The organism is Vreelandella sedimenti (assembly GCF_013416325.1).
Classification (GTDB): Bacteria; Pseudomonadota; Gammaproteobacteria; order Pseudomonadales; family Halomonadaceae; genus Vreelandella; species Vreelandella sedimenti.
Window position 1 is genome coordinate 173,015 of record NZ_JACCGK010000010.1, and the last position, 41,878, is coordinate 214,892.

The following is a 41,878-nucleotide window of genomic DNA, read 5'->3' on the forward strand; positions in this document are numbered from 1 at the left end:
AACGCTCATCCCGGGTTGATCATGACTTTATGCAAAGAAAATGAGGCCAGTGAAAGCGATTCCAGCGAAAATATTACCAACGAACGAGTGTACCACCGTCAAGATGAATGCCCACCCAAGGTCATTTGAAAAGGCAATGGTATGGGTGGTTCCCCGCCTCGGTCATCGCCAGCCACCCCAGGAGTGGTCAACCAGCACAACGTCTCCAGGCTGGTTATCAATGGTGCGAGTAATAAAGAAACCGCCCGCGCTCGGGGTATCAGCCCCAGCTCCGTCGGTACCCATGTTGAGAGTGTTTTCCGAAAACTAAACTGTGCCACACGTGCTGCAGCCACACTCAAGGCGCTCACGGCAGGCCTGCTTTAAGTGGGATGCTTGCGCACTCTTCGCTAGAGACCGTTTTGATGCAAACGTACTTTCAGTAAGAAACGAGAAAGTAAAGTAGGCCGATATTGTCAACTAGCGATAATTACTAACCCAACAGAGCATCACGCACGATTGACCGATCAATAATTCTTGCAAGCGAACCTATGAGCTGAGGAAGGAGGTTGTAATGCAAATTTTAAGACGCAAACCCTTAAATCCGTCCAACCTGACCGATACCTTGATCGAAGGTCATAGCCAAGCCGTATTAGTTCAGGGAGGCTCTCGTGTATTGATGTCTAGCCAGGTTGGGGTGGATAACACAGGAGAGCTGGCGGGCCCCGAACTTCCCGAGCAGACAGAGGCGGCACTGGATAATATCGAACGGTTACTATCGAGCCTCGGTGGCGATCTCTTACGGGTAGTGATGCTGAGAATCTACTTAGCCGAAGCCGCTCGCTACGACCAGCATGCGGTAACAGAAGCGTTGAAGCATCGCTTCCCCATCGCACCGCCAGCTGCTACTTGGTTGATTGTGTACGGCCTTGCCGAACCGGAATGGCTGATCGCTATCGAGGCTGAGGCAGTACTGCCGGGTTTTGCCTTAAACAGCTAAATGACCGTAACACACAAAATAATAACGCTGCTCGTTAAACACCGCACAGCCCGCCTAAACGGTCGTTCAAAAAGAGAGTAACGACATGCTTGTAACTGAACCTTCACACTCCAAGTGCTTTTTTCAAAAGTTTAGCGTGGAGCGACAAACATTATTTTCAGACATCTGGCTGTCGAAAAATCCTGGAACGTTAAGCTATTTACAGTATTTTACGCTACGCATAACACTCTCTTTAACTTCTTTTTTGGCGTTACCCATGATTCTGTTTAATGCAGAATCAATTGAAATCATCATTGCCGTCTTCAGCGTTGAAGCTAGTTCTACGACCTTGATATTTTCACAAATTAAAACTAAAGGCACTACAGTTTGGCTGTTGAGTTATACTGAGGATGAGATAATAGAGTTCACCAATACAATTGGAGTGGCAGGTACTGGGGTTCTCGTCGTTATATATTTGTTGGTATAAAACATTTCTTAATAGTCATGTTAAAGGTCAGATGACAAACTGGCCATTTATAAATGCTTAGGCGTAAACCCGAGAGCGAATTTCGAAAAATCTGCTAAGCAGTTCCCCCTCCAACTAAACCGTGCTCAGAATTGAAGAGCGTGCCACGATACTGCCGTGGCGGAGCTCCCATGACACGTTTGAAAGCGGTGCTGAACGCGCTTTCGGGCAGTCAAGGGAGGGTGATATAACGGAAACAGGATCACTGGAATTCTTTAACCTATCCACCGCAAGAAGCATACGCCAGTGCGTCACATATTCCCTGGGTGATGACCCAATTATCTCTTTGCATTTTTGAGCAAAGGCCGAACGAGACATCCAGGCGCGTTCGGCCAATGACGGTAGTGTCCAGCGATATGCAGGCTCAGCATGAATTGCATTAATGGCCAGCCCCAACTGCTTGTCCGCTACACCAAAAAACCATCCCGCCCCTTCCTCTGCCAGTTCAGCCACATACAGCCTTAACGCCTGGACAAGCATAATATGAGCGAGGTACTGGGCGACAAGGGAGCTACCGACATGCGGTACGCGTTGATGAGGAAGCAGACCGTCTCTGCGATCTCTTCAGGGTTGCAGCAAAGGCGGATCGGATGTAGGCCCGTAGGGCGGCAAACTAGGCGCCCTCTTCCGCGCAACCGGCATGGGAAACTCAATATCACTACCGCCTACTTGCTTCACTTTGGGCAAGCTCCAAATCGTCGACTATACTTCGCCCTAACGAAAATGACGTCGTCGCCTGGGATGGTTTGAGACGCTTGGCTCACGCCACCCCAGGCAAACCAATTCGCTTGAACAGCATAAGGAGTTTGCCGTGAAAGCCTCTAGTGAACACACTTATCGTCGCGGACTGCATCCGCTTCACACTGTACTACTTGTCGGAACTCTTCCTCTCTTTGTTGGCGCCATGTTGTGCGATTACGCGTACTCAACGAGCTACCACATCCAGTGGGCTACTTTTGCCTCCTGGCTAAACGTAGGCGGGCTGGTTTTTACAGGTCTGGCGTTTTTATGCTCGATTGTCGGCTTCTTTCGCGCCGCAGATCGCAACCTCGCACTTATGATTTATCCAGCGCTCCTACTGCTTACCTGGATACTTGCCTTGGTTAATGCGTTGGCCCATGCCCGGGACGCCTGGGCCATGATGCCTGCCGGTTTTGCTCTCTCGATCGTCGTTGTATTGCTGGCGGGCACGGCCACTTGGGTGGGCTTTTCTCGCCTTGGCACCGGGGGTAAGTCATGAAACTTACCAGCCTTTATGCTGCACCCCTATCGGCTCTACTGTTGGCAGGTAGCGCCAACGCTCAAAATGCTCAACAATACGGGGCTAACCCCACACTGCCAGAACCCCAGCGCGGGCTCTTGCCCGACATGACAGTGCCGGAGCCCACTGAATGGGGTGACCAGCTACCCACCGTCCCTGATGGTTATGCCATTACGGCCATTGCTACCGACCTTAAAGTGCCGCGCCAAACGCTGGTACTGCCAAACGGCGATATCCTGGTAGCTGAAGGTAGTGGCGGCAACGCGCCGAGGCTGAGGCTGAGGCCAAAAGACTTTATTGCGGGTTATATAAAAAGCCAGGGCACCACTTCTGTTGAGAGCGGCAATCGCTTAACTCTACTGCGCGATGAAAATGGCGATGGCAGTTACGAGCAGTCAGTGTTTGCCGAAAATCTCAATGCCCCCTATGGGCTGGCATTAGTTGATAACAATCTCTATGTAGCTAACCAGGATGCACTCGTACGCTTTGATTACGAGGAAGGCCAAACCGAAGCCAGTGGGCCGCCGGAAGAGATTACCAAACTACCTTCTGAAATCAATCACCACTGGACGAAAGCGATGACCGCCAGCGCCGACGGTGACTTCTTGTATGTGGGTATTGGCTCCAACAGCAACATCACCGAGCGTGGTATGGCTGCGGAAGTTAATCGGGCTGAGGTCTGGGAAATTGATACCGAAACCGGTATGCACCGGCCTTACGCCTCTGGCCTACGCAATCCTACAGCGCTCACCATTCAGCCGGATACAGGCCAGCTATGGGCAGTGGTCAACGAGCGGGATGAACTGGGGCCCAACTTGGTTCCTGACTACCTCACGACCGTACAGGAAGGTGGCTTTTATGGCTGGCCTTACAGCTATTGGGGACAGCATGTCGACCCACGCGTTCGCCCACAGAACCCTGACAAGGTGGAATCGGCGATAGCGCCCGATTACGGTCTGGGTTCGCACGTAGCGCCGTTAGGGCTCGCCTTTTCCATTCCTGAAATGGGCGACGAATTCGCGGAAGGCGTGTTTATCGGCGAACACGGCAGTTGGAACCGCAATGACCCTGTGGGGTATAAAGTTGTTTTTGTGCCCTTCAGCAACGGTGAACCCGATGGTGACCCGATTGACTTTGTCTCAGGCTTTCTTACCGACGACGGTAAAACCCGCGGCCGCCCGGTTGGGGTCACTATCGACCCTGACGGCGCCCTTATCATCGCCGATGACCTGACGAACGCCGTTTGGCGCGTGACCTATGAAGGTAACGAGTAAAACGCTTTACCAACAGCGTCAAGGAAGGCGGCAGTCGCTTAGACTGCCGCCTTTTCCATTTGAGCTAACAAGGACGTTATATGATCGAATCATTCGAAGAGCTCGAAGCGATAAGAAAAGCGTGTCATTCGATGGTCACCAAGAGTTCAAGCCTGTCAGCTGGCACTGCGGTTATCCCCATACCGGGCTTAGATATTGGCTCAGACGTCGCCATATTGATGCGGTTAATTCCCAAAATTAATGAAAAATTTGGCTTAACGCCTGAACAGATCGACAGCCTGGATACAGAATCCAAGCTTTTTGTGATGACGGTCATTTCCAATACCGGCAGCAAGATGGCAGGCAAATACATCACCAGAAAGCTTATCGTGGTATTGCTAAATAAGATGGCTGGCAAGGTAGCAGCAAAGGGGGTCGCTAAGTTCGTCCCCTTCGTAGGCAGCGTCGTGGCAGGCAGCATTAGCTTTACAGCCATGAAGTACATGGGTAACAGCCATATCGACGATTGCTATAAAATCGCCTTGGCGGCACTGGAAAAAAGACGGCTGGAAACCGCAGCTGTGGTAGTCCCCACGAGTGAACAAACGCTAAGTATCGCTGCCAATGGCCCTACAAAAGCCGAGTAGCGGTCGATTGTGCTTTTCTCATGCAGTTCAGCTTTGAGCTAATGATATGCTCTAGCTGCTTTTTAATGGTTACGTAAGGATAATTTAATGCCCGCTTATGTCGTACTGACTCGAGAACACACTCACGACGCCCAGGAAATGGAGCGTTACGGCGAAAAGGCAAAAGCCGCTCGCGAAGGCCACGATCCGCAACCGCTCGCTTTTTATGGTGATATTGAAGTGCTTGAAGGTAGCGCTATGGAAGGTGCGGTGATTCTGCGCTTCCCGGACATGGCTGCCGCCCGCGCCTGGTACCAAAGCCCCGCCTACCAGGAAGCCCGCAAGCATCGCTTCCAAGGTGCCGACTACCGCGTTTTTATCGTTGATGGACTAACAGAGGTCTAAATACCAAAAACGCCCCGCTTTGAATGTTCAAGTCGGGGCGTTTTGCCGTTACTTTACCTCTGGGATATAGGCGGAATTACATCACCAGCGATAGCTCACTTTCGCGCTTATTTCACGCCCCGGATTATAGTAATCGGCCGTGCTGGAACCGACCACGTGCTGCTCGTCGAGCAAGTTGCTGACGTTGACGGCTAGGTCGGCGTCTTTGGTGAGCTGGTAGCTGAAGGCAGCGTCGAAGAGCGTTGCCGCACTGCTTTTTGACGTATTGGCGGCATCAAAGTAGTAGGAGCCGATGTAACGGGCGCCGAGGCCAACACTCATATCCTGGCTTGGCAAGGTATAGTAGCCCCACAGCGACGCCGTATGCTTGGGTGCTGCGGCGAACTCGTTACCTTCTCTGGATGCGTTACTGTCGCGCACCACTTCCGACTCCATATAGGAGTAACCACCGGCCACGCTAAGGCTATCGGTCAACTCAGCCTTGGCCTCCAGATCAAGACCCCGCACGCGGGATTCACCCACGGTTTCCCGCTCGATAACGCCATTGTCCTGTACAACCGCGATGGTGACGTCATCCCTGGTTAGGTCATAGATGGCCGCAGAAAATAGCGCATTCGTACCAAAGGGAGCGTATTTCGCACCAATTTCGTACTGTTCGCCCCGTTCAGGATCGACGCCAACCGTGGGTGGTGCGACCGACTCCACCATGCTGACATAGGTGGAAATTTCGTCGGTGACGCGATAGGTCAACGCCCCGCGAACGGAGGTTTCCGAGTAGTCGTCTGAATCGGTGTCACCAGCCATGTTGGTGCTGGAGATATCCAGAGCGTCGTTGCGCACGCCTGCTGTCACGATGAATCGGTCATAGAAAGACAAATTCTGGGTCAGGAAGACCGACTCGGTGGTGAAGTCCTGCTTGTTGCTGCTATAGACGTTCAGGCTACTCGGTGCACCGCTAAAGACGGGATTTGCGATATCAATGGAGGTCGCATCCCCGTAAAACGAACGGTCTTCGGTTGAGGCATCGCGATACTCGACACCTACGAGCGTGCTGCTATCGACCTGATCAAAGCGAGCGTCGTATTGCAGGATAGCGTTACCGATCAACTCCTGGGCTTCGCTGTCGGAGCCAAAGTAGTCGCGATCCACCACGCTGCCAACTCGTGCCGCAGAGTCAGTGATATAAACGTAGCCGAAGTCATCGGTCAGGTCGCTATAGCGCAGATTACCCCGCAGCGTCAGCCCGTTGTTGAAATCATGGGTGAGCTGCCCGGTAAGGCTGGTACGCTCGACATCGTGATAATTAAAATCAGGCTCACCAAAGAACTCGCTGCGATCGTACTCCCGGTCGAGTGGATAACCGCCGCTGTTAGGGGTGTCGTCACGCTTCAGGTAATCGAAGATAACACTTGCGGAGGTGTACGCCGTCGGCTCCCAGGTCAGGCCCCCCATCAGGAAGCCGTTGTTGTCTTTGGAGTGATCGTATTCGCGGTCACTGTCCCTAATGGTGCCGGTGAAACGGTAGGCAACTGTCTCGTCAGCGTTCAGCGTATCACCCACATCAACACCGGCCTCTTTTGCGTCAAACGAGCCGTAAGAGAGATAGCCCTCCCCAAAACGCTCAAACCGTGGTCGTTTGCTCACGAAGTTGACCGAACCACCCGGATCCGCTGGGCCAAACAGGGTGGAGTTGGCGCCACGCAACACCTCAACGCGTTCGTAGGCGTAAGGCTCCTCACGTACACCGCGCATTGAGCCTAGTGTCAGCCCGTCACGGTAGGTGGTGGCCTGGAAACCGCGAATTTTAAAATAGTCGTTACGGTCATCGGTGCCGTAATAATCAGTGAGGACGCCTGGCGTATATTGCAGCACTTCCTCGGTGGTAGAGGCGTTGCGCTGCTCAATCTCCTTCTCAGTGACGACCGACACGGAAGCGGGGGTATCAAGGATACTGGTGGCCACCTTACCACCGACCCATAACTCTTGGGCCACTATCGAGTTGGCATCATCATCAGCGTAGGCCTGAGCATTGACGATAATGGGAGCAAGGCGATAGCCCTCATTATCTTCACTACTTTCGCCGGTCTCCTGGGCGTTCCCGATCATGGGAATAGTCACCAGCGTCGTGCCGCACAGAATGGCGGTAGTGGTCTGCTGCCACCGTAACCAACTTGCGTTGCGCCGGACGGTGCTGCTGCTATCAGTCATGTTGAAGATCCCTTGAAATGAATAAACCTGCCCTGCTCGCCTTATGGCTTTCTTTTGAAAAGCAGGAAGAGTATCCAAAGCTAGCATCACCGAGTCAATAGTGCTAATGTCAATCATAATCATTTATTTTAATAACTGACTGTACTGGCAACACACCATGCGCTACCTGATCCGCTTGCCAACCCCATCTACATCGCGAACTTACCTCTCGGTGGGGCACGCTATTTTCAAAGAGCGGTTTCAAAAGGCGTTAGCAAAGAGCCATTTCAAAGACTCAAGCTTTCGGAGGAAGCGATGGCATCGCTCCATCAACGTCTGGCCACTTGCGTGGCGCTTATCGCTGCGTGCAGTCTCAGCGCTGTGACCGTTAACGCGCAGCCGTATCCCCTTGAAATCGAACATGCCCTAGGCACCACGGTGCTTTCCGAGAAACCCGAGCGGGTAGCGACCGTGGCCTGGGCCAATCACGAAGTGCCGCTGGCGCTTGGCGTGGTACCGGTCGGATTTGCGGCTGCCAACTTTGGCGACGACAACGGCAACGGGCTGCTGCCCTGGGTGGAAGCCCGGCTTGGCGAACTGGGAACCGCGCCCCCAGCCCTGTTCGACGAAGGCGATGGGATTGATTTTGAAGCCGTGGCTGCCAGCCAGCCCGATGTGATTCTGGCGGCCTACTCGGGGCTTAGCCAGGCGGACTACACCACCCTGAGTCAGATAGCCCCGGTGGTAGCCTATCCCCAAGGCCCTTGGGCGACCGACTGGCGCGATATGATCCAATTGAATAGCGCAGGGACAGGAATGGCGGAGGAAGGCCAGGCGCTCATCGAGCAAATCGAGGCGCAGATTGCCGACACCGCCGCAAACCACCCAGAGCTGGCGGGCAAGACGGCCATGTTCGTGACCCACCTTGACCCCACCAACCTGGGACGCATTTCGTTCTACACCGACAACGACGCGCGGGTGCGGTTTTTCCATGACCTGGGGCTGGCCTCGCCTGAGGTCGTCAAGCAGAACTCCACTCCCGGCAAATTCGCTGGCGAAATCAGCTCTGAACTGATTGATGAGCTCAACGATGTGGATATTCTCGTCACCTACGGTGGTCAGCCGCTGATCGATCAGCTCAACGCGCACCCGCTTACCTCCCGCCTGCCGGTGGTAGAAAACGGCGCCATTGTCATGCTCGGCAATACCCCGCTAGGCACAGCAGCCAACCCTACCCCCATGTCGATTTCATGGTTACTGGACGATTATGCAGACCTGCTCTCAGAAGCCGCACGCAAGTCACAACAGTAGCGGCCCGGCGTCTGGCTCAAGCGTTAATCGCTCAGTCGCTCTTCGTACCAAACGCAACGCTGCCCGTCGGTTGTCTGGCGGCGCAGCGCTGTTTGTTCTGCTTGGCCTTGCCGCCACGCTCTCTGTGGCGTTCGGCGTCCGAGAAGTGGGCTGGCCGGAAATCGTCGCCGCGCTGAGCGGCCAGGTAGAAACCATTGGCGACGCCGCCGTGTCCAGCCGCCTGCCGCGTACGTTACTTGCCATGCTGGCCGGAGCCGCCCTGGGGGTTTCTGGCGGGGTCATGCAGGGCCTGACCCGCAACCCGCTGGCCGATCCCGGCCTTCTGGGCGTTAACGCCGGTGCAGCATTAGCAGTGGTGATTGGCATTGCCTGGTTCGGTATCGACGAGACGACCAGCTACATCTGGACAGCCATTGCTGGCGCCGCTATCTCGGCCTGTGCGGTTTACGCGATTGCCAGCCTCGGCCAGGGCGGCGCCACGCCGCTCAGGCTGGCATTGGCAGGTGCCGCCATCACCGCTGCACTTAGCTCGCTTACTACCGCCGTGGTACTTCCAAGGGGTGATATCGGTGGGTTGGTGCAATCCTGGTTAGTGGGTGGTGTGGGTGGCGCAACCTATGAGCAGCTTCTTCCGGTGCTACCCTTTCTGGTGACGGGGTTTGTCATCACCCTGCTCGCCGCGCGCAAGCTCAATATGCTGGCACTGGGCGATGATACCGCCGCAGGGCTGGGTGAAAAGGTAGCCGTGGCCAGGGCCATGTCGGCAGTGGGGGCGGTACTGTTGTGCGGCCCGATTACTGCGGTGTGCGGCCCGATTGGCTTTGTGGGGCTGGTCGTACCCCACGCCTGCCGCCTGCTAGCGGGCGGCGATTACCGCTGGCTGCTCCCCTTCTCTGCTCTGGGTGGTGCCGTACTGCTGACGTTTTCAGACGTGGCCGGACGGCTGGTGGCCCACCCATCCGAGCTGGATGTGGGCATCGTGACTGCCTTTGTCGGCGCGCCGGTGTTTATCTGGATAGTGCGCAACCGCAAGGTAGGCTCGCTATGAACCAGCCGCCCCTCAGCGTGATCAGCCACTTCCGACATATTAGAAGGACGAACGCTAAGCACCGTACTCGCATGATTGCAGTGCTTAGCACCTGCCTGCTTGCAGGTGTGCTGTTAACCCTGATGCTGGGGCAGTCCTTCACGCCGCTAACCACGGTACTACACGTACTTGGCGGTGCGGAAGTACCGGGTGCTGGTTTCACCGTGCGTGAGCTGCGTCTGCCCAGAGCGGTGATTTCAGTGCTGGTAGGCGCCTGCTTTGGCCTGGGCGGCATCGCCTTTCAGACTCTGCTGCGCAACCCGCTGGCAAGCCCGGATATCATTGGCATCAGCACCGGGGCCAGCACCGGGGCAGTGTTTGCCATCGTGGTACTCTCGCTGAGCGGCCCGGCGGTTTCGATGGTGGCAATTGCTGCCGGGCTGGGCGTGGCGCTGTTGATCTACACGCTCTCCTGGCGCCAAGGCGTGACCGGCGGGCGACTGATTCTGATCGGCATTGGCCTGGCCGCGATGCTGCAAAGTATTACCGCCTATCTTTTAATGCGCGCGCCAAGTTGGACGCTACAAGAAGCCCTGCGCTGGCTCACTGGCAGCGTCAACGGCGCTCAGCTGGATCAAGCGCTGCCGCTGTTGGTCGCCCTGCTCCTGTTCGGCGGGCTGCTATTGAGCCGCCGCCGAGACCTTGAAACCCTGCACATGGGTGACGACCTTGCCGCCGGGCTGGGGGTTCGCCTGGCTATTACGCGAGTTGTCGTGGTCATCACCGCTGTGGCACTGGTGGCGTTTGCCACCGCCGTTTCCGGCCCGGTGGCCTTTGTGGCGTTCCTTTCCGGCCCCATTGCGGCGCGCCTGATGGGCCGCAACGGCTCGCTGCTGGTGCCCGCCGCGCTGGTGGGTGCTCTGCTGGTACTGTTCGGGGATTATGTCGGGCAGTTCCTGCTGCCCGCCCGCTACCCAGTAGGCATCGTGACCGGCGTATTAGGCGCACCTTATCTCGTTTATCTGATCATTCGCGACAATAAAACCCGAGGCACCCTATGAGCGCTTGCTCACTACTCGCCCAAGGCCTGGTGGCAGGCTATGGGGAACGCACCATTCTGGATGACGTTAGCCTAAACGTGCCTGCCGGCCAGACCACCGCCATTGTGGGCGCCAACGCCTGCGGAAAATCGACGCTTTTGCGCGTACTTTCACGGCTACTGACGCCCACGCAGGGCAGTGTGCTGCTGGAGGGTCACGCCATTCACCAACTACCCACCCGCCGACTAGCGCAGCAGTTAGGTTTTCTACCCCAATCGCCCATCGCCCCGGAAGGCATTAGCGTGCTCGATCTGGTCAGCCGGGGCCGCCACCCACACCAGGGGCTGTTCAAGCGCTGGAGTTCGGCTGATGAAGCCGCCGTCGCCGATGCCCTGGCCGCCACCCACCTGAGCGAGCTGGCCGAACGCCACGTGGACGAGCTTTCCGGCGGGCAGCGCCAGCGGGTGTGGATCGCCATGGCGCTTGCCCAGCAAACCAAGGTGCTGCTGCTGGATGAGCCCACCACCTTTCTGGATATCAACCACCAGGTCGACGTGCTCGACCTTCTCACCGACCTAAACCGGCAGCGCGGCACCACTATCGTGATGGTGCTCCACGAACTCAACCTAGCCGCCCGCTACGCCGACAGGCTCGTCGCCATGGCCAACGGCAAGGTGTACGCAGTAGGCACACCGGAAGAGATTCTGACCGAACAGATGGTATGCGAGGTATTTGGCCTGGAAAGCAGGGTCATCGAAGACCCCGTCACCGGCAAGCCGATGATGATACCGCTCGGGCGGCATGGCGGAATCCACACCGCCAACGACGCATGCTCACGAAATAAAAAAGCCCCGTGTTTTGAATAACACGAGGCTTTTGGCAAGGGTCTTTTAGCAATAAGTGAGTAGGGCCTGACCTAGGGTGCTTCGACAGCGGCACGCCCTTTGATGATAGAGCGGGCAAGCATCAGATACGCCACCGACCCACAGGCGGCCATGGCCAGAATGACCGCTTCAAGCGTATGCGGCAACATGGCAGACAATGCGCTCAGCAGCCCGGCAACACCGAACTGGGCTGCGCCCAGAAGCGCTGCGGCTGTCCCGCCACTGGTGGGAAAGAACTCCAAAAAGCAGGCCTGAATATTCGGCGAGATCGCCCCTATCGAGCCGATGGTCAGCATCATGGCGGCGAGGAAGGCGTAAAGCGACCAATCCATAAAGGCAGCCATCACCAGCAATAGTATGCCCACTGCCTGACAGCCCGTTGCCAACTGCAGGATACGCAGTGACGGTAACCTGGAAAGCAACACTCGATTGAGAATGTTGAAGATAAGCATCGCGACGATATTCGCCGCAAACAGCATCGAAAAGCTTGAAGGCGACTGGCCGAAATGCCCCTGATAGATAAATGACGCATAGGTGATGAACATCATCAGGGTAGAAAAAGAAGCGGCCTGCCAAACGATGAACGGCAAGGCCGGCTTTGTCGACAGTACCAGCTTGTAACGCGCCAGCAGGCTCATCTTAGGGCTCTTCGCACGCGACACCTTGCCCGTGCCGGTAAAAATCACCCGCACCAGCAACGGCACCAGCAGCACCGCGTATACCGCCAGGACGAAAAAGATATCGTGCCAGGAACCCAGCGCCAGAATCGCGCTGCCCACGCTTGGCGCGATGCCAGGCGCCAGCACCATGATAAAACCCATCATCGAGAACAATTTCGCGGCGTCGCGGCCCGCCACTCTGTCGCGCACCAGCGCTGGCACAGATACCAGAGTAAAACCGGCGCCAAGGGCCTGAACGGCCCGCCCGCCGAGCAGGGTGTTCAAAGAATCCGCCATACCAATGACGATGCTTGAGAGCGCAAAAATCGCCAGCCCGCTCATCAGCACCCGCTGGCGACCGAAGCGGTCTGAAAGCGCACCGCCGATTAGCTGCCCCAACGCCAACGCGAGTACATATACTGAAACGCTCAGCGATACCGCCTGCTGAGAAATCCCCAGCGATTCGCCGATAACCGGAAAAGCCGGCAGGTACGTATCCATGGAAAACGGGCCCAGCATCATGGTCATTGCCAGACTCAGCACCACAATGAAAGGCGTTTTAGATTGGGTCATAGAAGCTCGCGATAAAAGGGCGTAATGATGGACAACACCCACGATATGATACCGACTGATGCTATCAAGGCAATCGAATAGAAAATGAGGGATGGGCTGCTGGGCGGTAATCGACGAAACACACTGCCAGTTTGTTATCGGTTTGCTCGGCTATGCATTAAAAACTATTCTTAAAAACATGCTGAAAGCACACCCCAACGAGAAATGAGGAGGCAAGGATGTCTACCCCCCAGCCAGAGCGACTTCATCTCGACAGCGATGCAGCGACCGGCTACCCCAACTCCCCTCTACCAGTGCTGATTTATCGTCAGGTTCTCGATATCAGCAATGCACAGGAGCGGGCCGATGCCTTTGAAAGCATGTTCAAGCGCCACGGCTGGCCACCTGCGTGGCGCTACCATCTGTATGACTTTGACCACTTTCACTCCACCGCCCATGAAGCACTGGGTATCTTCCGTGGACAGGCCCGGGCACGGCTGGGCGGCCCTAACGGTCAAGAGCTGATGCTTTACCCAGGCGATGTACTGGTGCTGCCAGCGGGGGTTGGGCATGCCAGCCTGGAGGCGGACGACGATTTCTGCATGGTAGGCGCCTACCCACCCGGCCAAAAGCCGGAAATAGAGCACGGCGCCACCGCACAGCTTGCGGCGGCACAAGAACGAGTGGCTGCCGTGGCCTTACCCGAGAATTCTCCGGTAGGCGGGCCTCTAGCTGGGCTGTGGGGGGAAGCCACTTAGAATAGGCAAGGCCCTGCAGACAAGTATCCACAGAACCGTCATTTATCGCCCCTCTGCTGTCCGGTACACGGCCGTTGCCTAGGCAGAGCGATGCCTCACAGCGTGGGCACTACAGCTCACGGCTCCAAACCTGACCGACAAGATCCTTACCGAAGCTGTGATGGGGCGTTTCCTCAACCAGTTCGAAACCCGCCCTTTCGTAGATTTTTCGCGCACCAATAAGAACGCTGTTGGTCCACAAGATGATTTTTTTGTAGCCAGCTTGGCGGGCGAATCTTAGGCATTCATCGACGAGACGGCCACCTATTCCAAGGCCTCGGGCGCAGGGATCGACATAGAGTAACCGCAGCTTTGCGGTCGCTTCGTCTTCCCTAACGATGAACACGGAGCCAACGACGCTTCCCTGCTTCTCGACGACCCAGCACCGTTCCCATTGCGGGTCATAATCACGCAGATACTTGGCGACGATGTCTGCTGTCAGTGCTTCATATTCACTGTTCCAGCCGTACTCCTGGGCATACAGAACCGCCTGCCGATGGACGATCCATCCCATATCGCCCGGCTGCGGATCGCGCAGCATGTAGTTCGAATTCGTATCGCCAAGCAGGCTCTCGATTTGATGCATAGCCTCGATCAACTGGTGTTGCTCAGGCTCCGAAAGCCGCTTGAGCATGGCAACAACTTCGCGCTGCGACGCATCACTCAACGGCAGGTAAGTTTCCCGCCCATGATCAGTCAATTGCAGTTGCGCCGCCCGGCGATCGGAGGGCAAGGGAATCCTGGTGATGAGCCCCTTCTTCTCGAAGCCTTTCAGCACCCGGCTCACGTAACCGGCATTGAGCCCCAGCTCCCGGCAAATATCCGAGCTGGTAAGCATCGGCCGATGCGCCAGCTCATACAGAATGCGAACTTCCGTTAGCGAGAATGGGCTTTCCAGAAGATGCTCGTGCAGCACACCGATCTGACGTGTGTAGAAACGGTTGAAGCTTCGCACCGTTCCAGCTCGCTCATGCACGCGTTGTTCTGCGGCCATGGAAGAGGCCTCCAGTTAGTTGCCTTAAGCACATAATTAATTGCTTTTAGCAACCATGTCAACAAGATCTCATAAGAAACTACTGGCTAAATAAATAAAGCTCACTCGACGGCGCGACGACCTGAATATTAAGCGCCACACATCTCCCAAACAGGCATCTCCCAAGCAAGCAACACTCAATGAACAAAAACCATCACCACAAGCACCATGGTCAGCAATAGCAAGTACACCCTGGCATGAAGACGATCATGGATGCGTCCGATCCAGGTCGACGCCAAACGGATACCGAGCCATGAGCCCACTGCGAGTACCAGCAAGGCGCGCAGATCCACATAACCGGCATACCAGGCCCCCACCGCTGGGTGATTTGCCGATAGTAATACATACGTCGCGGTGCCACTCACCGCCATAGGCAACGACAACGGATTGGCCATGGCAGTGGCTGACGTCATACTCGCGCCTCTCCGGCGCATGAGCGGTACGGTCATCACGCTGCCGCCAACGCCCAGCAAGGCGGCCACCGCACCAATCAATGTCCCCGTCATCGCCGTTACTCCACGCCCCATAGGACGCACATCACTCCCTGACTGATGCAGAAAACCGGGCCGCAGAACGGCATCCGCAATCGTGATGCCCAGATAGCCGATAAACGCCCAGCGCACCCACTCCCCGCTCAACGACACGGCAGCTGCCGCGCCAAGCACGGCGCCCATGGCAATATAACCCACCAGCGGACGCACCAGGTGCCACTGCACGGTCTGCCGTAGATGGTGGTGCCATGTGGACAGGGAAGCCGCAAACGCCATCAACGCCGTCGAGGTGGCCACCGCGATATGCATGGCCGCCTGACCGATACCACTATCCGGCCCATGGACGGAAATCAGCAGGGTATACAGCAAGGGAACCACCACAAACCCACCACCGAAACCGAACAATACGGTGGTCACTCCCGCCAACCCGCCACAAAGCAGCAATACGCTATACACCGGCACTCTCCTGATGAAACCAAACAGCAGGCACTATATGCTGGTGGGCGTTGGCCGACATTCGTCATTCGGACAACCATCAACGCGTTTCAGCCAGGTTAACGCTAATGCTCAATACACCTCTTTCAGACGTGGATCATGTGGCACGGCCCATAGTGGCCATCGGCACTGACTACCGCCCCGGTACCCTCCTCGACTTTCATACCCATCGCCGTGCCCAGTTTCTCTATGGCATGACCGGCATGATGGAAGTCAATACGGATGACGGTACCTGGATGGTGCCGCCCTATAGCGGCGTCTGGCTACCTGCGGGCAAGCGCCACCAAGTGCGCATGAACGGGGTGAGCACCCGAAGCCTGTATATCGAGCCCCACGTCGCGCCACGCGCTTCACGCAACTGTGAGGTGCTGGTCGTGACGTCTCTCCTGCATCACTTGCTGCTGGCTTCCGCCCACATCCCCGCGCTCTATGACGAAAACGGCCGCGACGGTGCCCTGGCTCAACTACTCCTATACGAACTGGAACAGGCTCAGGCCCTGCCACTGTTTGCGCCACTGCCCTATGACCTTCCACTCGCCAGCCTGTGCAGAGAGTTTCTCGGCCAGCCGAGCATTCACACTCTTTCGGAGGAGTGGGCGCGGCAGTTACATTGCAGTCAGCGCACCTTCAATCGCCTGTTCCGTCAGCAGACCGGACTCTCCTTTGGCCGATGGCGCCAACAGGCCTGCCTGATGGCGGCTATTCCCAGGCTGCTGTCTGGCAGTTCCGTTACCCGAACCGCACTGGAACTCGGCTACGACAGCCCAGCCGCTTTCTCCAGCATGTTTCGCAAGGTACTTGGCCAATCTCCCAGCGCTTTCGTTCGGGCGGCTAATCGTCAGCCGGAGGAAGACGGCGGCTCTGGCTTGGTTTGCTGTCGTGAACTTATGCAGCAGATGGGCAAGTAGGTGAGGTATTCGGAACCCTGCAGATAGGCCTTGTCGCTTATTTAATCACCCGGGACTCAACACATAGATAGGAAAGTATTACCTCGACCGCATGGGCACGCCGCTCAGTCAACCAATCCGGGTCAGCCAGATCCTGCTCAAAGATGATGGATAGCGTGTCGCGTTGATTGATGTGAATGATTGCTAGCGAAAGAATCGAAATGTAGAGCTGGGTAGGGTCTACAGCCGGGCGAAATAACCCTGCTGCTTCCCCTCGCTTTAGGGTATCCCGGATCATGCCTACGAGCGGCGTCGTTTGCTGGACGACTTTGCTCGATTTGCGCAGCATGCGCCCACCCAGCAGGTTCTCATTGCGTACCAGGCTGGTGAACTCGGGGTGCTCGGCCATATGATCGAAGGTGAATTCGACCAGCGCGCGCATACCTGCAACGGGCTCGAGATAGCTTAAATTGAGTGCCTGCTCCTTGGCGCGCAACTCCTCATAGACTCGTTCGAGAACAGTCAGGTAAAGACCTTCCTTGTCATCGAAGTAGTGATACACCATGCGCACATTACAATCGGCTGCACGCACGATACGTTCCATGCGAGCGCCATCGTAGCCGCGCTCGGAAAACTCTTGAGTCGCCGCTTGAAGCAGGCGCTCGCGTGTTTCATGAGCATTACGGCGGTTTTTTCCCCGGATACGGGCACTCTGTTTCACATCGAGCGTATCGCTTTTTGTCATGTACACATCCTTGTTTCTATTGGTGCTATAGCCCTAACGCGATGCCATCGCTGCGAGGGTCATGAGCCGCGTAAAAGCCTTTCGCCGGGTCGATAACGACCGCGCCGGGATGGCCAGCCAGGGCACTCTGTACGGGTAGCGGGCTCATCTGATGACCACGCCGGGTCAATTCAGCGAAAATAGCATCTCCCGCATCTTGCTCAAGTTTTAGCGTGTCACGTCCATCGGAAAAGGTTCGCCCCAGTAGAAAGCGCGGCGCTTTAAGCGCTGTGAGCGGATCCATGCCATAGTCTATCAAGCGCGTCAGCACAGCAGCGAGGGTTTGCGGTTGTCCATCCGCTCCTTGAGTACCGTAAAGTAAACGAGGCTTTCCATCGACACGATACATACCCGGGTTAAGGGTATGGAAAGGACGCTTCCCGGGGGCAAGCGCATTCGGATGAGCAGGATCAAGACTGAATGCGGCACCACGGTTATGCCACAAAATCCCCGTATCACCGACACTGACACCACTGCCCCAATCGTAATAAATCGTCTGCAGCATGGAGACGGCATTACCGAAACGATCAGCTGCCGCCAGATAAACTGTATCGCCATGCTGATAAGCAAAGGGCCAATCCAATGCTTTCCCCGCCTCCACTTTTGCCGCTTCAGCATCAAGATGGGCAGGCGATAACAACCTTTCACAAGGCACCGACGCGAAGTCGGGATCAGCCAGGTAGCTATTACGATCCAGGAAAGCGCGCTTTACCGCCTCCACCAGCAGATGGTAATAATCGGCGCTGCCCTCTTCGATCCTGGAGAGGTCAAAACGCGCCAGGATACCCATTATCTCTAGTGTCGTCATACCCTGGGTTGGGGGGCGATGAGCCAACAGCTCGCCACCACGGTAAGGAACAGACAGCGGCGTTTCTATTCGTGCTCGGGTAGCCGCCAGATCAGCGCCGGTGAGCGGAGACCCTGCCGCTGCCAGTCCTGCGGCGATTTTCTCCCCCAACTGCCCTTCATAGAAGTCCCGGTAGCCGTGGGTCGCAATGGACTGTAGTGAAGCGGCCAGCTGTGGCTGGTAAAGTTTTTCACCCTCACAGGGAATCTTCCCGCCTGGAATAAAGTGCTCTCGCACGCCTGGCATCATCGATAGCTCATCGCTACGAAAATCAAGCCAAAAGCGCTGCGATGGCGTTATCGGGAAGCCTTCCCTCGCTAGCTGTATCGCTGGCTCCATCAGCGCTGCCCAGCCCATTTGGCCGCCACAGTTCTGACGGGAAATCTCATGCGCCTGCCCCCAGGTATCGACCGTGGCAGCCGTCGTTAACATGGAACCTGGCCCTCTCGCAGGCAATTGACCAGACAGTTCCAACTTAGCCTGTGGCGCCTGGCCAATGCCTGACAGGGTTTGCACACCCCCCTTTGCATCCGCAATGATCATGAAGGCATCGCCGCCAAGCCCGGTAAAATGCGGATACGTCACTGCCAGACAGGCCCCCATGGTGATAGCAGCTTCAACCGCATTGCCACCTTTATGAAGTACTTCAAGCCCCGCTTCTGTTGCCAGTGTGTGTGGACTGGTGACCACCCCCTTGTGGGAATGCGCCAGCGCTGATGAAGTTATACTCGTAGGCATTGCAACAATCCTTATTTTGGCTGTTTAGCCGCCATACACCACATTGGGTAGCCACATACTGATCGCAGGAATATAGGTCAGCAGTATCAAGGCAAACAGAGCAATGCCAATAAACGGCAATGCACCACGTACCGCCTGGACGTAATCGACGCCGTTGATAGTGCCCGCCACAAACAAGTTGAGGCCAAATGGTGGCGTAAACATACCAATCGCCCCATTCACGGTCAGTACTGCACCCAAGTGGACAGGATCAATACCAACGCGCATGCCCACGGTGTAAAACAGGGGTGCAAGAATCACCATGATGGAGGAAGCATCGAGGAACATGCCGGCAATCAGTACCGTCACATTGATCAGCAGGAAGATATGGTACGGATTTTCTGATAACGACAGGATAGCGTTAGCCAACATCGCCGCTAGCCCATTACTGGAAAGAAACCACGCCAGCACCGAGGCAGCCGCGAGAATAATCATTACCTGAGCCGTTGTGGTCGCCGCTTCAATCATGCTTTGGAATAACTCTACAAAGCTCTTCTCACGATAAATCAGAGCTGAGACCAACAAGGCATATACTACTGATACAGCGGCGGCTTCAGTGGGCGTAAAGATACCCAGATAAATCCCACCCAAGACGACGAGAGGAACCCCTAACCCCCACGAAGCATCTTTGAATCCTGCTAACACTTCGCCCCAACTGGGCGGCTCCACGGGCGTTACACCGTCCTTTTTGGCGCGGTACCAACAGTAAGGCAACAAACAGGCGGCATATAATAAACCGGCTCCCACCCCCGCCATGAACAGCGCACCCACGGACACCCCAGTGACAGCCGCGTAGACGATCATCACTACCGAAGGAGGAATGATGATGCCCAATGACCCAGAAGACACCAGCACGCCAATCGAAAATTGACCGGAATATCCCTCCTTGCGCATGGCCGGATAGAGCAATGAGCCCACCGACACAACGGTGGCCGGGCTCGATCCGGAAATAGCGCCAAAAAACATACTCGCTGATACCGCCGTCATCCCCATACCACCGGTAAAGCGTCCTACCAACAAGTTGGCCAAGCGGATAATACGCTGTGACAACCCACCCGCACTCATCAAACTACCGGTGAGAATAAAAAAGGGTATCGCCATCAATGGAAACTTATCCAACCCGGCAAACAAGCGCTCGGCAACAATGGCCAACGGAATATGGCTAAAACTCCCCATTGCCACCGTGACGGAACCCGCCAACGCAATAAAGATGGGCGTTCCCACTAACATCAAAACAGCTAATAGCACCAGGAAGGTGATGACCATGTTCTTATCCAATTTGATCAAGGTGGGCAGAGGCTTGCTCTCGACCAAGCAACGTCCGGAAGAAATGCTGGGTAAAGCGAATGCCCATTAAGAGAGCGCCCACTGGAATGGCCAACTGAACGATCCACATAGGCGCCTGAAGAGCAGAGCTCACCTGACCGAACCGATGGGTTTGCTCAGTTAACTGGATACCGTAAACCACCAGGAAGAGGCAGAAAGCGATAGAAACCGCATGAACTAGCAACTCTATCCACTTCGCCATAAGGGGAGGACTAAACCTGCGTAGAATATCGATCCCAATATGAATCCCTTGCCGCGCAGCAACGCTCGCGCCAAGCAGCACCATCCATACAATTTGGTAACGCACCAGCTCCTCAGCCCATGAAAAACCATCGTTGAACACGTAGCGTGCAATGACGTTGGCGAAAAGAATGAACGAGGCGGACAAAATCAGCAGGCCAATCAAAACCTCCTCGGCACGCGATATTAGGCGATCAAGTTTGCGCATAGCGGACTCCACCAGCGATGAAAACAATGGGGGGAAGGAAAGGGCTATCGGGATCACCGATCAGCCCTTTAATGGGTGACGCGCTACTATTCGGTATCCGCAATGGCTTGCTGGAATTCCGCCATTAGATCTGCGCCAATTTCATTGGCAAACTCATCGTGCACCGACGCTGTCGACTCTCTGAAAGCCGTCAGTTGTGCATCATCCAGTGTGCTCACGTTAGTGCCACTGGCTTCGATAGTGGCAATGTAACCCGTTTCGCGGCGGGCGGTTTCTTCACGCTGGAATGCGGTAGTTTCACGTGCAGCGTCCGTCAATAGCGCCTGATTCTCAGGGCTTAAGCTATCGAACCAACGCTGGCTAAACAGAAATGCATAGGCTAGATAAGCGTGGTTGCTGATAACCACATCCGACTGCACTTCATAAAATTTCATTTGTGTAATCGATACCAGCGGATTTTCCTGACAGTCGACAATTCGTTGTTGCAGCGCGTTGTAAGTTTCGCCGAAGGCAATCGGTACCGGGTTAGCGCCCATCGCTTTAAACTGTTCCATGATGATAGGGCTTTGCATCACGCGTACCTTTTGGCCTGCGAAGTCTTCCGGGCCATTAACGGGTTGGTCACAGGTAAATTGCTTGAAACCACTTTCCCAAAAAGTAACCCCCTTCAGCCCCACCTGTTCCACAGTCGCCAATAGATCATCACCGGCCTGCCCATCAAGAACGGTGTGGGCGATATCGGGAGAAGGGAACAAGAAAGGCAGATCGACGATCTGCATGGCGGGAACGAAGCCCGATAGCTTGGCGGTCGGAATAATCGCTGCTTCCACAGCTCCCATCTGCAACTGTTGGGTGACTTCGACATCATCACCGAGTGTGTTGTTGGGGAAAATTTCTACTGAAATCTCACCGCCACTACGCTCAGCCACCATGTCCCTGAAGCGCTCAGCTGCTAGGTGCTGTGCACTATCTTCAGGCAAATCATGATGGAACTTGATATGGATATCGGCACTCGCCATGCCGGTGTGTACCAAGGTGCCCAACGCGAAACTACAAGCGAGAGCCTTCAGCTTCATGTTCTTAAATTGCTTTTTCATGGTGTGATCCTTGCCATTGCGCCCATTCAGACAACACTCTTCATGGAGCGAGTTAAGTAACTGTTTACTTACTTAAATATAAAGCAATTATCGTGCCACCTTGAAACATGAGAGATTCTGCGGGTTGTTGAACGTATCTATGCATAAATTCGCACCAACTTTGTGCTAAAGGGGTCAATATGGTGCGAATTTATTCGGGGCCTGATGCCACCCATCAAGCCAGCGTCGTGCACCTAAGTGACTTTGATTTACCGTTCGTTCAGCACGGTGGTGGCATGGCAAAGACACCGTTGTGAGCGCCCAGCCTGAGTAGCGCTGTTCCCTAATATACATGAGCCGATTGCCCCATCTATTCGGATCATATTATGAGCCGATTATGGTTTATATTCGGCTCATGGATCAGCCAATGACAGATAAGGATAGCAAGGAGTTGTACGGCTCTATCGACGGTGCCCGCCCCCTATGTCTGTGAAGCACCACCATCAGCAAATAACTCCACCCCGTTGACATAGCTGGCGGCATCGCTGGCCAGGAACGCCGCGACCGAGGCAATCTCCTCAGGTTCACCGATGCGCCCCAGCGGGCTTTTGGCTGTCAGAAACGCCATGCCTTCCTCGGCGTGCTCGCCGAATGCCTCGCGCAATGAAGCCGTGTTGGTGGGCCCAGGGCTCAGGATATTGATGCGAATACCCGTTCCCTTCAGTTCCGCCACCCAACTGCGCACCATATTGCGCACCGCCGCCTTGGTGCCACCGTAGATGCTCATGGTCGGCCCTGGGTCTATTGAAGACGAGGAACCAACGATCACAATGCTAGCACCAGAGCCCATCAAGCCCAGCGCCCCCTGAACGGTCAGCACCACACCTTTAACGTTGGTCGAGAGCTGCTGGTCGATCTGTTCCTCGGTGATCTGCCCAAGCGGTGCGTGGCTGCCGCCACCGGCATTGGCCACCAGGATATCGATACGGCCGAAGCGGTTTGTCACGGACTCATACAGCGTCGCCAAGCTCTTAGCACTGGCGACATCAGCCACTATCCCTGTAGCGCTGCTACCCAACCGTTGCACAGCTTCATCCAATACCGTCTGCCGCCTCCCCGTTATCACCACATCGGCTCCGTCATCGATCAAGCGCTTGGCGATGGCAAACCCGATGCCACTGCTACCGCCGGTCACGACAGCAACTTTACGTTTCATGTCTTGTTTCACAGTATCACCTTTCAGTTTGTAGTAGTCACTAAAGCAATGCTATAGTGATCACTACAAATCAAAGAGTCAATCGGTATCGTCAACATGAAAAGCAAACCATCCAAATCAGGCGCTGACGAACGCGTTGCAGAACGCTCACCTCGGCGCCCCTTCGACAGAGAGGCGGGCGTCGCCGTTGCCAAGGATCTATTTCACGAACGCGGCTACGACGCGGTAGGGGTTGCCGAGCTCACCCGGGCACTGGGCATCAACCCGCCTAGCCTCTACGCCGCCTATGGCAACAAGGCGGGGCTCTACGAACGCTGCCTAGAAATCTACGTGGCAGAAGCCAACCTGCCGGCCGATAAGATCCTGACGCCCGACCGGCCTTTGTCGGAAGCGATCAATGATTTACTGCGGCAAGCTGTACGCCTCTACACCAAGTCAAAAGCCAAGCGTGGCTGCATGGTGGCTGAAGGCATGCGCGCCGATGATCCTCAAGCCCGGCAACTGGCCAACGCCTATGGCGACGCAGCGGCGGACTTTATCGAGGGCTACATCAAGAGAAGTCAGCCGCACCAGGCACGAAAACTTGCCGATTACGTCGTGACGACACTGCAAGGCCTTTCAGCGGGCGCGCGCGCTGGCCGCTCTAGGGCTCGCCTGCTTGCCGTAGCCGAACTGGCTGGCCAAGCCTTCGAAACCTTTCTTCACACATCTGATGAGAGCAAAAACGCATGAGCATTCTTGACCATGTCGAATTCGCCGTACGCGATGCGGAAATATCGCGATGCTTCTACGAACAGGCGCTAGCCCCGCTGGGCTTCAGCCGAATTATCACCGTAGGGCCAGACCGCACGCGCAGCGGCGGCACACGGCATGGCTTTGGGATGGAGGGCTACCCACGGCTATGGATACACGACAACGAGCAGCCGGGCGAAGGCGTTCATATCGCCTTCGCCGCAGCAAAACGAGCCATTGTCGATGAGTTTTATCGCGCCGCGCTGGCAGCGGGTGGGGAGGATAACGGCGCACCAGGCATTCGCACCCACTATCACGACAACTACTACGCCACCTATGTCCTGGATCCCGATGGCGTCAATGTTGAGGTCGTCTGTCAGCAGCCATCCGAGCGTTGACTCTCCAGTCTCTCAAGGCCGAGCACGCTATAGACGTAATCTCTTTAACTCTCTCTTTAACTCTCTCTTTAACTCTGTGAAGGAAGACTATGCCCACTCCCGAAACCACGCTTACTGCTCTCGACCGCCTCGTGATAGAGAGCGAGATTCGCCGCCTGCTCGCCGCCTATGTCCACAACCTGGATTTCGGGAAGGTCGACGCGAACGCCGAGCTTCTCGCCCATGCCCAGTTCAAGGTCATCGACACCTATGTCACCGGTCGTGACGACATCGCGAATTTTCTCCGCACGAACCTCCAGTATCATGTGGACGAAACCCCGCGGACCTGGCACTCCGTCTCGAACGTTCTTATCGATATCAAGAGCGCCACCAGCGCCAGCGCGGTCAGCTATTTCACCGTTCATCAGGAACTTCCCGGCTTTCCGCTGCAGCCGATCGTGACTGGCCGGTATGTTGACACGTTCGAGCTTCACGACGGCGCATGGCGTTTCGCGTCGCGCGCAGTCGACCCGCGTCTGTTCGGTGACATCAGCCACCACGTCGCCGTCCCGGACGAACAGGAGGCCAAGTGATGCCTGGCAAGCGGCAAGCGGCGCCAACAAAGGCATCGGCTTAGCTATCACCAGGGGGCTCGCGCAGATTCAGGAGCGGGCCACCGATCTGCTGATCCATCAGCAGATCGGTGGCTATAGCTAAAGGCTTGACCGTGCGGTCATACTTGAGAGGCGCCGCCGTCTACGAACAACTCTATGCCGTTGGTGTAGGCCGCATCGTCGCTTGCGAGATAGGCAACTGCGTGCGCAATGTCTTTCGGCGTGCCGATCCGGCCGACCATGCTCTGCCCCTTCAGATATTCGAAAGCCGCTTCAGCCTGGTCTGGCGGGAAGAAGCTCTCAAGGCTTTCCGTGTGAACCGGGCCAGGGCTGACCAAGTTGATACGAATGCCGGTGCCTTTGATATCTTGGATCCAGGCTCGAACAAGGGTGCGCACTGCTGCTTTCGATGCACCGTAGACGCTCAGACCAGGTGAGGGATTGATCGACGAGGTGGAACCCACGATGACGATCGAACTGCCGGGAGCCATGAGCGAGAGTGCCGACTGCACTGTAAAAATGACCCCCTTGACGTTGGTATCGAATGTCCTGTCGACATGCTCTTCGGTAAGCGACCCGAGAGGGATGATCTGCCCGCCACCTGCATTGGCCACGAGAATATCGAGGCGACCATGGTCACGCCGCACGGTTTCGTAAAGCGCGTCGATTTCCGCGACTTTCGTGACGTCCAGAGCGGCTGAAGAAACGTTTGGTCCAATGCTTTGAGCTGCTTGCGCCAGCTTAGCAGGGTCGCGACCGGTGATGATGACGTGGGCACCCAACTGGGCGAGATGCGTGGCGATGCCAAGGCCGATACCTGAAGAACCGCCTGTCACCAAAGCTACTTTGCTTTCGAATTGCATGGATGTTGCCTCTGACTGAATATAGCGATCACTATATTTGGCATTAAATCTTCGCGCAAGTATTATGTAGCGATCGATAGCAGAAGTAGTGATCGATAGCAGAACACTTGCGTTGAGCTTCATTTTAGGTAGCCGTTGCCATGGCCAATCAGTCCATAAAAATCAAGACCGCCCGCACGCGCAGACCTGCGTTCGACCGTGAACAAGGTATCGAGACCGCGCGGGCGCTCTTTCATGCACGAGGATATGACGCGGTCGGGATCGCAGAGCTTACCCAGGCACTGGATATCGTACCGCCAAGTCTGTATGCCGCCTACGGAAGCAAGTTGGCGCTATTCGAGCGTACTTTGCAGAGTTATATGGCGAAGCAGATACTGCCGCTGGACAAGATCCTTTCCTCGGATGATTCTCCCGCCGAGGTGCTCACCGGCCTGTTCATTGCCGCAGCCAAACATTACACGCACGATCCGGTATTGCGCGGGTGCATGGTGACAGAGGCAATGCGGGCGGACGACCAGCAAGCAGCGGCGTTGGCTGCCACGCTGGCCAAACCCATTAGCGATGCCATCCATGACTACGTCGCCAACTTCTGCCCCTCGGGGGATGTCGACCAAATCACCGACTATGTCCTACTCACGCTGCGCGGCCTCTCTTCCTATGCCTGTCTTGGGCTGCCTCAGCAAAAGCTCGTTGGGTGCGCCGAGGTCGCCGGGCGCGCTTTGGACGTGGAGTTCGCTTCCAGCTAACGTCAATCCCCCTCCTCGCTGGGCGTAACATCGATAATCCGTGTGTCGGCGATGCTCTCGGCAAAGCCGTGGCCGAACAGGCCCGCAGGGGTTTGGAAGCCAGGCTGCACCTCACCGGCAAGTACTCGCCGGGCTGCCTCTGCCGCCGCCATGGCCGTGAAGGTGTAACCGTTCACCGTATCCAGCACCGAGCGCGCCACCGAACCGTCCATATCGGTCACTTCGGCAACCGCATGGTAGCGGTTCGCCGCCCGCTCATCGGAACTTGGCCCCGCTGGGAGTTCGTTGACGTCTCCATCGGGGAACGCACCCGCCGCCACATGCACGAAGGTTTCGATATCACGCACGCCTGTCGCCTGGTGGAGGGTCACGAGGTCGGGCAGCGTGACAGGGAACGACGATAGCGGGCCCTCGCCAAAATCGAAATCGCGCACCTCCTCTGGGCTGCGTGCAACGAGTTCGCCGCCGACCAGATGAAGCGTCTCCGTCGTGATGTTCTGGCTCGCGCTGGTCACCGACCCTCTCGACATTCCCCCCGCCACCTTCAAAGCGATACTGATCTTGCGCGGGTTGCTGACTCGCGCCACGGCATGCCCCGCCAGGCTTCCCAGCATCGCGACGCTGCCACCGCTTCCCGGCAGCAGCATGACACCCGCAGCACGCGCCTGCCCGTCGAGCGCCAACGCTTGCCGGTAAGTGTCGAGTTCAGCCGAGAAATCGAGGTAGTGCACGCCAGCACGAATGGCGGCCGACATCAGCGGCTTGGCCGTGTTCATAAAAGGCCCGGCGGCGTTGAGCAGAACAGAGATGCCTTCAAGGCTCCTTGCGATTGCCTCTGGGTCATCGAGCGAAAAGAGCCGAATATCAGCGCCTAAACGCCCTGCCAATATGTCCAGCGACTCACGATCCTTCACACGCCCTGCGACAACCAGGTGAATACCCGCGGATGCAGCGTGCTCTGCCGCCATGCCACCGGTGTAACCGGCGGCGCCATAGATCATCAATGTTTTCATGGTCAGTGCTGCCAGCTTTTGTAGACAAACTCAAGGGTGTAGCCGTCAAGATCCCTGACCTGTGCGGCGTAATAGCGGGGGTCATAGTGGAGCTGAGGCCCAGGCGGATGGATCTCGGTGGCGCCCGCCGCCATGGCTTCGGCATAGGCGGCATTGACCTCCTCTTCGGACGCTGCCACGAAGCCCACATGCACCGCACCGGGCACCGCCTCTCCCTGCCTTAGCCAGAAAAACACACGCCCCTTGGCGCCGAACCCCTTCAGATCAGGGTGGCCAGGCGGGCCATCATGGCCGTCAAAATCGTGGCGGTTAGTAATTCCCAAAAGGGGTAGCACTCGCTCGTAAAAAGCAATGGAACGCTCGGTATCGCTCACCGTGAGGAAAATATGATCAAGCATGGGACACTCCTTTAGATGACCTACTTTAGATGGCGTAGCCACCAGCAACTTCAATGTTTTGGCCGTTGATCCAACCGCCATCCTCGGTCAGTAGCGAAGCGATCACACGAGCGACCTCCTCCGGCTCACCGACCCGGCCTAGGGCCGTCTGCGAGGCCAGCAGCGCCTCGAACTCTGCATTCAAACCGCCGCCGAGTTCAGTGCGAATGGGCCCAGGCGAGACAGCGTTAACGCGAATTCGGCGCTCACCAAACTCCTTCGCCATGTAGCGCGTCAGCACTTCCAGCCCACCCTTGAATGTCGCGTAGGGGGCAACGCCCGCCGTGGCCACGCGAGTCGTGGCACTGGTCAGATTGACGATGCTCGCGCCCTCTTCCAGCAGCGGCAGCAGCGTCTGCGTCAGAAAGAACGGCCCTTTTAGATGCACGTTCATCAGGCCATCGAACTGCGCCTCGGTGACGGTCTCAATGGGGTTAAAGAGCCCGTATCCGGCGTTGTTGACCAGCCCGCCCAGCCACTGGGTGTTCCACTTGGTACGTAGCGTTTGTTCCACCGCTTGCCGGAAACTTGCCAGGGAGCCAATGTCGCCAACATCCAGTTCAAGCGCCTGCGCCTGGCCTCCCGCCGCCTCTATTCGCCGCACGACCTCGCTCGCGGCCTCGGCATTGCTCTTGTAAGTGAGGATGACGCCCAGCCCACGGCGTGCACACTCCAGTGCCGTGCTTGCGCCGATACCCCGGCTACCTCCGGTAATGACGATAGTATTCATGTGTCGCTCCAGTGAGATTTAGTCTCCCCATCATAGGCACCTGCTCACCTAACGCCCCGCCTGTTCCTACCGCAATCCTGCCTATTTCTGCTTTTCGCTTGCCTCTGCCCCTGGTCTGGCATTCAATAGCGCCATGGAAGAACAACTCAACGAACTCCGCCGTCTGGCTGCCCATGCACAAAACCGCCGCACCGAGACCGGTATTCCCCGGGTGGCGATGGTGCAAGGCGCCATTCCAGAACACGAGCTTGCCGCCGTGTACGACCCCATGGTCAACCTGATCCTGCAGGGCAGCAAATCCATGACCGTGGGCGGGCGCACCCTGCACTACGACCCCGCGACCTATTTTGTGATGTCGGTTGATCTGCCTGCAGCGGGGGTTGTACGCAGTAGCGACTCGGGAGATCCCTACCTTGCGGTAAGCCTGACGCTGGACGCCACCCTATTGGCAGGCCTGCTCTCGGAACTGCCTAATGCTGGCAGCAGCGCCGGGCATGCCACGGGGTTTTCCGTAGCAGCCGTGACGCCGGAACTGCTCGATGCCTGGGTGCGCATGTTGCGCCTGATAGAGCATCCAGCCGACATTGCGGCGCTTGCACCCGCCTACGAGCGGGAGATTCTTTACCGGGTGCTTCAGGGGCCAATGGGCTGGATGCTGCGCGACATCGCCACACCAGACTCCGCCCTGGCACGGGTGCACCAGGTCATTCAGCGACTTCGTAACGACTATGCACGGCCCTTACGGATGGAGGCACTGGCCAAGGAAGCAGCCATGAGCGTCTCGGCGTTCCACCGCCATTTCAAAGCCGTAACGGCGCTCAGCCCCTTGCAGTATCAGAAGCAGGTGCGGCTGCTTAAGGCTCGGACACTACTGATTTCCACTGGTTACAGTGTCACGGAGGCAGCTCACGAAGTGGGATACGAAAGCTCCACGCAGTTTGGCCGGGAATATGCCCGCACTTTCGGCCGGCCTCCGGCGAAAGATGCTGCACGGATTGTTGAGCAGATGAAGTCGAGGTAACTTACCGCGCCACATCCTCTAAATTTTACGTCGGGCTTCTTGACAGCAAACCTACTAGAAGGTAGGTTTAGTGCATGACTAAACTGACTAACACTTCTGACGAAATCATCCGCTGCGCGCGCACCTTGATCATTGCGGGCGGATATAACGGTTTCAGTTATGCTGATATTGCCGACGTTGTCGGTATTCGAAAGGCAAGCATTCACCATCACTTTCCCAGCAAAGTCGATTTAGTCCGAACGCTATTGCAGCTTTATCGTGAAGAGGCGAAAGCGGGATTGGCTACAGTAAAAAGCTATAATACCGACCCAGCAGACCAACTGCGCGCCTATATCAACTACTGGACGGCGTGTATTGGCGATCCCACGAGCAGCTTTTGTGTGTGCGCATTACTCGCGAGCCAAATCCCGGTGTTACCTCCAGAGATTGTGGTTGAGGTGAGGGCTCATTTCCGAACGCTATCGACGTGGCTGGCCTCTGTAATAGAGGAAGGGGCGACGCAAAATGCCTTTTCACTTACCGGGACCGCGCAATCTGAAGCGGAAAGCTTCATGGCGGCCGTGCATGGCGCCATGCTGTCGGCAAGAGTCTACGGCGACGAAAAAGTATTTAGCGTTGTTACCGAACCCTTAATCGAACGACTTATCAATGATCAGGGTAAGTAAAAAGGCAGTTTTCATTTATCGACACAGCCTACCTTCTAGTAGGTAAATATCACTAACCACACTCCGATGGGTTCTCCCAATATATCGCATCCAGGGAACCTTCAATTCGTCCCTTAACCCTACCTTCTAGTAGGAAGCTAATGAGAAAAATATGCGAAGAATTCTATCCGAATCATTCTCGGCGCCACTTTGGGGATGCGCTAGAGAGGAGGATCGACGGAAGCGGCCGCTATGACGAAATGAACAGCGTGGACTAGATGGTATGGCACTTCGCTTCGTTGAGGCTATGGGTACACCACGAACGAGCCATTAATTTAGCAATAGGAGCGAGATGACGATTATGACTGGATATAACGATACGACTTTCCTCTTGCCAGCAAAGGAAATGCCGTACGGCAGCGGCTTAAGCCTGCCCCTCGCGGTAGCTACCTTGCTGCTTTCCGTTTTGCTAGCAGCATGTCTCATCAGTGCCAGGAGGTGGATCGCATGATGTACCCAATTAGCAGCTCACCCGCAGCTACAATGAGAACTTCCCACACGGGGACAACAAGAACCAGCGCCCATGGGCAAAGAGGGGTTAAAATATCAGAGGAGCCGTTCTTCCCCCTGCTGACTGCGCAGATAAAACACCAAGATGCTCTTAAGTCCGTGGATTCCTCCGACTCCGTGTCGCAGCCCGCCGCACTATCGGAGTTGGCTGCGTTTCAAGAGACTGATAGCACACAGGAACGCATCGACAAAATCCCCCCCTCAGCGGAAAGTGGACAGTTTCTCGCCTTCCTGAACGAGCAGATAAAACACCAGCAGCTTCTTGAATCAAAAGGAACCTTCGACTCAGTGTCGCAACTGGTCACCCTCTCGAGGTTGTCTATATATCACGATACGGGCAGAGCGCCGAGACAGTGCCATTCCCATCCAGGCAGCGGCATCTTTGATGCCAGTTGGCTCAATTGCGACACTATTGCGCTTCAGGCCACCACACCACCTCTAGAGGAAAGATATGCTGAGCAGTTTCTGAAGGGCGGCAAATGGGATGCTGACGTTGTTTTCCTAGCGGCTGAAAAAACCGACCTACATACGCCCCCTCTTCGGGCACCTGCAGCACTCGATCAAGCACTCGCTTGGGAAGCCTTCATGGATGACGTTTATTATCCTGACCCGGTGAGTATCTCTATAAATTTGAGCCACGCCTGGGCCCTTGGCGTGTGGGTTCCGTTCTACAACCCTGCCCTACCCAAACGAACAGGCGCCAAATCGAGACGCCGGTCATCGGCTTCCCGCCTAACTGAGCATTGGATATCAAGTAGACACAACAGCCTGGAGCAAGACGTGCTGCCTGCTGGGCTTGCTGCTCAATGAAATAAATAAGATGGCTAACAGCACCTTCTCCTAAAACAGAAACACGCACTACCTTGCAGCAAAGCTGCGCCTTACTAACTACCTGCTACACACTATCCACTACACGCTACCTACTAGAAGATAGGTACAGAGTTTTTCAAATTATCATAAGGAACCCTATATGGACATTTCACCTCTTGGTTGGTTACACACTGTGGGAAGCCTTCCGGCCATTCCTCTTGCTATCTATATGCTTGTTAAACATGGTCGAGTTGCCCCCAACACCATGGCAGGTCGCGCTTATTTCTGGTTCATGTTGCTAGGCGCGCTCACGGTCTATCCAATTGCGCATCAGTCCATAAGCTCAATCGTTGCCACCATCACGCTCGGAGTGGTTTTGTTGGGATATGGTATCGCCAAGTGGCCCATAACGAAGCGATTCGGCAAATATGTCGAAACTGTTTTACTGAGCATCAGCATCTTCATGTTAATGGTTCCCACCGTCAGTGAAAGTTTGAGGCGGCTACCTGTCGGAGATCCACTGGTGACTAATCTGGATGACCCGTTATTGCTCGGCGTACAAAGTGTACTGTTGATTGCCCTAATTCTTGGTATTCCGTTGCAGCTACGGGCGCTCTACAAGCAACGAGCGCTTCAAAATAGGCTGAACAACTGAGGTAAATAAGTTCTAAGTTTCGTGGTTACCGACCCCTCGCCTGTATCGCTCAAGGCGAGGTCTCGATAAGTGTCCTGCCAAGGGCCCCACCTCAAAGATACTCTTTAGGCCCGTCGCCCCTTTCCACCCTGCTTTGGAGAGGGTTACCTAATCTGGCGATGGGCCTCTTTCCAGGAAGGTTGAAAGCGCAATGTAGCTGCGGACAGACCTGACGCCTTCAAGGCTCTGAATCTCCATCAGGAAGTCTTCGAGAGATTCGGTGTTAGCCGCGCGTACTTTAATGAGCACACAGCCATCTCCTGCCACGGTGTGCAGCTCTTCTACTTCGGGCCTGCCAGCAAAAGCCAGTAGTTTGCGCGTGGCGCTGTAGCTACTGGTATCAATCAGCAGGAAGGTCAGCAGCGTCCGACCAAGCTTGCAGCCGTCAAGTATGGCGACGGTGCCCTTGATGACCCCATCGCGCTTTAGCCTTTTTACGCGGTCATGCACAGCGGGGGCGGATAGATGCACAATCTTGCTGAGTTCAGCGTAGCTACGCGACGCATCTTCGGCGAGAGCGCCTAATATTTTTCGGTCAATTGAATCAAGTTCAGCCGGATGATGCTTTATCTGCCGAATAGCATCTGTTTCTTTATCTGACGGCACCATTATCGTTTTACCTCCGAATATTATTTTCAATAAAATAAATATAACCGAACCACATTCGATTGAAAATATCATATACGGAGACACTATTATGCCATTAGCACTTTTCGCGTTGGCGATTGGCGCATTCGGTATCGGACTGACTGAATTCGTTGTCGCTGGCATCCTTCCCCAAATCGCCAGGGATTTCGGCGTCGATATACCCACGTCAGGTTTAATGGCCACCACCTACGCGTTAGGCGTGTTCGTGGGCGCGCCCATCCTGACGATTCTAGGCGCCAAGGTGCCACGTAAAACGATGCTAATCAGCCTCGCCCTCATCTTCACGCTAGGCAACGTGATCACGGCAGTGGCGCCGACGCTCCCTATCGCGCTGGCGGGCCGTATTTTAACGGCATTCAACCACGGTACTTTCTTCGGTATTGGCTCCATCATCGCCGCCTCTCTGGTAGCGAAAGACCGTCAAGCAAGTGCCATCGCCTTCATGTTCTCCGGGCTAACGATGGCAAACCTGTTTGGTGTACCTGCTGGCACCTGGCTCGCGCAAGTCTACAGCTGGCGGCTAGTGTTCTGGTTGATCGCCGGGATCGGTCTTATCACCGTCATCAGCGTCGCGCTGCTAGTACCCTCAATCAAAGCGGGCAAGGCCATCGCCTTGAAGAGTGAACTACGTGCCTTCGTAGACCCACAGGTTCTGCTCGCCATGGGCATCACTGTCTTCGGCCCTGCCGCCTTCTTTACCTCTATTACCTATATCGCCCCGATGATGGTCGAAGAGGCAGGGTTTTCCGACACCGGTGTGGCAAAACTGATGGTTCTGTTCGGGCTGGGTCTGGCGGTTGGCAACTGGATAGGTGGTCGCTTTGCTGACCGTTCACTTTTCGGAACGCTGTTTGTGACCCTTGCCGCGCAGGCTGCGGTACTTTTCGTCTTCTGGCTCGGCGTTGGGAACAGCGTTGTGGCTTCGGCCTCGGTCTTCCTTATGGCCGCCTTTGGCTTCGCCACCGTCTCCCCGATCCAGAAACTGGTGATGGACCGTGCCAGCCAAGCAGGAGCGCCCACCATGGCAGCGTCGGTGAACATCGGTATGTTCAACCTGGGTAATGCTATCGGCGCATGGGTGGGTGGCGCGACGATTGCCGCCGGGTTCGGTTTGGCCTCTCCAAACTGGGCGGGCGCCATCCTTTCGCTGATCGCTTTAGGCTTGGCCGTCATTGCCTGGGCGAGCGCCGGTCAGCAATATTCAGCGGCGCTGGCAAAGTAAGGTCACGGGAAATACCGTCACCCTATCTCACAAAAATGCCCGCCTTTATGGCGGGCATTTAGATGCCTGATACTTACTTCGCGGCGCGCACCTACTCGGCATGCGCCTTCTTACCGGGAAGTAGGTGCATCACACCCACCACCACTGAGCCCACCAAAAAACCAATCACCGCTGAGCACATCGTATTAAAGCTCCAGCCCAGCGTGCCGCCCAAGGCACCGGTTGCCTCGCTAATGCCTAGCTCAATATGGTGTACCCACTCATAGGGCGCGTTGAACCAACCCGTACCGTCGGCACCCAGATTGGCCATCAGGATATGCCCACCCACCCAGAGCATGGCGACGGTTCCCACGACCGAGATGGTCGCTAGCACCTTGGGCATAGCAGTCACCAAACCACGGCCCAGGGTCTGCACTCCCGAACTATCCCGCTGGGCAAGCTTCAGGCCGATATCATCCATCCTGATCAACAGCGCCACTACCCCATACACCAGAAGTGTGATGAAAAACGCGACCACCACCAGGCTCATCATCTGCGACCAGAACCCTTGATGGGAAACGGTTGAAAGCGCGATCACCATGATTTCAGCGGACAGAATGAGGTCGGTTCGAATGGCACCACTCACGATCTTTTTCTCGGCCTCCGGCCCCTTCTCTACCGCTGGCTTGTCGTCGTCATGCTTGCCAGAAAGCTTGTGCCAGACCTTCTCCGCACCTTCAAAGGCCAAGTAGGTGCCGCCCACCATCAGGATGATCGGCAACAGAGCGGGCAAAAAGTGATTCAGCAGCAGCGCCACCGGCAGGATAAACATCAGCTTGTTGCGAATCGACCCCAGCGCGATCTTCTTCACAAGCGACAGTTCACGCTCCGCTGCCACTCCCTGCAAATATTGCGGCGTCACCGCCGTATCATCCACCACCACCCCGGCCGCCTTCGCCGTCGCACGACCAGCGGCGGCACTCACATCGTCCAGTGAGGCTGCGGTCAACTTCGCCAATGCAGCAATGTCGTCCAGTAATCCTATCAAGCCGCCTATGGCCATGGATGCTTCCTCCGTGAATAACAGTTGCAGATAGTAACGCACATAGCGGCTGAGTTACCTGCAAATGGATTTTAGACACTGCTTAAACACCTCGCTCAAGGGGCTGAACAAGTGAGAACCTGGGATTTCGTGGACGATTTTTCGATGGACGCCTTAATCGGATAGAGAATTGTGACTACACAGAAAGGACAGTCACTTGGGCTGCCCTCTTGTCATTCTTGCCAGCCATACCTATATTCATATTTGTTACTTTTGAATATAGGAAGCACATCATGGCAACGACCAGTCTTAGCCTAGGGGAGCACTGGGAAGTCTTTATCAGAAACGAAGTCGCCAGCGGCCGCTACGGCTCCGCAAGTGAGGTTGTGTGTGATGCGCTACGCTCCATGGAGGAACGCAAAAGTAAACTTGAGGCGCTACGTACGCATCTAGCACAAGGCGCCGAGCAAGCTAGCGCCGGTGAATTCGTGGACGATTTCTCGATGGATGCATTAATCAACGATTTGGATAGTGAAACGTAATGCCCAGGTTCCGTATCACACCGAGAGAGAGACGATTTAAAGGATATCGGTCGCTATACGGAATGGCAGTGGGGCAAGAACCAACGGAATACCTACCTAAGGGATTTTGAAAAACGATTTCACTGGCTCGCAGAAAATCCTCTGCTAGGAAAACATCGCTCGGATATCAGCAAGGGTTATTACAGCTACCCCCAGGGCCAGCACGTTATCTTTTACCTGATTGGCCAAGGGTGCATTGAGATAATCGGCATTCCTCATAAAGAGATGGATATCGTCTCTTATTTTTTGCCTGATTGATCATCAACACTCCCTCAAGAACTGCTTACCCACGGGATTAAGCGGCTGTCGTTTAGGCCAAAAGGCAATCAGGTTCCGATCGCGCCTTGGTGATAGCGGCCGCGTCACTACGTTAGCCGTTGGCTTATTGCTTAACGCCAAGGTAGGAACCAAGCTTACACCGACATCTCCAGCGACCATCTGTAATAACGTTTGCGTATCGCGTACCCACAAATCCACCTGGAAGGTATCAACCTCCTCCAACGAGTGGGCAAATATCTGCTGTATAAGTGCTTCACAACCGCCTGATGACATTATAAGGGGATGCTCCGCTAGTTCCGCCACCGTCATATTGTCTTGTTTGCTGAGCTGGTGGTTTACGGGCAGCACGGCCACAATCTCATCCTTTTTTAATAGCTGCCAATCGAAGTGCTCACGCCAGTAGGTGAGATTAAGCTGCGTGACATCTGTTGTGACACCCATGTTGATCACACCGCTTTCCACCCACTCCTTTATCTCTTCTTCCATGCCTTCCAGTACAAGGCTAATGGCTTCTGGGTAGCGGCTCGTAAAGCTCGCAAGCAGGGGCGACAACCAACCAGATAATGCGCTAGGAATAACGCCTATTTTCAACGTTTCATCTACTTCATTATGGAACTGGGCCACTTGCTGGCTCAATATCTGAAGCTCTCCCACAACCTTCTTGGCGCTAGTAAGCACTAACTCGCCGAGTGCGGTAGGTACTAGCCCTTCTGGGCTTTTTATGATCAGCGAACCACCCACCAGTTTCTCAAGTGCCTGCATGGAATGGCTCACGCCCGACTGGCTAACACCAAGTCGCGCCGCCGCACGGGTATAGGATTGCTCTTCAGCTACCGCAAGCAGCACACGCAGTTGGGCAATAGAGATATCCGAACCTTTGATCATCAAATTACCTCATGAACCATATGAGTCAGATAGATTTTACGTCGATGCTATTTAAAAATACTCTAAAAAAAAGCTTCTATCATTAAAAAAAAACGATCAAAGTTAGCAGGAAAACAATCAAATCCCTACATATCAAACATTGAAGGTTAAGAATAAGCATGGAAATATTAAAAAAAATAGAGCGCGAGGTTATAGAATTACGTCATTCAATCCATAAAGAACCTGAATTATCAGGACAAGAGAATGAAACGAGAAAAAAAATAATTCGCTTCCTTGACACTTTTGAAATACATGAAATAAAAAAAGGCCATGCAGGATCTTTAATAGTTGATATAACTTCCTCGCACAATGACTCATCTGACCTCGTCATCGGCATTCGGGGGGATATGGACGCATTACCTATTAACGAAGAACGGGATGACCTTTCATACCAGTCACAAAAAAAAGGGGTTATGCATGCTTGTGGGCATGATACGCATACAGCAATTGCTGCTGGTGTAGCTGCATATTTTAATAATAAAAAGGATTTAAATGGTGCTATCCGTATAATCTTTCAGCCTTCAGAGGAGTGTGAGCCACTTGGAGGTCGAGAAGTTGTTAAAGAAGGTTGGATTGACAATGTAGATATAATGCTTGGCATTCATGCCTACCCATCTTTGCCATCGGGAACGGTAGGTATAATTAACAACCACGTAACTGCTTCAGCCGATACCTTCAGCATTATATTTTCAGGACAAAGCGCTCATGGTGCATTCCCTCATGAAGGAACCGACACCATTTTTATAGCCTCAGCCTTTATCCAACTCCTTCAAGGGTTAGTGACTAGGCAAACTGATGCTAATGAAAACTCAATTGTTAGTATCGGAGTAATTTCAGGAGGTACAGCTGAGAATATTGTATGTGATCGTACAGAAATCAAAGGAACTATACGTACCCACTCAACTCAAGGAAGGTATAGATTACAAAATAAAATTAAAAACTTAGCTAACGATTTAGCAAAATCACACGGTGCTAAGTCAACATTTACATTACTCGAGGGTGAACCTGCGGTTTTTAATGATCCAAAATTGTTAGAGAGTTTCAAAAAAAGTACAGAGAAAATTATTGGAAAAAATAACGTTAAGCAATTACCTCCCCTCATGGGAAGCGATGACTTTGGATTTTATTCACAAAAAACTAAAAGTCTCTACTTTTTTTATGGCACTCACAATATTCAATACGGACATACTCATCCGTTACACACCTCAAAATTTGGTGTGGCGGATCAAGACATGATCTTAGGCCTAAAGCTTGTCATTTCAGCTGCTGCAGAATTCTTAAACTCTCAGAAAAAAGGATAAAAGACGATGATTAGCGATAAAAGTAACAACTCACCCTTTAGCAAGAGCGAGTATGACAATAGGTTAAATAAAATAAAAAAAGAAATGACCCTAAAGAATATCGAGGTTTTACTTGACTCAGACCCTGCTAACATTTACTACACTACGGGCTACGACGCTGTATCTTATTACACTCCACAGATAATGATTATATCCATTTATCATTCTGAACCAATCCTCCTGGTCAGAGATATAGATGTTCTCGCTGTTAAAATAAGAACTGAGCTAAACAGTGATAGCATACATGGTTGGAATGACAGCTTTGTTGACAATGAAACTAGCCACCCTTTCGAGAAAGCAGTTGAATTAATTATAGAGCTAGAACTAAAAGAATGCCAAATAGGCATTGAAATTGATGCTGGAATGACAACCTTTGATGATATTAATTTTCTAAAAAAACACCTAAAAAACAAAATCACTGAATGCCGTAGATTAATAAATTTTGTGCGCATAGTGAAGTCAGACAATGAAATTAAATATATGCGTCAAGCGGGTAAGATTACAGAACATGCCATGCAGGCTGGATTTAGTGCAATGTCAGAGGGGGTAAGAGAAAGCGACGTAATTGCAAAAATATACCATGCTTTTATTGCTGGAACAGAAGAGTATGGTGGTGACTACCCATCAAACCCACCAGTTATGCCAACCGGCAATAGAAGCGCTACTCCACATTTGACTTGGAGTGATGAAGCATTAATTAAGGATCAGAACTTAACTCTTGAACTTTCAGGAGCTAGACACCGTTACCATTGCCCGCTTGCACGTACAGTATATATTGGAAAGACTCCACCAAAAGATTTGGTTGATGCCACTAAATATGCGATCGAAGGTATTCACGAAACATTAGAAGCTATTGCACCTGGGATGTCTTTATCTGAAGTCCATATGGCATGGGATAAAGTAAATAAAAAGCGAAATTTAGGAAAAACATCACGGCTTGGATATTCTGTTGGTTGCTCATTTCCACCATCTTGGTTAGAGCGGACAGCTTCAATTCGTGCTGAAGATAAAACAAATCTAGAACCAAATATGACATTTCATCTCATTGCTGGAATTTGGAAAAACAAGTGGGGAGCTGAAGTCAGTGAAACATTCCAAGTAACAAATCTAGGTGCTAGCCTTTTATGCAATCTTAGTCAGGAAATTCATCACATAAAATAAATCTTAAAAATTTACCAAATGGGATGCAAAATGAACAAACAAAAAACCAACAAGGTATATATACCTTCATTAGTTATTGCTTTGATTTTAGCATTATCTGGCGCCATCTTCTCAACCCAAATCAATGAAATAAGTGGTAAAATACTACTTATAGTCAGCAACCTCTTTGGCTGGCTTTACCTATTGTCTGTTTTTATTTTTTGTATCTTTTTATTCGTAATCGCTATTTCAAAATACGGCAAAATGACACTGGGAGGACGTGAGCCAGTAGCACAATATAACATATTGACTTGGTTATGCATGCTCCTAGCTACGGGTTTTGGCGTAGGGCTAGTTTTTTATGGAGTGGCCGAACCAATATTTCATTATATACAACCACCATTTGACGATATGTCTCCTAAAACCACTGAGGCAGCTCGTCACGCCATGCAATATAGCTTTTTTAACTGGGGGATACATCAATGGGCGGCATCCGCTGTTGTAGGATTAATCATCGCATATTTCCAGTACAATCACGAAAAAAAGGGTCTTATTTCATCAACTCTAACCACATCAAACTCTAAATCAAATCATTTATACCTCTTGGACATAATTGCCATCTTAGTAACCATTGTTGGTGTCGCCACATCATTAGGTCTTGGTGTTATTCAAATAAGTGGAGAAGCACAAAAGCTAACAGGACTAGCTGACAAGGATATGTGGAGCATAGTTACTCTAGGGGTAATATTTTTTTCTTATATGATTTCCACATACTCCGGTATAGATAGAGGAATAAAGTATCTATCTATTATATGCATGCTTTCTTGCATTACTTTAATGATATACATTTTAATTTCCGGCCCTACACTTTTCATTATTAACACTATTCTATTAGGGTTAGCTGACTATTTTCAAAATTTTATCGGAATGAGTTTGCGTACCTCTCCTTTTACAGAAAACAGTTGGGCAGGATCATGGACAATTTTTTACTGGGCCTGGACTATCGCATGGTCTCCTTTCGTCGGCACATTTATTGCCAGAATATCAAGGGGCAGGACAATTAGGGAGTTTGTATTTGGTGTTTTATTTATTCCTTCATTAGTCGCATGCCTTTGGATAGGCGTGATGGGTAGTTCAGCTCTGCACCTAGACTTTTACTCTGAAGCAGGCCTTTCTGAATTAGTACTTATCGATTCTTCTGCTACTATTTTCGAAATGTACAATTCAATGCCACATCCAGCTATTTTATCTACAGCCACACTTCTACTGCTCTTTTTCTTTCTGGTCACGTCAGTAGACTCTGCCACTTATGTTGTTTCACAAATATCTGACAATGGTTCTCAATCTCCGGCTATTTATAAACGAATCACTTGGGGAATATTGATATCTATAACTTGCTGGATATTACTATCCTTTGGAGGCTTGCACGGCTTACAATCAGCATCTATTATTGCCGCCTTACCACTTACACTAATAATTCTATTAATGATTAGAAACTTTATAAAAAAATTAAAAGAAGACTATTAACCACCTATTCGAAAACCCTGGCTATAAGCAAACTTTCACCTAACCACTTGTAATTATTAAAAATCAGCTTTTATAGAGTGCGTAAGGCTTGTTTCAACACTTTGCTAAACGCACTTATAATTTTATTATCACGTTCTTCCATTGGCAACAGCTCCAATCGAACTAACCATTGGAGCTGTTGTCTTCCAACACACCTAGCACAGTCTCTTTTAAAAGCAGTCGCTGCTCGCGCATGTAGTCATGAGAAAATATCGTTCCATCTGCGCAAGCGAGAGATCATTTAAACACTACGAAGCCCTCGGCCATGTCTCTGCCGTCGTCTCTAGTTCCACATTCATTTAGATAAAGCGTGAACGGTGGTGCTGTTTGTGCGGTAGTGTCTTGAATGCACACAAATGCACCAATGCTCAGCAGTGGGAAAATCACCAGCGTCTCGGCTAAAAATTATTCAGCATGCGCTTTCTTGATGGGAATAAGGTGCAGCACACCCACCACAACCGAGCCCACCAAAAAGCCAATCACTGCTGAGCACAGCGTATTGAAGCTCCAGCCCAGCGTGCCGCCCAAGGCACCGGTTGCCTCGCTAATGCCGTGCTCGATATGGTGTACCCACTCATAGGGAGCGTTGAACCACCCCGTTCCATCAGCACCCAGATTGGCCATCAAAATATGCCCACCCACCCAGAGCATGGCGATAGTGCCCACCACTGAGATGGTCGCTAGCACCTTGGGCATGGCAGTCACCAGACCACGGCCCAGGGACTGAACTCCCGAATTATCCTGCTGAGCGAGCTTTAGGCCAATATCATCCATCTTGACCAAAAGCGCCACCACGCCATACACCAGAATAGTGATGACAAACGCGACCACCACCAGGCTCGCCATCTGTGACCAGAATCCCTGATGGGAGACAGTGGCCAGCGCGATCACCATGATTTCCGCAGACAGAATCAGGTCGGTGCGAATGGCGCCACTCACGATCTTTTTCTCGGCCTCCGGCCCCTTCTCTACCGCTGGCTTGTCGTCCTCATGCTTGCCGGAGAGCTTGTGCCAGACTTTCTCCGCGCCCTCAAAGGCTA

Annotated in this window: 48 protein-coding genes and 1 pseudogene (1 of these 49 only partly in view); 28 read left to right on the forward strand and 21 right to left on the reverse strand. The window is 53.8% G+C overall.

The features are described 5' to 3' along the window. Positions 1 to 129: the end of an ATP-binding protein gene (locus HZU72_RS12900; protein ID WP_180092651.1), read on the forward strand. Its footprint begins 1,320 nt before the window's first position; only the last 129 of its 1,449 coding nucleotides appear in the window; its start codon lies beyond the left edge, outside the window; the stop codon is at positions 127 to 129. Between the two features lie 33 nt (positions 130 to 162). Here HZU72_RS12900 and HZU72_RS24025 read toward each other — a convergent pair whose 3' ends face one another. Beyond that, on the reverse strand, positions 163 to 285 hold the full coding sequence (locus HZU72_RS24025; protein WP_268896386.1) for a hypothetical protein: 123 nt from the start codon (positions 283 to 285) through the stop codon (positions 163 to 165). Between HZU72_RS24025 and HZU72_RS24210 the strand changes: the two genes are divergently transcribed. The 3 genes from HZU72_RS24210 to HZU72_RS12920 all read left to right on the forward strand — a co-directional run bounded on the left by HZU72_RS24210 (position 259) and on the right by HZU72_RS12920 (position 1,445). After that, positions 259 to 366 carry a hypothetical protein gene (locus tag HZU72_RS24210; protein WP_371829545.1) on the forward strand — a complete coding sequence of 36 codons (108 nt, stop codon included), beginning with the start codon at positions 259 to 261 and terminating at the stop codon, positions 364 to 366. The two genes, HZU72_RS24025 and HZU72_RS24210, sit on opposite strands and share 27 nt — an antisense overlap. A 187-nt stretch (positions 367 to 553) precedes the next feature. Continuing rightward, positions 554 to 979: a Rid family hydrolase gene (locus HZU72_RS12915; protein ID WP_180092654.1), complete on the forward strand. Its 426-nt coding sequence runs from the start codon at positions 554 to 556 to the stop codon at positions 977 to 979. A gap of 85 nt (positions 980 to 1,064) precedes the next feature. Beyond that, positions 1,065 to 1,445, forward strand: coding sequence for a hypothetical protein (locus HZU72_RS12920; RefSeq protein WP_180092657.1), 381 nt, complete (start codon positions 1,065 to 1,067; stop codon positions 1,443 to 1,445). A 114-nt stretch (positions 1,446 to 1,559) separates the two neighbouring features. Here HZU72_RS12920 and HZU72_RS12925 read toward each other — a convergent pair whose 3' ends face one another. Continuing rightward, positions 1,560 to 1,937 (reverse strand): helix-turn-helix transcriptional regulator, encoded by a 378-nt coding sequence (locus tag HZU72_RS12925; RefSeq protein ID WP_180092660.1) that lies wholly within the window; start codon positions 1,935 to 1,937, stop codon positions 1,560 to 1,562. Positions 1,938 to 2,295: 358 nt separating this feature from the next. On the opposite strand from HZU72_RS12925, the gene HZU72_RS12930 reads away from it, so the two are divergent. From HZU72_RS12930 to HZU72_RS12945, 4 genes are all read left to right on the forward strand, one after another. After that, entirely contained in the window at positions 2,296 to 2,724 is a 429-nt protein-coding gene (locus tag HZU72_RS12930; protein ID WP_180092663.1) for a DUF2231 domain-containing protein, read from the forward strand. Next, positions 2,721 to 4,019: a PQQ-dependent sugar dehydrogenase gene (locus HZU72_RS12935; RefSeq protein ID WP_180092666.1), complete on the forward strand. Its 1,299-nt coding sequence runs from the start codon at positions 2,721 to 2,723 to the stop codon at positions 4,017 to 4,019. The genes HZU72_RS12930 and HZU72_RS12935 overlap by 4 nt, the downstream gene beginning before the upstream one ends. 80 nt (positions 4,020 to 4,099) lie before the next feature. Continuing rightward, on the forward strand, positions 4,100 to 4,645 hold the full coding sequence (locus HZU72_RS12940; protein WP_180092669.1) for a hypothetical protein: 546 nt from the start codon (positions 4,100 to 4,102) through the stop codon (positions 4,643 to 4,645). Positions 4,646 to 4,732: 87 nt separating this feature from the next. Next, positions 4,733 to 5,029 (forward strand): DUF1330 domain-containing protein, encoded by a 297-nt coding sequence (locus HZU72_RS12945; RefSeq protein ID WP_180092673.1) that lies wholly within the window; start codon positions 4,733 to 4,735, stop codon positions 5,027 to 5,029. Positions 5,030 to 5,110: 81 nt separating this feature from the next. On the opposite strand, the gene HZU72_RS12950 is transcribed toward HZU72_RS12945, so the two are convergent. Continuing rightward, on the reverse strand, positions 5,111 to 7,237 hold the full coding sequence (locus HZU72_RS12950) for a TonB-dependent siderophore receptor (protein WP_180092676.1): 2,127 nt from the start codon (positions 7,235 to 7,237) through the stop codon (positions 5,111 to 5,113). A 294-nt stretch (positions 7,238 to 7,531) separates the two neighbouring features. Between HZU72_RS12950 and HZU72_RS12955 the strand changes: the two genes are divergently transcribed. Genes HZU72_RS12955 through HZU72_RS12970 form a run of 4 tightly spaced genes read left to right on the forward strand, consistent with a single transcriptional unit; the run spans position 7,532 to position 11,460 of the window. Beyond that, on the forward strand, positions 7,532 to 8,527 hold the full coding sequence (locus HZU72_RS12955) for an iron-siderophore ABC transporter substrate-binding protein (RefSeq protein WP_180092680.1): 996 nt from the start codon (positions 7,532 to 7,534) through the stop codon (positions 8,525 to 8,527). Beyond that, positions 8,484 to 9,575, forward strand: a complete 1,092-nt coding sequence (locus HZU72_RS12960; RefSeq protein ID WP_235976103.1) for a FecCD family ABC transporter permease — start codon at positions 8,484 to 8,486, stop codon at positions 9,573 to 9,575. Before HZU72_RS12955 ends, HZU72_RS12960 begins: the two co-directional genes overlap by 44 nt. Continuing rightward, on the forward strand, positions 9,572 to 10,615 hold the full coding sequence (locus HZU72_RS12965; RefSeq protein WP_180092684.1) for a FecCD family ABC transporter permease: 1,044 nt from the start codon (positions 9,572 to 9,574) through the stop codon (positions 10,613 to 10,615). Before HZU72_RS12960 ends, HZU72_RS12965 begins: the two co-directional genes overlap by 4 nt. Then, on the forward strand, positions 10,612 to 11,460 hold the full coding sequence (locus HZU72_RS12970) for an ABC transporter ATP-binding protein (RefSeq protein ID WP_180092687.1): 849 nt from the start codon (positions 10,612 to 10,614) through the stop codon (positions 11,458 to 11,460). The genes HZU72_RS12965 and HZU72_RS12970 overlap by 4 nt, the downstream gene beginning before the upstream one ends. 50 nt (positions 11,461 to 11,510) lie before the next feature. Here HZU72_RS12970 and HZU72_RS12975 read toward each other — a convergent pair whose 3' ends face one another. Continuing rightward, a complete protein-coding gene (locus tag HZU72_RS12975) occupies positions 11,511 to 12,710 on the reverse strand; it encodes a multidrug effflux MFS transporter (protein WP_180092689.1) in 1,200 nt (399 codons plus the stop codon). 218 nt (positions 12,711 to 12,928) lie between these two features. Here HZU72_RS12975 and HZU72_RS12980 point away from each other — a divergent pair, with 218 nt between their 5' ends. Next, complete coding sequence (locus HZU72_RS12980; protein ID WP_180092692.1) at positions 12,929 to 13,447, forward strand: cupin domain-containing protein; 519 nt, start codon at positions 12,929 to 12,931, stop codon at positions 13,445 to 13,447. A gap of 109 nt (positions 13,448 to 13,556) precedes the next feature. Here the strand turns inward: HZU72_RS12980 and HZU72_RS12985 are convergent, their stop codons facing one another. Together HZU72_RS12985 and HZU72_RS12990 are read right to left on the reverse strand one after the other, a co-directional pair. Beyond that, complete coding sequence (locus tag HZU72_RS12985) at positions 13,557 to 14,480, reverse strand: bifunctional helix-turn-helix transcriptional regulator/GNAT family N-acetyltransferase (RefSeq protein ID WP_180092695.1); 924 nt, start codon at positions 14,478 to 14,480, stop codon at positions 13,557 to 13,559. Positions 14,481 to 14,656: 176 nt separating this feature from the next. Then, entirely contained in the window at positions 14,657 to 15,466 is an 810-nt protein-coding gene (locus HZU72_RS12990) for a sulfite exporter TauE/SafE family protein (RefSeq protein ID WP_180092698.1), read from the reverse strand. Between the two features lie 107 nt (positions 15,467 to 15,573). Between HZU72_RS12990 and HZU72_RS12995 the strand changes: the two genes are divergently transcribed. Then, a complete protein-coding gene (locus HZU72_RS12995) occupies positions 15,574 to 16,413 on the forward strand; it encodes an AraC family transcriptional regulator (protein ID WP_180092701.1) in 840 nt (279 codons plus the stop codon). Positions 16,414 to 16,450: 37 nt separating this feature from the next. On the opposite strand, the gene HZU72_RS13000 is transcribed toward HZU72_RS12995, so the two are convergent. The 6 genes from HZU72_RS13000 to HZU72_RS13025 all read right to left on the reverse strand — a co-directional run bounded on the left by HZU72_RS13000 (position 16,451) and on the right by HZU72_RS13025 (position 22,866). Beyond that, positions 16,451 to 17,137: a TetR/AcrR family transcriptional regulator gene (locus tag HZU72_RS13000; protein WP_180092704.1), complete on the reverse strand. Its 687-nt coding sequence runs from the start codon at positions 17,135 to 17,137 to the stop codon at positions 16,451 to 16,453. Between the two features lie 25 nt (positions 17,138 to 17,162). Continuing rightward, a complete protein-coding gene (gene ggt / locus HZU72_RS13005) occupies positions 17,163 to 18,761 on the reverse strand; it encodes a gamma-glutamyltransferase (protein WP_208458076.1) in 1,599 nt (532 codons plus the stop codon). Between the two features lie 24 nt (positions 18,762 to 18,785). Continuing rightward, on the reverse strand, positions 18,786 to 20,066 hold the full coding sequence (locus tag HZU72_RS13010; RefSeq protein ID WP_180092717.1) for a TRAP transporter large permease: 1,281 nt from the start codon (positions 20,064 to 20,066) through the stop codon (positions 18,786 to 18,788). Positions 20,067 to 20,070: 4 nt separating this feature from the next. Beyond that, positions 20,071 to 20,574, reverse strand: a complete 504-nt coding sequence (locus HZU72_RS13015) for a TRAP transporter small permease (protein ID WP_180092719.1) — start codon at positions 20,572 to 20,574, stop codon at positions 20,071 to 20,073. Positions 20,575 to 20,660: 86 nt separating this feature from the next. Next, entirely contained in the window at positions 20,661 to 21,671 is a 1,011-nt protein-coding gene (locus tag HZU72_RS13020) for a TRAP transporter substrate-binding protein (protein WP_180092721.1), read from the reverse strand. 460 nt (positions 21,672 to 22,131) lie between these two features. Further along, positions 22,132 to 22,866 (reverse strand): SDR family NAD(P)-dependent oxidoreductase, encoded by a 735-nt coding sequence (locus HZU72_RS13025; protein ID WP_208458077.1) that lies wholly within the window; start codon positions 22,864 to 22,866, stop codon positions 22,132 to 22,134. Positions 22,867 to 22,962: 96 nt separating this feature from the next. Here HZU72_RS13025 and HZU72_RS13030 point away from each other — a divergent pair, with 96 nt between their 5' ends. The 3 genes from HZU72_RS13030 (at position 22,963) to HZU72_RS13040 (ending at position 24,568) form a co-directional block, all read left to right on the forward strand. Beyond that, entirely contained in the window at positions 22,963 to 23,598 is a 636-nt protein-coding gene (locus HZU72_RS13030; protein WP_180092725.1) for a TetR/AcrR family transcriptional regulator, read from the forward strand. Further along, the gene (locus HZU72_RS13035; protein WP_180092728.1) at positions 23,595 to 23,996 is read left to right on the forward strand and encodes a VOC family protein; all 402 of its coding nucleotides are present in this window, start codon (positions 23,595 to 23,597) and stop codon (positions 23,994 to 23,996) included. The genes HZU72_RS13030 and HZU72_RS13035 overlap by 4 nt, the downstream gene beginning before the upstream one ends. 89 nt (positions 23,997 to 24,085) lie before the next feature. Next, positions 24,086 to 24,568: a nuclear transport factor 2 family protein gene (locus HZU72_RS13040; protein ID WP_180092731.1), complete on the forward strand. Its 483-nt coding sequence runs from the start codon at positions 24,086 to 24,088 to the stop codon at positions 24,566 to 24,568. A gap of 140 nt (positions 24,569 to 24,708) precedes the next feature. On the opposite strand, the gene HZU72_RS13045 is transcribed toward HZU72_RS13040, so the two are convergent. After that, positions 24,709 to 25,575 carry an SDR family NAD(P)-dependent oxidoreductase gene (locus tag HZU72_RS13045; RefSeq protein WP_235976104.1) on the reverse strand — a complete coding sequence of 289 codons (867 nt, stop codon included), beginning with the start codon at positions 25,573 to 25,575 and terminating at the stop codon, positions 24,709 to 24,711. Between the two features lie 17 nt (positions 25,576 to 25,592). Here HZU72_RS13045 and HZU72_RS13050 point away from each other — a divergent pair, with 17 nt between their 5' ends. Then, entirely contained in the window at positions 25,593 to 26,198 is a 606-nt protein-coding gene (locus HZU72_RS13050) for a TetR/AcrR family transcriptional regulator (RefSeq protein ID WP_180092734.1), read from the forward strand. 2 nt (positions 26,199 to 26,200) lie between these two features. On the opposite strand, the gene HZU72_RS23835 is transcribed toward HZU72_RS13050, so the two are convergent. The 4 genes and pseudogenes from HZU72_RS23835 to HZU72_RS13065 all read right to left on the reverse strand — a co-directional run bounded on the left by HZU72_RS23835 (position 26,201) and on the right by HZU72_RS13065 (position 28,378). Beyond that, positions 26,201 to 26,728: a saccharopine dehydrogenase family protein gene (locus HZU72_RS23835; protein ID WP_235976112.1), complete on the reverse strand. Its 528-nt coding sequence runs from the start codon at positions 26,726 to 26,728 to the stop codon at positions 26,201 to 26,203. 171 nt (positions 26,729 to 26,899) lie between these two features. Further along, a pseudogene (locus HZU72_RS23840) lies at positions 26,900 to 27,211 on the reverse strand (saccharopine dehydrogenase NADP-binding domain-containing protein); the annotation flags it as partial. A 2-nt stretch (positions 27,212 to 27,213) separates the two neighbouring features. After that, entirely contained in the window at positions 27,214 to 27,609 is a 396-nt protein-coding gene (locus HZU72_RS13060; RefSeq protein WP_180092742.1) for a VOC family protein, read from the reverse strand. Positions 27,610 to 27,634: 25 nt separating this feature from the next. Then, positions 27,635 to 28,378 (reverse strand): SDR family NAD(P)-dependent oxidoreductase, encoded by a 744-nt coding sequence (locus HZU72_RS13065; protein ID WP_180092745.1) that lies wholly within the window; start codon positions 28,376 to 28,378, stop codon positions 27,635 to 27,637. Between the two features lie 133 nt (positions 28,379 to 28,511). Between HZU72_RS13065 and HZU72_RS13070 the strand changes: the two genes are divergently transcribed. The 4 genes from HZU72_RS13070 (at position 28,512) to HZU72_RS13085 (ending at position 32,078) form a co-directional block, all read left to right on the forward strand. Beyond that, positions 28,512 to 29,399 (forward strand): AraC family transcriptional regulator, encoded by an 888-nt coding sequence (locus HZU72_RS13070; RefSeq protein ID WP_180092748.1) that lies wholly within the window; start codon positions 28,512 to 28,514, stop codon positions 29,397 to 29,399. A gap of 74 nt (positions 29,400 to 29,473) precedes the next feature. Beyond that, positions 29,474 to 30,064 carry a TetR/AcrR family transcriptional regulator gene (locus HZU72_RS13075; RefSeq protein ID WP_180092751.1) on the forward strand — a complete coding sequence of 197 codons (591 nt, stop codon included), beginning with the start codon at positions 29,474 to 29,476 and terminating at the stop codon, positions 30,062 to 30,064. A gap of 522 nt (positions 30,065 to 30,586) precedes the next feature. Beyond that, positions 30,587 to 31,423 (forward strand): flagellar hook capping FlgD N-terminal domain-containing protein, encoded by an 837-nt coding sequence (locus tag HZU72_RS13080; protein ID WP_268896392.1) that lies wholly within the window; start codon positions 30,587 to 30,589, stop codon positions 31,421 to 31,423. Positions 31,424 to 31,583: 160 nt separating this feature from the next. Further along, the gene (locus tag HZU72_RS13085; RefSeq protein ID WP_180092756.1) at positions 31,584 to 32,078 is read left to right on the forward strand and encodes a hypothetical protein; all 495 of its coding nucleotides are present in this window, start codon (positions 31,584 to 31,586) and stop codon (positions 32,076 to 32,078) included. 147 nt (positions 32,079 to 32,225) lie between these two features. Here the strand turns inward: HZU72_RS13085 and HZU72_RS13090 are convergent, their stop codons facing one another. Next, entirely contained in the window at positions 32,226 to 32,726 is a 501-nt protein-coding gene (locus HZU72_RS13090) for an Lrp/AsnC family transcriptional regulator (protein ID WP_180092759.1), read from the reverse strand. 88 nt (positions 32,727 to 32,814) lie between these two features. Between HZU72_RS13090 and HZU72_RS13095 the strand changes: the two genes are divergently transcribed. Beyond that, a complete protein-coding gene (locus HZU72_RS13095; RefSeq protein WP_180092762.1) occupies positions 32,815 to 33,987 on the forward strand; it encodes an MFS transporter in 1,173 nt (390 codons plus the stop codon). A gap of 91 nt (positions 33,988 to 34,078) precedes the next feature. Here the strand turns inward: HZU72_RS13095 and HZU72_RS13100 are convergent, their stop codons facing one another. Beyond that, the gene (locus tag HZU72_RS13100) at positions 34,079 to 35,029 is read right to left on the reverse strand and encodes a DUF808 domain-containing protein (RefSeq protein WP_180092765.1); all 951 of its coding nucleotides are present in this window, start codon (positions 35,027 to 35,029) and stop codon (positions 34,079 to 34,081) included. Between the two features lie 272 nt (positions 35,030 to 35,301). Between HZU72_RS13100 and HZU72_RS13105 the strand changes: the two genes are divergently transcribed. Together HZU72_RS13105 and HZU72_RS13110 are read left to right on the forward strand one after the other, a co-directional pair. Next, on the forward strand, positions 35,302 to 35,550 hold the full coding sequence (locus HZU72_RS13105) for a type II toxin-antitoxin system ParD family antitoxin (protein WP_180092768.1): 249 nt from the start codon (positions 35,302 to 35,304) through the stop codon (positions 35,548 to 35,550). 45 nt (positions 35,551 to 35,595) lie between these two features. Next, the gene (locus tag HZU72_RS13110) at positions 35,596 to 35,847 is read left to right on the forward strand and encodes a type II toxin-antitoxin system RelE/ParE family toxin (protein WP_180092806.1); all 252 of its coding nucleotides are present in this window, start codon (positions 35,596 to 35,598) and stop codon (positions 35,845 to 35,847) included. A 3-nt stretch (positions 35,848 to 35,850) separates the two neighbouring features. On the opposite strand, the gene HZU72_RS13115 is transcribed toward HZU72_RS13110, so the two are convergent. Then, positions 35,851 to 36,753 carry a LysR family transcriptional regulator gene (locus HZU72_RS13115; protein ID WP_022519912.1) on the reverse strand — a complete coding sequence of 301 codons (903 nt, stop codon included), beginning with the start codon at positions 36,751 to 36,753 and terminating at the stop codon, positions 35,851 to 35,853. A 158-nt stretch (positions 36,754 to 36,911) separates the two neighbouring features. Here HZU72_RS13115 and HZU72_RS13120 point away from each other — a divergent pair, with 158 nt between their 5' ends. The 3 genes from HZU72_RS13120 to HZU72_RS13130 are packed head-to-tail and all read left to right on the forward strand — an operon-like array spanning position 36,912 to position 40,799. Continuing rightward, the gene (locus HZU72_RS13120) at positions 36,912 to 38,093 is read left to right on the forward strand and encodes a M20 metallopeptidase family protein (RefSeq protein WP_022519913.1); all 1,182 of its coding nucleotides are present in this window, start codon (positions 36,912 to 36,914) and stop codon (positions 38,091 to 38,093) included. Between the two features lie 6 nt (positions 38,094 to 38,099). Further along, entirely contained in the window at positions 38,100 to 39,293 is a 1,194-nt protein-coding gene (locus HZU72_RS13125; protein WP_022519914.1) for a M24 family metallopeptidase, read from the forward strand. A 30-nt stretch (positions 39,294 to 39,323) separates the two neighbouring features. Continuing rightward, positions 39,324 to 40,799: a BCCT family transporter gene (locus tag HZU72_RS13130; RefSeq protein ID WP_022519915.1), complete on the forward strand. Its 1,476-nt coding sequence runs from the start codon at positions 39,324 to 39,326 to the stop codon at positions 40,797 to 40,799. A 444-nt stretch (positions 40,800 to 41,243) separates the two neighbouring features. On the opposite strand, the gene HZU72_RS13135 is transcribed toward HZU72_RS13130, so the two are convergent. Further along, positions 41,244 to 41,878 (reverse strand): DUF808 family protein (locus tag HZU72_RS13135; RefSeq protein ID WP_180092771.1); only part of this gene is annotated, 635 nt, incomplete at its 5' end.

Bases quoted from the DNA above. Each gene is read 5' to 3' on its own strand.
- HZU72_RS24025 (WP_268896386.1), bottom strand. From the start codon at position 285: ATGGGTACCGACGGAGCTGGGGCTGATACCCCGAGCGCGGGCGGTTTC.
- HZU72_RS12915 (WP_180092654.1), top strand. From the start codon at position 554: ATGCAAATTTTAAGACGCAAACCCTTAAATCCGTCCAACCTGACCGAT.
- HZU72_RS12920 (WP_180092657.1), top strand. From the start codon at position 1,065: ATGCTTGTAACTGAACCTTCACACTCCAAGTGCTTTTTTCAAAAGTTT.
- HZU72_RS12935 (WP_180092666.1), top strand. From the start codon at position 2,721: ATGAAACTTACCAGCCTTTATGCTGCACCCCTATCGGCTCTACTGTTG.
- HZU72_RS12940 (WP_180092669.1), top strand. From the start codon at position 4,100: ATGATCGAATCATTCGAAGAGCTCGAAGCGATAAGAAAAGCGTGTCAT.
- HZU72_RS12945 (WP_180092673.1), top strand. From the start codon at position 4,733: ATGCCCGCTTATGTCGTACTGACTCGAGAACACACTCACGACGCCCAG.
- HZU72_RS12950 (WP_180092676.1), bottom strand. From the start codon at position 7,237: ATGACTGATAGCAGCAGCACCGTCCGGCGCAACGCAAGTTGGTTACGG.
- HZU72_RS12955 (WP_180092680.1), top strand. From the start codon at position 7,532: ATGGCATCGCTCCATCAACGTCTGGCCACTTGCGTGGCGCTTATCGCT.
- HZU72_RS12960 (WP_235976103.1), top strand. From the start codon at position 8,484: ATGCAGACCTGCTCTCAGAAGCCGCACGCAAGTCACAACAGTAGCGGC.
- HZU72_RS12965 (WP_180092684.1), top strand. From the start codon at position 9,572: ATGAACCAGCCGCCCCTCAGCGTGATCAGCCACTTCCGACATATTAGA.
- HZU72_RS12970 (WP_180092687.1), top strand. From the start codon at position 10,612: ATGAGCGCTTGCTCACTACTCGCCCAAGGCCTGGTGGCAGGCTATGGG.
- HZU72_RS12975 (WP_180092689.1), bottom strand. From the start codon at position 12,710: ATGACCCAATCTAAAACGCCTTTCATTGTGGTGCTGAGTCTGGCAATG.
- HZU72_RS12980 (WP_180092692.1), top strand. From the start codon at position 12,929: ATGTCTACCCCCCAGCCAGAGCGACTTCATCTCGACAGCGATGCAGCG.
- HZU72_RS12985 (WP_180092695.1), bottom strand. From the start codon at position 14,480: ATGGCCGCAGAACAACGCGTGCATGAGCGAGCTGGAACGGTGCGAAGC.
- HZU72_RS12995 (WP_180092701.1), top strand. From the start codon at position 15,574: ATGCTCAATACACCTCTTTCAGACGTGGATCATGTGGCACGGCCCATA.
- HZU72_RS13000 (WP_180092704.1), bottom strand. From the start codon at position 17,137: ATGACAAAAAGCGATACGCTCGATGTGAAACAGAGTGCCCGTATCCGG.
- ggt (WP_208458076.1), bottom strand. From the start codon at position 18,761: ATGCCTACGAGTATAACTTCATCAGCGCTGGCGCATTCCCACAAGGGG.
- HZU72_RS13010 (WP_180092717.1), bottom strand. From the start codon at position 20,066: ATGGTCATCACCTTCCTGGTGCTATTAGCTGTTTTGATGTTAGTGGGA.
- HZU72_RS13015 (WP_180092719.1), bottom strand. From the start codon at position 20,574: ATGCGCAAACTTGATCGCCTAATATCGCGTGCCGAGGAGGTTTTGATT.
- HZU72_RS13020 (WP_180092721.1), bottom strand. From the start codon at position 21,671: ATGAAAAAGCAATTTAAGAACATGAAGCTGAAGGCTCTCGCTTGTAGT.
- HZU72_RS13025 (WP_208458077.1), bottom strand. From the start codon at position 22,866: ATGAAACGTAAAGTTGCTGTCGTGACCGGCGGTAGCAGTGGCATCGGG.
- HZU72_RS13030 (WP_180092725.1), top strand. From the start codon at position 22,963: ATGAAAAGCAAACCATCCAAATCAGGCGCTGACGAACGCGTTGCAGAA.
- HZU72_RS13035 (WP_180092728.1), top strand. From the start codon at position 23,595: ATGAGCATTCTTGACCATGTCGAATTCGCCGTACGCGATGCGGAAATA.
- HZU72_RS13040 (WP_180092731.1), top strand. From the start codon at position 24,086: ATGCCCACTCCCGAAACCACGCTTACTGCTCTCGACCGCCTCGTGATA.
- HZU72_RS13045 (WP_235976104.1), bottom strand. From the start codon at position 25,575: ATGAAGCTCAACGCAAGTGTTCTGCTATCGATCACTACTTCTGCTATC.
- HZU72_RS13050 (WP_180092734.1), top strand. From the start codon at position 25,593: ATGGCCAATCAGTCCATAAAAATCAAGACCGCCCGCACGCGCAGACCT.
- HZU72_RS23835 (WP_235976112.1), bottom strand. From the start codon at position 26,728: ATGTCGAGAGGGTCGGTGACCAGCGCGAGCCAGAACATCACGACGGAG.
- HZU72_RS13060 (WP_180092742.1), bottom strand. From the start codon at position 27,609: ATGCTTGATCATATTTTCCTCACGGTGAGCGATACCGAGCGTTCCATT.
- HZU72_RS13065 (WP_180092745.1), bottom strand. From the start codon at position 28,378: ATGAATACTATCGTCATTACCGGAGGTAGCCGGGGTATCGGCGCAAGC.
- HZU72_RS13070 (WP_180092748.1), top strand. From the start codon at position 28,512: ATGGAAGAACAACTCAACGAACTCCGCCGTCTGGCTGCCCATGCACAA.
- HZU72_RS13075 (WP_180092751.1), top strand. From the start codon at position 29,474: ATGACTAAACTGACTAACACTTCTGACGAAATCATCCGCTGCGCGCGC.
- HZU72_RS13080 (WP_268896392.1), top strand. From the start codon at position 30,587: ATGAGAACTTCCCACACGGGGACAACAAGAACCAGCGCCCATGGGCAA.
- HZU72_RS13085 (WP_180092756.1), top strand. From the start codon at position 31,584: ATGGACATTTCACCTCTTGGTTGGTTACACACTGTGGGAAGCCTTCCG.
- HZU72_RS13090 (WP_180092759.1), bottom strand. From the start codon at position 32,726: ATGGTGCCGTCAGATAAAGAAACAGATGCTATTCGGCAGATAAAGCAT.
- HZU72_RS13095 (WP_180092762.1), top strand. From the start codon at position 32,815: ATGCCATTAGCACTTTTCGCGTTGGCGATTGGCGCATTCGGTATCGGA.
- HZU72_RS13100 (WP_180092765.1), bottom strand. From the start codon at position 35,029: ATGGCCATAGGCGGCTTGATAGGATTACTGGACGACATTGCTGCATTG.
- HZU72_RS13105 (WP_180092768.1), top strand. From the start codon at position 35,302: ATGGCAACGACCAGTCTTAGCCTAGGGGAGCACTGGGAAGTCTTTATC.
- HZU72_RS13115 (WP_022519912.1), bottom strand. From the start codon at position 36,753: ATGATCAAAGGTTCGGATATCTCTATTGCCCAACTGCGTGTGCTGCTT.
- HZU72_RS13120 (WP_022519913.1), top strand. From the start codon at position 36,912: ATGGAAATATTAAAAAAAATAGAGCGCGAGGTTATAGAATTACGTCAT.
- HZU72_RS13125 (WP_022519914.1), top strand. From the start codon at position 38,100: ATGATTAGCGATAAAAGTAACAACTCACCCTTTAGCAAGAGCGAGTAT.
- HZU72_RS13130 (WP_022519915.1), top strand. From the start codon at position 39,324: ATGAACAAACAAAAAACCAACAAGGTATATATACCTTCATTAGTTATT.